Origin of the sequence: Pseudomonas sp. zfem005 (assembly GCF_032621735.1) — a bacterium.
In the GTDB taxonomy this organism is placed as follows: Bacteria; Pseudomonadota; Gammaproteobacteria; order Pseudomonadales; family Pseudomonadaceae; genus Metapseudomonas; species Metapseudomonas solani.
Window position 1 is genome coordinate 334,193 of the sequence record NZ_JAVYJE010000008.1, and the last position, 56,349, is coordinate 390,541.

The 56,349-nt window shown below is 67.8% G+C and carries 49 protein-coding genes and 1 other RNA gene (1 of these 50 running past the window's edge); 28 read left to right on the top strand and 22 right to left on the bottom strand.

All coding sequences use genetic code 11. From position 1 onward, the window contains the following. Positions 1 to 116: 116 nt before the first annotated feature. Entirely contained in the window at positions 117 to 1,796 is a 1,680-nt protein-coding gene (locus tag RTW82_RS19610; RefSeq protein WP_316926147.1) for a hypothetical protein, read from the top strand. Positions 1,797 to 1,845: 49 nt separating this feature from the next. On the opposite strand, the gene RTW82_RS19615 is transcribed toward RTW82_RS19610, so the two are convergent. After that, entirely contained in the window at positions 1,846 to 3,342 is a 1,497-nt protein-coding gene (locus tag RTW82_RS19615) for an aldehyde dehydrogenase family protein (RefSeq protein WP_316926148.1), read from the bottom strand. Positions 3,343 to 3,946: 604 nt separating this feature from the next. Between RTW82_RS19615 and RTW82_RS19620 the strand changes: the two genes are divergently transcribed. Both RTW82_RS19620 and RTW82_RS19625 read left to right on the top strand, forming a co-directional pair. After that, entirely contained in the window at positions 3,947 to 5,446 is a 1,500-nt protein-coding gene (locus RTW82_RS19620) for an APC family permease (RefSeq protein WP_316926149.1), read from the top strand. After that, the gene (locus RTW82_RS19625; RefSeq protein ID WP_316926150.1) at positions 5,427 to 6,008 is read left to right on the top strand and encodes a DUF3156 family protein; all 582 of its coding nucleotides are present in this window, start codon (positions 5,427 to 5,429) and stop codon (positions 6,006 to 6,008) included. Before RTW82_RS19620 ends, RTW82_RS19625 begins: the two co-directional genes overlap by 20 nt. A 6-nt stretch (positions 6,009 to 6,014) precedes the next feature. On the opposite strand, the gene RTW82_RS19630 is transcribed toward RTW82_RS19625, so the two are convergent. Further along, positions 6,015 to 6,980, bottom strand: a complete 966-nt coding sequence (locus RTW82_RS19630; protein ID WP_316926151.1) for an ATPase — start codon at positions 6,978 to 6,980, stop codon at positions 6,015 to 6,017. Positions 6,981 to 7,114: 134 nt separating this feature from the next. Here RTW82_RS19630 and RTW82_RS19635 point away from each other — a divergent pair, with 134 nt between their 5' ends. Continuing rightward, positions 7,115 to 7,288, top strand: coding sequence for a hypothetical protein (locus tag RTW82_RS19635; protein WP_316926152.1), 174 nt, complete (start codon positions 7,115 to 7,117; stop codon positions 7,286 to 7,288). Between the two features lie 53 nt (positions 7,289 to 7,341). Here the strand turns inward: RTW82_RS19635 and RTW82_RS19640 are convergent, their stop codons facing one another. Together RTW82_RS19640 and RTW82_RS19645 are read right to left on the bottom strand one after the other, a co-directional pair. Next, a complete protein-coding gene (locus RTW82_RS19640; protein WP_184489912.1) occupies positions 7,342 to 7,668 on the bottom strand; it encodes a helix-turn-helix domain-containing protein in 327 nt (108 codons plus the stop codon). Further along, entirely contained in the window at positions 7,652 to 7,906 is a 255-nt protein-coding gene (locus tag RTW82_RS19645; RefSeq protein WP_316926153.1) for a type II toxin-antitoxin system RelE/ParE family toxin, read from the bottom strand. Before RTW82_RS19645 ends, RTW82_RS19640 begins: the two co-directional genes overlap by 17 nt. Before the next feature lie 339 nt (positions 7,907 to 8,245). Here RTW82_RS19645 and feaR point away from each other — a divergent pair, with 339 nt between their 5' ends. Next, positions 8,246 to 9,199: a transcriptional regulator FeaR gene (gene feaR, locus RTW82_RS19650; protein ID WP_021221105.1), complete on the top strand. Its 954-nt coding sequence runs from the start codon at positions 8,246 to 8,248 to the stop codon at positions 9,197 to 9,199. Positions 9,200 to 9,219: 20 nt separating this feature from the next. On the opposite strand, the gene RTW82_RS19655 is transcribed toward feaR, so the two are convergent. The 7 genes from RTW82_RS19655 to RTW82_RS19685 all read right to left on the bottom strand — a co-directional run bounded on the left by RTW82_RS19655 (position 9,220) and on the right by RTW82_RS19685 (position 16,017). Continuing rightward, the gene (locus tag RTW82_RS19655) at positions 9,220 to 10,329 is read right to left on the bottom strand and encodes a class II histone deacetylase (RefSeq protein ID WP_316926154.1); all 1,110 of its coding nucleotides are present in this window, start codon (positions 10,327 to 10,329) and stop codon (positions 9,220 to 9,222) included. Continuing rightward, positions 10,326 to 11,525, bottom strand: a complete 1,200-nt coding sequence (locus tag RTW82_RS19660; RefSeq protein ID WP_410478820.1) for an MFS transporter — start codon at positions 11,523 to 11,525, stop codon at positions 10,326 to 10,328. The genes RTW82_RS19655 and RTW82_RS19660 overlap by 4 nt, the downstream gene beginning before the upstream one ends. After that, the gene (locus RTW82_RS19665) at positions 11,515 to 12,384 is read right to left on the bottom strand and encodes a transporter (protein WP_316926156.1); all 870 of its coding nucleotides are present in this window, start codon (positions 12,382 to 12,384) and stop codon (positions 11,515 to 11,517) included. Before RTW82_RS19665 ends, RTW82_RS19660 begins: the two co-directional genes overlap by 11 nt. Before the next feature lie 83 nt (positions 12,385 to 12,467). Continuing rightward, entirely contained in the window at positions 12,468 to 13,451 is a 984-nt protein-coding gene (locus RTW82_RS19670; protein WP_271657854.1) for a response regulator transcription factor, read from the bottom strand. A 187-nt stretch (positions 13,452 to 13,638) separates the two neighbouring features. Then, positions 13,639 to 14,412, bottom strand: a complete 774-nt coding sequence (locus RTW82_RS19675) for an SDR family oxidoreductase (protein ID WP_316926157.1) — start codon at positions 14,410 to 14,412, stop codon at positions 13,639 to 13,641. Beyond that, a complete protein-coding gene (locus RTW82_RS19680; RefSeq protein WP_263401354.1) occupies positions 14,409 to 15,203 on the bottom strand; it encodes an SDR family NAD(P)-dependent oxidoreductase in 795 nt (264 codons plus the stop codon). The genes RTW82_RS19675 and RTW82_RS19680 overlap by 4 nt, the downstream gene beginning before the upstream one ends. After that, entirely contained in the window at positions 15,196 to 16,017 is an 822-nt protein-coding gene (locus RTW82_RS19685) for a molybdenum cofactor biosynthesis F family protein (protein ID WP_316926158.1), read from the bottom strand. The genes RTW82_RS19680 and RTW82_RS19685 overlap by 8 nt, the downstream gene beginning before the upstream one ends. 259 nt (positions 16,018 to 16,276) lie before the next feature. Here RTW82_RS19685 and RTW82_RS19690 point away from each other — a divergent pair, with 259 nt between their 5' ends. From RTW82_RS19690 to RTW82_RS19705, 4 genes are all read left to right on the top strand, one after another. Next, on the top strand, positions 16,277 to 17,794 hold the full coding sequence (locus RTW82_RS19690) for an amino acid permease (protein WP_021221097.1): 1,518 nt from the start codon (positions 16,277 to 16,279) through the stop codon (positions 17,792 to 17,794). 92 nt (positions 17,795 to 17,886) lie between these two features. After that, positions 17,887 to 18,663: an SDR family NAD(P)-dependent oxidoreductase gene (locus tag RTW82_RS19695; RefSeq protein WP_057387602.1), complete on the top strand. Its 777-nt coding sequence runs from the start codon at positions 17,887 to 17,889 to the stop codon at positions 18,661 to 18,663. A gap of 1,108 nt (positions 18,664 to 19,771) precedes the next feature. Further along, positions 19,772 to 20,143, top strand: a complete 372-nt coding sequence (locus tag RTW82_RS19700; protein ID WP_265169622.1) for a hypothetical protein — start codon at positions 19,772 to 19,774, stop codon at positions 20,141 to 20,143. Next, on the top strand, positions 20,140 to 20,709 hold the full coding sequence (locus RTW82_RS19705) for a DUF4166 domain-containing protein (protein ID WP_316926159.1): 570 nt from the start codon (positions 20,140 to 20,142) through the stop codon (positions 20,707 to 20,709). Before RTW82_RS19700 ends, RTW82_RS19705 begins: the two co-directional genes overlap by 4 nt. 243 nt (positions 20,710 to 20,952) lie before the next feature. Here RTW82_RS19705 and RTW82_RS19710 read toward each other — a convergent pair whose 3' ends face one another. From RTW82_RS19710 to RTW82_RS19755, 10 genes are all read right to left on the bottom strand, one after another. Further along, positions 20,953 to 22,815, bottom strand: a complete 1,863-nt coding sequence (locus tag RTW82_RS19710; protein WP_316926160.1) for an NAD(P)-binding protein — start codon at positions 22,813 to 22,815, stop codon at positions 20,953 to 20,955. A gap of 67 nt (positions 22,816 to 22,882) precedes the next feature. Next, a complete protein-coding gene (locus RTW82_RS19715) occupies positions 22,883 to 23,359 on the bottom strand; it encodes an ester cyclase (protein ID WP_043240261.1) in 477 nt (158 codons plus the stop codon). A 226-nt stretch (positions 23,360 to 23,585) separates the two neighbouring features. Then, positions 23,586 to 25,010 (bottom strand): gamma-aminobutyraldehyde dehydrogenase, encoded by a 1,425-nt coding sequence (locus RTW82_RS19720; RefSeq protein ID WP_316926161.1) that lies wholly within the window; start codon positions 25,008 to 25,010, stop codon positions 23,586 to 23,588. A 68-nt stretch (positions 25,011 to 25,078) separates the two neighbouring features. Continuing rightward, entirely contained in the window at positions 25,079 to 25,885 is an 807-nt protein-coding gene (locus tag RTW82_RS19725; RefSeq protein ID WP_021217182.1) for an ABC transporter permease, read from the bottom strand. Further along, on the bottom strand, positions 25,875 to 26,825 hold the full coding sequence (locus tag RTW82_RS19730) for an ABC transporter permease (protein ID WP_184487571.1): 951 nt from the start codon (positions 26,823 to 26,825) through the stop codon (positions 25,875 to 25,877). Before RTW82_RS19730 ends, RTW82_RS19725 begins: the two co-directional genes overlap by 11 nt. Position 26,826: 1 nt before the next feature. Further along, positions 26,827 to 27,855, bottom strand: coding sequence for an ABC transporter ATP-binding protein (locus RTW82_RS19735; protein WP_021217180.1), 1,029 nt, complete (start codon positions 27,853 to 27,855; stop codon positions 26,827 to 26,829). Positions 27,856 to 28,005: 150 nt separating this feature from the next. Further along, positions 28,006 to 28,080, bottom strand: a non-coding RNA gene (locus RTW82_RS19740) — sX9 sRNA. A 61-nt stretch (positions 28,081 to 28,141) separates the two neighbouring features. Further along, positions 28,142 to 29,293, bottom strand: coding sequence for a putative ABC transporter substrate-binding protein YdcS (gene ydcS, locus RTW82_RS19745; RefSeq protein WP_184487573.1), 1,152 nt, complete (start codon positions 29,291 to 29,293; stop codon positions 28,142 to 28,144). A 77-nt stretch (positions 29,294 to 29,370) separates the two neighbouring features. Then, a complete protein-coding gene (locus RTW82_RS19750; protein WP_316926162.1) occupies positions 29,371 to 30,876 on the bottom strand; it encodes a gamma-aminobutyraldehyde dehydrogenase in 1,506 nt (501 codons plus the stop codon). Positions 30,877 to 30,980: 104 nt separating this feature from the next. After that, positions 30,981 to 31,892 carry a LysR family transcriptional regulator gene (locus tag RTW82_RS19755; RefSeq protein WP_021217177.1) on the bottom strand — a complete coding sequence of 304 codons (912 nt, stop codon included), beginning with the start codon at positions 31,890 to 31,892 and terminating at the stop codon, positions 30,981 to 30,983. Positions 31,893 to 32,180: 288 nt separating this feature from the next. On the opposite strand from RTW82_RS19755, the gene RTW82_RS19760 reads away from it, so the two are divergent. The 19 genes from RTW82_RS19760 to RTW82_RS19850 all read left to right on the top strand — a co-directional run bounded on the left by RTW82_RS19760 (position 32,181) and on the right by RTW82_RS19850 (position 53,900). Next, positions 32,181 to 32,900, top strand: coding sequence for a tellurite resistance TerB family protein (locus RTW82_RS19760; RefSeq protein ID WP_316926163.1), 720 nt, complete (start codon positions 32,181 to 32,183; stop codon positions 32,898 to 32,900). A gap of 500 nt (positions 32,901 to 33,400) precedes the next feature. Beyond that, a complete protein-coding gene (locus RTW82_RS19765) occupies positions 33,401 to 35,020 on the top strand; it encodes a methyl-accepting chemotaxis protein (RefSeq protein WP_316926164.1) in 1,620 nt (539 codons plus the stop codon). Position 35,021: 1 nt separating this feature from the next. After that, complete coding sequence (locus tag RTW82_RS19770) at positions 35,022 to 35,513, top strand: chemotaxis protein CheW (RefSeq protein ID WP_316926165.1); 492 nt, start codon at positions 35,022 to 35,024, stop codon at positions 35,511 to 35,513. Continuing rightward, positions 35,510 to 36,775, top strand: a complete 1,266-nt coding sequence (locus RTW82_RS19775; protein ID WP_316926166.1) for a protein-glutamate O-methyltransferase CheR — start codon at positions 35,510 to 35,512, stop codon at positions 36,773 to 36,775. Before RTW82_RS19770 ends, RTW82_RS19775 begins: the two co-directional genes overlap by 4 nt. Then, a complete protein-coding gene (locus RTW82_RS19780; RefSeq protein WP_316926167.1) occupies positions 36,765 to 37,445 on the top strand; it encodes a chemotaxis protein CheW in 681 nt (226 codons plus the stop codon). Before RTW82_RS19775 ends, RTW82_RS19780 begins: the two co-directional genes overlap by 11 nt. Beyond that, the gene (locus tag RTW82_RS19785) at positions 37,442 to 39,715 is read left to right on the top strand and encodes a hybrid sensor histidine kinase/response regulator (RefSeq protein ID WP_316926168.1); all 2,274 of its coding nucleotides are present in this window, start codon (positions 37,442 to 37,444) and stop codon (positions 39,713 to 39,715) included. Before RTW82_RS19780 ends, RTW82_RS19785 begins: the two co-directional genes overlap by 4 nt. After that, complete coding sequence (locus RTW82_RS19790; RefSeq protein WP_021217170.1) at positions 39,712 to 40,701, top strand: chemotaxis response regulator protein-glutamate methylesterase; 990 nt, start codon at positions 39,712 to 39,714, stop codon at positions 40,699 to 40,701. The genes RTW82_RS19785 and RTW82_RS19790 overlap by 4 nt, the downstream gene beginning before the upstream one ends. Before the next feature lie 180 nt (positions 40,702 to 40,881). Further along, positions 40,882 to 41,910, top strand: a complete 1,029-nt coding sequence (locus RTW82_RS19795) for a diguanylate cyclase (RefSeq protein WP_316926169.1) — start codon at positions 40,882 to 40,884, stop codon at positions 41,908 to 41,910. Between the two features lie 378 nt (positions 41,911 to 42,288). Then, positions 42,289 to 44,328, top strand: a complete 2,040-nt coding sequence (locus tag RTW82_RS19800) for a VIT and vWA domain-containing protein (protein WP_316926170.1) — start codon at positions 42,289 to 42,291, stop codon at positions 44,326 to 44,328. Further along, complete coding sequence (gene xrtQ / locus RTW82_RS19805) at positions 44,325 to 45,671, top strand: exosortase Q (RefSeq protein ID WP_316926171.1); 1,347 nt, start codon at positions 44,325 to 44,327, stop codon at positions 45,669 to 45,671. The genes RTW82_RS19800 and xrtQ overlap by 4 nt, the downstream gene beginning before the upstream one ends. A 103-nt stretch (positions 45,672 to 45,774) precedes the next feature. After that, positions 45,775 to 46,870 (top strand): peptide chain release factor 2 gene (gene prfB, locus RTW82_RS19810; RefSeq protein WP_148304291.1). Its coding sequence is split into 2 segments (ribosomal slippage): positions 45,775 to 45,846 and positions 45,848 to 46,870, totalling 1,095 coding nucleotides; the frame shifts between segments, so codons are not numbered across the junction. Between the two features lie 74 nt (positions 46,871 to 46,944). After that, positions 46,945 to 48,450, top strand: a complete 1,506-nt coding sequence (lysS, locus tag RTW82_RS19815) for a lysine--tRNA ligase (RefSeq protein WP_316926172.1) — start codon at positions 46,945 to 46,947, stop codon at positions 48,448 to 48,450. Positions 48,451 to 48,564: 114 nt separating this feature from the next. Further along, positions 48,565 to 49,278: a TetR/AcrR family transcriptional regulator gene (locus tag RTW82_RS19820; RefSeq protein ID WP_021219497.1), complete on the top strand. Its 714-nt coding sequence runs from the start codon at positions 48,565 to 48,567 to the stop codon at positions 49,276 to 49,278. Between the two features lie 70 nt (positions 49,279 to 49,348). Then, positions 49,349 to 49,903, top strand: a complete 555-nt coding sequence (locus RTW82_RS19825) for a hypothetical protein (protein WP_316926173.1) — start codon at positions 49,349 to 49,351, stop codon at positions 49,901 to 49,903. A 2-nt stretch (positions 49,904 to 49,905) separates the two neighbouring features. Continuing rightward, a complete protein-coding gene (locus tag RTW82_RS19830) occupies positions 49,906 to 51,201 on the top strand; it encodes a flavohemoglobin expression-modulating QEGLA motif protein (protein WP_021219495.1) in 1,296 nt (431 codons plus the stop codon). Between the two features lie 246 nt (positions 51,202 to 51,447). Then, positions 51,448 to 52,194, top strand: a complete 747-nt coding sequence (locus RTW82_RS19835; RefSeq protein WP_021219494.1) for a TIGR00266 family protein — start codon at positions 51,448 to 51,450, stop codon at positions 52,192 to 52,194. Further along, a complete protein-coding gene (locus RTW82_RS19840) occupies positions 52,191 to 53,072 on the top strand; it encodes an alpha/beta hydrolase (RefSeq protein ID WP_316926174.1) in 882 nt (293 codons plus the stop codon). The genes RTW82_RS19835 and RTW82_RS19840 overlap by 4 nt, the downstream gene beginning before the upstream one ends. Further along, positions 53,069 to 53,392, top strand: coding sequence for a hypothetical protein (locus tag RTW82_RS19845; RefSeq protein WP_021219492.1), 324 nt, complete (start codon positions 53,069 to 53,071; stop codon positions 53,390 to 53,392). Before RTW82_RS19840 ends, RTW82_RS19845 begins: the two co-directional genes overlap by 4 nt. Before the next feature lie 7 nt (positions 53,393 to 53,399). Further along, entirely contained in the window at positions 53,400 to 53,900 is a 501-nt protein-coding gene (locus RTW82_RS19850; RefSeq protein WP_316926175.1) for an O-acetyl-ADP-ribose deacetylase, read from the top strand. A gap of 191 nt (positions 53,901 to 54,091) precedes the next feature. Here the strand turns inward: RTW82_RS19850 and RTW82_RS19855 are convergent, their stop codons facing one another. Beyond that, on the bottom strand, positions 54,092 to 56,349 hold the 3' portion of the coding sequence (locus tag RTW82_RS19855; RefSeq protein WP_316926176.1) for a heavy metal translocating P-type ATPase. Its footprint extends 22 nt past the window's final position; the window shows 2,258 of its 2,280 coding nt (coding positions 23-2,280); its start codon lies off the right edge, out of view; its stop codon occupies positions 54,092 to 54,094.

Below are 56,349 nucleotides of genomic sequence, written 5' to 3' on the forward strand. Positions count from 1 at the left end.
TCGCATCGTGGCGATTTCTTCTGTGCCACGGCTGGTGAGCACCCGTGCTTCACGCCATGATTGACCCCTTTGTGCGGGCCGAGGATCGGCCGGGCCCGCTGTACCGGGAACGTGCGATGCACATGGAATCGGAACGGCCTTCCGCCGCCTGGCTCTACCTGGGTGGCGAGGGCATCGAGCCCCGTTGCCTGGCGACGGATGCGTACGTGTCGCCGCTCTGGTGCCTGCTGCTGGCGGGTGCCGAGGTGGTGCCGGCGATCACGCCGGCGCAGGTGGAGGTGCAGACGCCCGGCAATGGCCTGCGCCTGTCGCTGGAAACGGCGCAGGACAACTGGGCGCAGTTCGACGCCTATATCCGCCGTCACCCCCAGCACCATCGCGTGCCCGCCATCGGGCTTTGCCTGGATGCGGTGGCGGCCTTCCTGCAGCGTGCCGCTGAAGCCAGCGAGGGGCCTTTGCAGACGCTGTGGCTGCAGGGCGACCTGGATGCGGTTTCCGGCCCCTTCGACGCCAACACCGCTTCGCGCATCGGCTTCTGGAAGTGGAACGCCGACACGCGCCTGCAGGCGTTGCAGGAGGGCACGGTCGACCTGCATGACGTCACCCTGGTGCTGGATTACGAGAACCTCGACGAGTGGGTGCGGGCCTTTGGCCTGGATACGCTGGACCACCCCTGGTTCCGGGCACTGGCCCATCTCGAGGATTTCGCCGGCTTGCAGGTGCCCTTTGCCGAACTGGAGGCGCCTGCCGAAGCCGAGCCGCTGCCGGTCGGGCTCGATGAGCACGACGTCGCGCTCGACCCCGGCGCTGAATACGATCCGGAGCACGAGCTGGAACTGGACGAGCCGGCGCCGCAGCCCGTTTCCCCCGGGGAATGGGCGCGCCGTTACCAGGCAGGCGATCCCGCTGCGGCGCTTGCGTTGTCCCTTCTGGCCGATGACCTGGCCCAGGCCATGGATTGGGCGCGGCGCGCCTGTGGCCTGGAGGGGGCCGCCGAGCCCACGGCGGCGGCCTGGTTGCAGCTGGCGCAGCTGGCTTTCGAGAGGGCCGGCAGCACGGACGAGCTGCTGCAGGCGCGTGGCTGGGTGGAGCGGGCGCAGGCGCTGGATCATCAGCTGGACGAGGTCTATGCGCTGCTGTTGCTGCAGGCGCGCCTGTGGCTGGATGCCGACGCCGGGCCGGTGGACGGTGCACGGGCTTTCGCCGCGCTGGAGCGGCTGCTGCTCCTGAGCGGGCGCAACCAGGCGGTGCATACCGAGGGGCTGCACCTGCTGGGCATCTGCCGCCGCGATGGGTTGGGCTGCCCGGCGGACCCGGAGGCGGCGCGGGTGTCGTGGCGCTCCGCCGCGTCGGATGGCCATGGCCCGGCGACTCAGGCGCTGGTGGAGCTGCTGGCCGCACAGGCCGACGCCGAGGAGGATGCCGAAGCGGCGGAGCGCTTGTGGCTGGAGGCGTTGAACCACGCCGAGGTCTACCTGGAGTGCTTCGCCGAGGAGGGCGACCCGCGGGTGCTGGCGTTCATGCACGGTTTCTGCGGCGAGCTGGCGCTGCGCACCGACCCCATCGACTGGGAGGCGGCGGAGCTGCACCTGGTGCGCGCGGCCGAGGCGGGGAACGTCGATGCCATGGGGCTGCTGGCGATCGACGTCTACCGCAACCGGCAAAGCCCGTTGCGCGACCTCAAGCGCGCGCTGCACTGGGCCTGGCGTTACGGCGTTGCCACGGGGGTGCTGAAGTCGGCCGACGCTGGCTGGCAGCGCTGGGTGTTCGCGCTGTTCTGGTTGCTGCGGGGATAGGCGAGGTGCATCGCCCCGCCCATGGCGGGCCGGGCGATGGCGCGCTGCATCAGTAGGTGATGCACACCGACTTCAGTTCGGTGAAGCCTTCGATGGCGGCCTTGCCGAACTCGCGGCCCATGCCGGACTGCTTGTAGCCGCCGAAGGGCAGGTTGGGGTCCACCGGGACGTGGTTGTTGACCCAGACGGTGCCGGCTTCGATGCGCGGGATCAGGTCCATGACGCGGCCCAGGTCGTTGCTCCAGATGCTGGCGGTGAGCCCGTAGCGGCTGTCGTTGAGCATGTCCACGGCCTGGTCGACATCGTTGAAGGGCAGCACCGACAGCACCGGGCCGAAGATTTCCTCGCGCACCGAGGTCATCCCCTGGGTGACCTTGCCCAGCACCGTGGGCTGCACGAAGTAGCCGGGCAGGTCGGGCTGGCCGCCACCGGTGCAGAACTGCGCACCTTCCTCGCGGGCGATGGCCAGGTAGCGCAGCACGCTGGCCTGCTGGCGACGGGAGACCAGGGCGTTGACCTGGGCGTCCGGGTCCATGCCGGCGCCGACCTTCAGTTGTGCCACCTGGGCGGTCAGGGCTTCGACGAAGTTCTGGTAGTGGCTGGCGTGCACGTAGAGGCGCGAGGCCGCCGCGCAGACCTGGCCCTGGTTGAGCAGGCCACCGCCGATGGCGCCGGCTACGGCCTGCTCGATATCGGCATCGGCGAGCACCAGCATGGGGTTCTTGCCGCCCAGCTCCAGGGTGAAGCGGGTCATGTTGTCCAGCGCCGCGCGGCCCACCTGCTTGCCCACGGCGGTGGAGCCGGTGAAGGACACCTTGTTCACCAGCGGGTGGGCCACCAGCGCGGCGCCGGCATCGGCACCGCCGACCAGCACGTTGAAGGCGCCCGCCGGGATGCCGGCCTGGATCGCCAGCTCGGCCAGGCGCAGGGCGGTGAGCGGGGTTTCGTCCGCCGGCTTGATGATGATGGTGCAGCCGCAGGCCAGGGCCGGCATCACCTTCCACAGGGCGATCATCATCGGGAAGTTCCACGGCACGGTGCCGGCGATCACCCCGGCCGGCTCGCGGCGGGTGTAGGCGTTGAAGCGCGCCTGGGCCGGTACGGGGATGGACACATCCAGCGTCTGCCCTTCGATCTTGGTGGCCCAGCCGGCCATGTAGCGCATGTAGTTGACCGAGGCGCCGACCTCCACCGCGCGGGCGAGGTGGATGGACTTGCCCTGGTTGAGGGTTTCCAGCTGCGCCAGTTCCTCGCCATGGGCTTCTACCAGGTCGGCGAAGCGCAGCAGTACGCGCTCGCGCTCGGCGGGGGCCAGGCCGCTCCAGACGCCCGAGCGGAAGGTGCGGTGGGCGGAGGCGACCACGGCATCCACCTGCGGCGCGTCGGCCTGCAGGATGCGCGAGAGCGTCGCGCCGCTGGCGGGGTTGTGCACCTCGCGCTGGGTGCCTTGTGCGGGCTGGTGTTGTTGGCCGTCGATGAACGAGGCGTGGGTGCGGTCGACGAAGGCGTCGACGCTGGGAAGGGTGTTGATCAGGGCATTGGACACGATCGGCTCCTGGTTCGGGCAGCGGGAGGGTTCGCCCGCGTAGGGCGTGCCCCAGCTTAGGGTCGGGCCCGGGCCAGGGCTTGACTCTGCCTGCCACGCGAACATGACCCAGCGTGCAGCGGATGCGGCGTGTCAGGCAGGCGCAACGACCTGGCAGCGGGGAGCAAGCGGCGCCGTGGTGCAGGTGGGATAGTCGGAGTGTCGTCTGCGAGGGCGACGCCATTGTTGCTTGCTCCGTGTCACCACGCTTTGCCGCCGCCCTGGTCATCGGCGGCTTTTTTTTTCCCGCTTTTTGGCGGGAAGGCGGACGAGGTTGGGGCACAGGGCGTAGTTCGTCGCACGGGTAGAGGTACGAAACCCATGCTGCCGGAGCGGCCGATGATCACGGTGTGTGGTGAGTCTTCGGATCGATGGGTTTCGCTGCGCTCTACGCCATCCTGCGGGGCGTGCGGGCATGTCAGGCTGCTACAAGAGCAGCGGCAGGCAGGGGCAAGACGCCCGGGGAGGGCGGGCGCAGAGTGTTCGGGAACCTGCGGCTACGACCGCACCGGCCAACCCGGTCGGATAACGATAAACAAGAACAATGCATTCGAGGGCCCTGACGATGTCGATCAACGCCAAGCTCACCGCACACCTGAATCGAGGCTCGGTGGGGTTCCCCACCGCGCTGGCCAGCACCATCGGCCTGATCATGGCCAGCCCGGTGATCCTTACCGCCACCATGGGCTTCGGCATCGGCGGCAGCGCCTTCGCCGTGGCCATGCTGATCGCCATGGTGATGATGCTGGCGCAGTCCACCACCTTCGCCGAGGCGGCGTCGATCCTGCCCACCACGGGCTCGGTCTACGACTACATCGCCTGTGGCATGGGGCGCTTCTTCGCCATCACCGGCACCATCGCCGCCTACCTGATCGTGCATGTGTTCGCCGGCACGGCGGAAACCATCCTGGCCGGGGTCATGGCCCTGGTTAACTTCGAACACCTCAACACCCTGGCCGAGTCGGCCGGCGGTTCCTGGCTGCTGGGGGTGGGCTTCGTCATCGCCTTCGGCATCCTCAACGGCTTCGGCGTCAGCGTGTTCGGCAAGGCCGAGGTGATCCTCACCTTCGGCATGTGGACGACCCTGATGGTGTTCGGCGTGGCCGGCCTGATCGCCGCGCCCGCCGTGCAGCTGGATGGCTGGTTCGGCACCTCGATGGTGGGCACCGACCTGGTGACCATTCTGTCCCTGGTGGGCATGGCGATGTTCATGTTCGTCGGTTGCGAGTTCGTCACGCCCCTGGCGCCGGACCTGCGCAACTCCGCGCGGACCATGCCCCGCGCCATGGCGCTCGGGCTGTTCGGCGTGGCCTCCTGCATGTTCATCTACGGCGCAGCGATGAAGCGCCAGGTGGAGAACGTGCTGCTCGACGAGGCCACCGGCGTGCACCTGCTGGACACGCCCATGGCCATCCCGCAGTTCGCCCAGCAGGTGATGGGCGATATCGGCCCGATCTGGCTCGGCATCGGCTTCCTCTTCGCCGGCGCCGCCACCATCAACACCCTGATGGCCGGCGTGCCGCGCATCATGTACGGCATGGCCGTGGACGGCGCGTTGCCGAAGGTCTTCGCCTACCTGCACCCGCGCTACAAGACGCCGCTGCTGTGCATCGCCGTGGCCGTGCTGATCCCCTGCCTGCACGCTGCCTGGCTGGGTGGCAACACCGACAACATCTTCCACCTGGTGCTGGCCGCCGTCTGCGCCTGGAGCACCGCCTACCTGCTGGTGACGATCTCGGTGGTGATCCTGCGCATCCGCCGCCCGGACCTGCCGCGTGCCTACAAGTCGCCGTTCTTCCCGCTGCCGCAGATCATCTCCAGCGTCGGCATCCTGCTGGGCATGTGGTTCATCACCCCGCCGGGCATGAACCCCAAGGACATCTACGGCCCCTTCGCCGTGATGCTCGGCCTGACCGCCGCCTACGCGCTGTTCTGGACGGTGGTGGTGCAGAAGGTCAACCCGTTCCGCCCGGTGCCGGTGGAAGAGGTACTGGAAAAGGAATTCGCCAATGAGCCGGGCATCCACCCCAGCGAGAGCTATGGCCATGCTTCCCGCACTGCGTGAGTTCTTCGGCAGCACCCGCGCGCCCTCCGGCTACCGGCCGGGGGCGACCCTGGCCCTGGTGCGGCGCAACCTCGGCGGCCTCGGTTTCGAGGCGCTGGAGCCGGGCCAGGGGCGCTTTACCCTGGACGACGGTCTGCAGGTGGAGGCCCGCGAGCGCACCCAGTCGGAACTGCTGATGCACCTGGTGTTCACCGAGTTCAGCCTGCAGGTGCCTTCTTGCGGGCAGGGCGTGGCGAAGCTGGAGGTTCGTCATACCGGCGCCATCCGCCGCCAGGGCCTGGCCTGCACCCGGCGCGCCGGGGAGGCGGCCGAGCTGGCTGGCGTGATCGCCGCGCTGGAGGGTGACCCGGCCTTGCGGGCCGCGCTGATGCCGCTGGATTTCAAGCGCCTGCGCATCGAACGCGAGGAGGGCCACTGGCGGGTGTTGCTGGAGCACATGGGCGCCAGCGAGGTGGTCAACCGCATGCCGGCGTTCCGTCGCTACATCCGCCTCGACGATGCGCAGCAGGCCCACCTGCTGAATGCGCTGCCGGCGCTGGCTCGGGTGCTGGCGGGCTTTTGAGCGGCTTCAGGCCTCCGTCGCGGGGGCCTTCTTGATGCCCGGGATCAGCACCAGCTGGCGCAGGTCGGCGACCTTGAGGTCCAGGCTCTTGCCGCTGGGGGACAGCGCCAGCTCACCCATGGCGAAGACCCGGAAGTAGTCCACCTCTTCCCTCAGCAAGCCATCCAGGTAGCCCTTGAAGCGGTAAGCGTCCATCTGCTCCTTGGAGATGTAGAGGAACACCGGCTTGTTATCGATGCGGTCGTAGAACTTCAGCTTGAAGCCGCTGCCGTAGCGGTCCACCAGCAGCGCGCCACCCTGCAACACCCGGTTGGCGTTGCCCAGCTTGGCGTACTTGATCGCCTTGAAGTACGCGCCCAGGGCCATCTCGCCTTCACCCACCACACGCAGGCGCATGGCCTTGAACTCCTCGTCGCCAAGCTCCAGCCGGGCTTGCCGGTAGCACTCCACCAGGCGCTCCAGGCTGCTGGTGCGCTGGTTGACCGATTTCTTCTCGTTGCGCGGGGCCAGGGCCTCCTCGGGGGTGCCGGCAGGCTTGCGCGCGGGGGCGGTTGGCGTGTCGGGCTTGTCGGCGTTGGGCCTGGCCCGTTCGACCGGGGGCTCGAACACGTCGATGTAGTCATGCAGCTTGCGCCGGGCGTGGCGCTGCCGGGTCTCGGCCTCGCTCTCGCCGGGCAGCTTGCCGTCGGCGTCCTCGTCCTCCTCGTCGGCCATCCATTCGCAGTCGGGCGCGTGGCTGGAGTGCGGGTTCTCGCGGAAGTGCGCGGCCTTGTAGGTCTCGTTCGGCTGCTTGTCGTAGTTCGCCGCAGTGACCTTGGTGCCCAACGTGCGGCAGGCCTCGCTGGAGCAGAGGAAGTCGAAACGGCTGCGCGGCTCGGGCAGGGAGAAGAACGCCCGGCGCGCTTCGGCGATGGACAGCACTTCGTCCAACTGGACGCAGTAGGCGCGGGTGATCGGGGCTTTGGTGGGCATCCGGGGCGGTTCCCTGGCTGGGGGCATGAGGCGGGATTATGCAGGCTGGCGCGACGGCGGCAAACGGGAGCTTGGAGTGGGCAGCGGGCGGGTGTTAGGTTCTTGGCATGTCGGCATTCAACAAGGAGTGAGTCATGGCATCGCACAAACTGAAAGGGCCCAGGGCCGCCGGCTTCAAGCCGGGCATGGGCACCCATCACCCGAAGAAAAACCGGGACGCCCGCAAGGAACGCTCGGGCACCCAGGCCCTGGTGATCGCCGGCGGCATCGTATTGCTGGTCATCGTGCTGGCGGTGCTGGCCCGCTGAGGTAGGGCGAGAGCGCCAAAGAAGCCCCGGCCAGAGTGCCGGGGCTTTTCGTTTCAGAGGTCCAGCAGCTGCGGCGCGATGCCGAGGGCGCCTGCGACCTTCTCGCGGGTGGCCTTGCGTGGCTTGGCGGCCTGCTCCTGCTGGGCATAGGCCGGCTGGCTGATACCGATGCGCGCGGCCACTTCCGCCTGGGAAAGCCCCAGGTGTCGGCGCCAGGCGGCGATGGGGGTGAGGCCATCCTTGACCATATGGCCGACGACTTCGTTGGGAACCAGGCCGTCTTGGCCCTGCTGGGCGATGTAGTCGGCATAGGGGATGACGACGAAGGCGGGTTTGCCGTTCGCGTCATTGATGATCTGCACGTTAGTAGGTGTGCTCATCACGCTTCTTCACCTCTTGAATACTCACGATCTGGATGGCGCCGTCCCAATCGAAAATGACTCGGTAACTGCCGACCCGAAGCCGGTAGCCGAACGGATGGTGGACGAGGGCTTTGACGTTTTGCACATCCGGCATGGAAGCCAGTGCCTGGACGGCGTCGTAGATTCTTTTCTGGTCGATGCTGGCGGTTCGTCTGAGTTGCTTGATGGCCTTCCGTGTCCAGCGAATCTCATTCATACCTCTATCACTCTGCGATAAGTAATATAAGTATTTTAGTGATGTTGGTAAATCGGCTGGCCGAGTCGTGTGTCAGGTGATTCCGAAGGGCGGTGATGCTTTGTTTCCTGGCTGAGGGCGCCCAGGGTCATGCACATCTTCACGCCCCGGGGCCGAGGCGATACGCATGACACCCCTCACGCTTGAGCCGGGCATGCTGCCCATTGGCGAGGAATGGTCGGCGTACCGCTCCGCTGGCACCGAAACTGCATCTTCGGACGCCATCGAGTCCTTGTTGCGCTCGCATAGATAACATGTTAACAATCTCGCAACAAAAACAAGATAACTCCGGAGGTTCGTATGCGTGCTCAAGAAGCCCGTGGCGGTCTGGAAGACTGGCAAAAGTCGCTGCAGAACATCTGCGGCAGGTTCGAAACCCAACTGGCTACCAGCCGTTCGCTGTTCATCGGCGAGATCTCCGCGCAATGCCATTCCGGCCTCACCATGGCGCACCTGCGCACCAATGCCGGGCTTATTTCCCGTTCTTCCCTCAAGGCCGATCGCGATGACGACCGCCACTGCTTCCTGATCAGCCAGCGCAGTGGTTTTTCCCGGGTGGCACAGGGAGGCGTGAGCATCGACCTGGCGCCGGGCGAGCTGCTGCTGATGGATTCGGTGGGCGCCTGCGAGATCACCCCCTTTGGCCTGATCGACCATGCCTCCCTGCACCTGCCGCGCGAGGCAGTGGAGCGCGCGTTCAAGTCCAAGCAGGCCAAGTTCGGCAAGATTTCCTCGACCCGTGCCAGCGGTAAGATGCTGCACTTGCTGATGGACCAGCTGTGCCGCGAGCAGGCGGGTTCGGACGATGACGAGATCGAGGCCCTGGAGAACGCCTTCATCTCCCTGCTGGAGCCGGCGCTGGGCCAGGATCGCGTGGAGGTCGGCAACTGCGATTCCCTGCAAGGCGCCAACCTGCGCAGCTATGTGCAGAAGATCATCGACGAGTCGCTGTCCCAGCCCAACCTCACGCCGCTGGCCCTGGCCAACCGCCTGGATATCTCGGTCCGCCACCTGTACCGGCTGTTCGAGGAACAGGGCGACAGCGTCTGCCGTTATATCCAGCGCTCGCGCCTGCAGCGCAGCGCCGATGACCTGGCCAACCCCATCCTCCGGGGCGAGTCCATCACCTCGATCGCCTACAAGTGGGGCTTTACCGATTCGGCGCATTTCAGCCGGTCGTTCAAGAAGCACTTCGAGCGCTCGCCCAAGGACTTCCGTGCCGGCGCGTTGATGGAGGCCGCCGCCGGCTTCTGACGGCGGCTCCACTCACCTTCCTAGCCCAGTTGCGTGGCCAGGTGCTCCACCTGGTCATGCAGGAAACCGGCGAAGGCCTCGCCGGGCTGCTGCAGCTGGATGAAGGCCAGCATCGGGTCTTCCACGGCGGTACGCACCCCCGACAACTCCTCCATCACCGCGAGCCCGCAGAAGGGCACGTAGGCTTCCGCGTAGCCGCCTTCGTGCACCAGCACCAGGCGCCCGCCGCACAACCCCTCCGCCGCTTCACGCAGCAGCGCCGTCATCCCGCGGAACGAGTCGCTGTGCAGCAGCATGCGCGCCAGCGGGTCCACGGCGTTGGCGTCGTAGCCGCAGGCGACCACGATCAGCTCCGGGCGGAAGCGCTCCAGCGCCGGCAAGACGATGCGGCGCATGGCCTGCAGGTAGGCGTCGTGGCTGCTGCCGGCCGGCAGGGGGATGTTGATGTTGCTGCCCAGGCCGGCGCCGCGCCCGCGATCCTCCAGGCCGCTGTAGCCCGGTGGGTAGCAGTTCTCCTGGTGCAGGGAAACGGTCAGCACCTCGCCATCTTCCTCGTAGATCGACTGGGTGCCGTTGCCGTGGTGCACGTCCCAGTCGATCACCGCCACCCGTCGCAGGCCGTGGCGGGCCCGGGCCGCCTCGATGGCGATGGCGATGTTGGCGAGGAAGCAGAAGCCCATGGCCTGGTCGGCGAGGCAGTGGTGGCCCGGCGGTCGCGACAGCGAGTAGGCGTTGTCCGCCTCGCCCCGCATGACGCAGTCGACCGCGGCGATGGCCAGGCCGGCGGAGAGCTTGGCGATCTCGTAACTGCCCGGGCCGATGGGCGCCTCGCTGCCCAGCTCGCCGCCACCGGCGTCGCTCAGGGCCTTGAAGCGTTGCAGGTAGTGGGCCGGGTGCACGCGCAGCAGGTCCTCGTCCGTGGCCGGCTCCGCACTGCGTTGCAGCAACTGGCGGGACAGACCGGAGACATCCAGCAGGCTTTTCAGCCGGCGCTTGGTTTCGGGGGACTCGGCGAAGCCGGTGGCGGCCGGCGGTTGCACCCAGCCGCCCACGGGCAGGGTCAGGGCGTGCACGCCGGCGCTGTGCCAGAAGCAGAGTTCATCGGAGAAGAAGGCGGTACGGCGGCTCATGGATTGGCTCCGGTGTTGTCGAGGGAAGGGGTTGGTGCGCCGCTTTGCAGGCGGGCGAGGCTGAGTGCGGCGAAGGACAGCAGCAGGCAGGTGGCACTCAGCAGCAGGACGCCGCGCATGCCGACGCTGCTTTCCAGCAGCGGGCCGGCGATGGCGGGGCCGAGGGCGAGGCCACCGCCGATCAGCAGGTTGGTGGTGTTCATCAACCTGCCGTCGCGGTCCAGGTCGGCCAGGCAGGCGAGGATGAAGGGCAGGGCGAAGGTCCAGGTGTACTTGAACACCAGGGCCGCCGTGGCGAAGCGTGCGAGGCCCGGTTGGTCGAGCAGAAGCAGCACCGCGCCTGTCATCAGGGCGTAGCCGAGCAGCAGCATCGCCCCACGCGGCCAGCGCTTGCCGATCAGCGCGGCGCAGGCCGAACCGGCGATGCCCAGCAGGGTGGCGACGGCGAGGATGCGCCCGCTGCTGGCCGGGTCGATGGCCGCGGCGCCGGCGATGCTGCCGATGAAGGTCCACACGCCGCTGAGGCCGACGTAGAAGGCCAGTACGGCGAACAGCGCCAGCAACGCGCGCCAGCCGATGCCACCGGGTGCCCGCTCAAGTGTGCGCGCGGCCGGGGTGACGCCCTGGAAGCTGCCGGCCAGCGGCAGGCACAGCAGCATCAGCAGGGCCAGGCCGAGGTACAGCGCCTGCAGGCCGAAACGCTCGAACAGCGGCGGCAGCAGCCACAGGCCGATGGCGCCGAGCACCAGCTGGCCCATGACCCAGAGCCCGTACACGCGGTCGCGATCCTGGCTCTGCGCCGCGCTGGCGATGCACAGCACCATCAGCGTGCCGCCGGCCAGGGCGCTGACCACGCGCAGGGCCATCAGCGGGTGGAAGGCGCTCGCCCAGGCCGAAGCCAGGTTGGCGACGATAAACAGCAGGGCTGCGCCGCGCGCCACTAGCCGCCAGTCCAGGCGCGGCTGCCAGAGGTAGGCGGGCAGGGTGGCCAGGCTCATGGCGGCCAGCTCGGCGGAGAACAGCTGGCCGATCTGCGCCGGGCCGAGGCCGAGCTGGAGGGCGTACTGGGTGGCGATGGCCGGCGCCGCCATCAGCACGCAGGGGACGATGGCGGCGAACAGCACGATGGCCAGCAAGCGGGTGCGGGGCAGCCCCGCGGAAACGGCGGTGGTCATGGCGTGGCCCTCAGAAGACATGGACGAAGCGCAGCAGCAGGTTGTTCTGCTCGAAGGCGTTCTCGGTGGCGACATTGCGCGTCAGGCCCAGCAGCACCTGGTTGCGCCGGTCCAGCCAGTGGCCCACTTCGAAGCCGAGCTGGGTGGAGCGCTGGTGGGTGTCGTCGAGGGTGCGGCCGTTGAATTCCAGTTCGCCGCCGTCGGCGTGGATCAGGCGCAGGGCGCCATAGGTGCTGGGAGTGAAGTCGTAGGAGGCGAAGGCCTGCAGCCGGTAAAGCGGCTTCTGCTCCAGGTCCTGGCCGAAGTAGTCGTCGTTCTTGCCATAGACCTGGGCTTCGAGGTTGGCCTCCAGGATCCAGTTCTCGCCGACGCCCTGGGTGTAGTTGTAGTTGAGGTGCAGGGCCCAGCGGTTGGCACCGGGGGAGGCGTCCGGGTTGCGCCCGTGGTATTCGCCCACCGGCACCGTGAGCATGGTCAGCAGGCCGCTGTAGGTGCGCGATTGCGGGTCGTTGATGAAGAACAGCGTGCCGCCCACCTGCGGGTCGCCCAGGCCGCGTTCGCTGCTGCGGCTGGCGGCGCCTGGCGCACGGATGTCGACGTCCACGTAGGGGACGATGAACTGCGGGGTGCACAGGGTGCCGCAGATGTCGGTGAAGATCAGCTGGCGCCAGGCGAAGGCGTTGACCGCGAGGTCGGCCTTGCCTGTGCTGTCGCCCGCGCCGTGGTAGTCGTTGGCGCGGGTCAGCGGCAGGTAGCCGACACCGAGCACGGTGCCCACCGGCGCCGAGACGAAGTCGCGGGCATTGAGGTCGGCGGCCTGGGCGCTGGAGGCGGCAAGGGCGGCGGCGAGGGAAAGCGAAAACGTGTAGCGGCTGTGCATGTGCAGGGTTCCTCTGGCGGGTAGGTGCAGGCAAAGGCTCCCCGTCCCGCCGTCTTCGGGGCAGGTGGAGGGAGCGGGTGGGTTTAGTTCGAGGTGTGGTGCAGCAGGTGGGCGATGCCTGCCTTGCCGTTGATGCCGAGCTTGTCGTAGATGCTGCGGATGTGATGGCGCACGGTGTTCGGCGCCAGGCCCAGGTCGCGGGCGATTTCCTTGTAGGTGCTGCCACCGCCGAAGCGTTCGGCGACGTCGGTTTCCCGGGCGCTCAGTTGCGCCAGGGCGGGGCGCAGGCGGGCGCTGAGCAGAAGCAGGTCGCCGACTTCGGTGGCGTCCAGCTGCAGGTGCTGGCCCCGGTAGCCGGCGGCGTCTACCGCCTCGGGCAGGCGCGGGCCGCTCCAGCGGGGCCATTCCAGCAGCAGGCGTTCGACGAAGCCGTGCTCGGCGTAGTGCAGGGTGCGCTGGCGGTCGCACACGGCCAGCGCCAGGGTGTTGGGCCCGTCCAGGGTTTCACGCAGGGCCACCAGGGCGCGGATCTGGTTGGCACCCTCGGCGGCCACCAGGTGCGGCATCACCTGGTCGAGGAGGAAGCGCTCCTCCTCGCCGAAGCGCGGCGCGCCCGGGCGGCGGTAGAGCGTCAGGTGCACGCTGAGCTGGGTTTGCGGGTCGATGTGGATCACGCAGAGGAATTCACCGAAGCCGTGCTTGCGCCCCAGCCAGCGCAGCCCGGCGGGGGTGTCTTCGGCCTGGCTGTCGACGATCACCGAGCGCCCGGGTTGCGACTGCACCAGGCCGACGGTGATGTCCTGCTCACGGATCGACTGCCAGTCCTCCACGTAGCTGGCGGGCAGGCCGAACACCTGGGAGCTGTGTTCCTCCGGCAGGTCGGCGACCATCGCCGCGTGCCCCCACCAGGCCTTGTCGAAGGCCAGCAGCGCCTGCAGGCGTTGCAGGGCGTGGCGATGGAAACGGGCGAGGGGTTGTTCCTGGGCCAGTCGTTGCAGCTCCAGCACGCAGGCGTTGAAGGCGGCGAAACGGCGGGGGGTGATGAGGTGTTCGTCGATCTGGCTCATGGGAGGTACCTGTCTGCGACTTTGTTGTTTTTGTCGGAGCCGGCGAGCGGCTCTCAGTCATCAGTGGGTGGCCGGTGTCTGTACGACGAGGCAGGGCCTGGAACGAGTATCGCCAAGGGTGGCGGGGGTCACCATCCTACAGATGCAGGATAGGCCGGCGACCCCCGCCGGCCCTGGCCTTCGGCATTCAGCCGCCGGTGGCCGCGAGGGTCTCCGGGAGCGTGGCGCCGCCGTCCACCACCAGGGTCTGCCCGGTGATGTAGGAGGCCTGGTCCGAAGCGAGGAACAGCATGGCGGCGGCGATGTCACCAGGCTCCCCCAGGCGCCCCAGGGGCACGCCCCGGGCGATGGCGGCGGCATGCTCCCCGTCGCCCAGGTTGCCCATGGCGGGGGTGCGGATCATCCCCGGTTCCACCCCGTTGACGCGCACGCCCTCGGCGGCCAGCTCCAGTGCCGCATTGCGGATGAAACCGTTCACCCCGGCCTTGGACGCCGCGTAGTGGGTGAGCCCCGGGTAGGCCACCCGTGGCCCGGTCACCGAGGAGGTGACCAGCACGCAGCCGCGCCCCTGCTGGCGGAACAGCGGCAGGGCGCCTTGGGTGAGCCAGAACAGCGCGCCGAGGTTTACCGCCAGGGTGCGATCGAGCAGCTCCGGGCCGATCTCCTGCAGCGGCCTCAAGGGGAAGTAACCGGCGTTGTGCACCAGAACATCGAGCCGGGGCAGGCCGCCGAGCAACTGCAGGATGGCGTCGCGGTCCGCCAGGTCGATGGCCGCCGCATGCACCTCGCGGCCGGCGTCGAGCAGCGACTGCGCCAGGGCTTCCGCCGGGGCCTGCTGCAGGTCGGCGATCAGCACCCGCGCCCCACAGGCAGCGAAGCCTTCGACGATGGCCCGGCCGATGCCCTGAGCGCCGCCGGTGACCAGCACGCTGCGGCCGGTGAAATCGAAGGCGGGGTTCATGACGCACCGCCAAGCCGCGCATAGGCGAGGGTGGGCACGTCGACGATGCTGGAGCCGCCGTCGGCCACCAGGGTGGCGCCGGTGAGGATGGAGGCCTCGTCGCTGATCAGGAAGCGGCACAGCGCGGCGATCTCCTCCGCCTGGGCCGGGCGGCGCAGGGGCACCTCGGCGGTGACCCGCGCGTAGGCGGCGTCGAGGCTCTCGCCGTGGTGCTGCATCAGCGGCTGCATTTCCTCGTCGGCCATGGGCGTGCGCACCCAGCCGGGACATACGCAGTTGACCCGCACGCCCTGGGGTCCGTAGTCCCGCGCCAGCGAACGGGTGAGGCCCAGCAGCGCATGCTTGGCGGTGGTGTAGCCGCACACCTCCGGACCCGCCGCCAGGGAGGCGATGGAGCCCAGCAGGACGATGCTGCCGCGCCGCTCCAGCAGCGACGGCAGGCAGGCGCGGGCGCTGTGGAAGGCGGTGTCGAGGTTGCCGCGCATGGCCGCCTGCCAGGCGTCGTCGCTGGTGTCGGTGGCGCTGCCCAGGCCGTGGCCGCCGGCACAGGCGAGCAGCGCGTCGATACCGCCGAAGCGTGCGTGGATGGCGGCGACGAAGCCGGCCCAGTCGGCGCTGCTGGCGGCATCGCCCACCAGCACCAGGCCGCCGCACTCGGCGGCGACCCGTTGCAGGGGCTCGGCGCGGCGGCCGATCAGCACCAGGTTGGCGCCTTCGCGCCCCAGGCGCCGGGCGCAGGCTTCACCGATGCCGGTGCCGGCCCCGGTGATCACCACCGTGCGCTTATGCATCGCCATACACCGTGCGGTTGAGCACGTCGCAATGGGAGGACACGGGGAAGTTGGAGAGGGCGCCGAAATCACCGTCGGCGTAGCCGAAGATCTTGCCGTCGCTGCGGTGGGCCTTGAGGTCGATCATCACCACGCCGAGGGTGGGCACGATCTTCTCGCGCCAGACGAACAGGTACAGCTCGTCGGCGATCTTGAGGTAGTGGCAACGGTCGGTGTCGCACAGGCCTTTCTCGACGCCCGCCAGGCACTGCCAGCTGTAGTAGTTCTCGTTGAGGTAGACGTGCTCGTAGACCTCGGTGGGGCTGTAGCGGTAGCGGTTGCGCAGGCCCACCAGCTCGGTGGTCGGCGCGTGGGGGCAGGCGCCCGGCTGGAAGGGGCGGTCGAGGGTGCCATGGAAGAACTGCACCTCGACGCCGGTCAGGCTCTTGCCGGCCAGGGCGCGGCCGTACAGGCCCTCGCGGGTGGCGGCGGCATCGGGCAGGCGGCCCAGCACCGCGCTGAACGCGCTGGCGGCGGTGTCCAGCACCAGGGTCACCGACCACAGCTGGCCGTGTTCTTCCTTGATGAAGTCCACCAGGTAGATGCCCGGGCGCACCGAGGTGGCGCGGTAGGGCGAGCGACCGCTGGAAGACCCGTCGGCCAGCGCCCAGTCCAGGTGCCCATCGGCGAACACGTGGGCGATGCTCCAGCCGTTGTCGAACTGCAGGTCGAAGCGCTTGCCGTCGAGATCGGCCAGGTTGGGCAGGATAAAGGCCTCCGGGGCAAAGCCCTCGGCCAGGGCGCCTACGGTGATCCAGTCAGATTGGGTGGTCATGGAGCGGTCCTCGTTCTTGTTGATAAGGACTCAATGGTCGCCGGGGGGAGGGCGTGGGGGTATCAACCGGAGGGATGAGGAGCAGCCGGAAGCTTGAAGCTTGAAGCCAGAAGCCAGAAGCCAGAGCCGCTTTTTCTTCCGGCTTTCGGCTTCCAGCTGCCTTTTCAAGCTGTCCCTTTAGGGACATACCCATCCCCCTCATTTGCCCCGACCATCCCCCCATACCCAACAAAACAAACCGAACAAGGGGAGGGGCGAGATGAACGAGAGCACCACACTGGGGCGGCCTGCCTCGGGCAGCGGTGGCGTGAGCTACCAGGATGTGTCCGCCGGCTATTTCGAACAGCGCACGCTGCAGCGTCATGCGGGGTTCTTCACCCTGCTGGTGCTGGGTGTGGGCGCGGTGATCGCCGGGCAGTATTCCGGCTGGAACCTGGGCCTGGCCCAGGGCTTCGGCAGCATGCTGGCGGCCACCGTGATCATCGCCTTTATGTACCTGCTGCTGTGCTCGTCCATCGGCGAGATGTCCGCCGCGCTGCCCCATACCGGCGGTGCCTATTCCTTCGCCCGTACCACCCTGGGGCCATGGGGTGGCTTCAGCACCGGGCTGGCGGAGAACATCGAGTTCATCCTGGCGCCCGCCGGCAACATGTTCTTCATGGGCACCTACCTGTCGGCGATCTTCGGCACCGCGCCGGAGTGGCAGCCCTTGTGGTGGCTGGTGGGCTATGCCTGCATGTTGCTGCTGTCGGTGCGTGGGCTGGGCGTGTCGATGCGCGTGGTGGTGGTGATCACCCTGGCGGCCATCGGCGTGCTGGTGTTCTTCTTCGCCACGGCCATCCCCCATGTGGACTTCGCCGCCAAGGCCCTGAACCTGGCTGCGGGTGACGCCGGCACGCCGGTGGAAGTGGCCGGCGGCAATGGACCCTGGCTGCCCTTCGGCCTCACCGGGATCATGCTGGCGCTGCCCTTCGGCGTGTACATGTTCCTCGCCATCGAGCAGCTGCCGCTGACCGCCGAGGAGTCCCATGACCCCAGCCGCCACGTACCGCGCGCGCTGGTGTTCGGCATCCTGATACTCACCGTGCTGGCTTTGGGCGTGCTGTTCTTCAGTGCCTCCATCGGCGGTGGCGCCTTCGCCATGAGCAGCTCGGGCGAGCCGCTGCTGGACGGCTTCCGCGAGATTTTCGGGCACACCGCAAGCAAGGTGCTCTCGGCCGTGGCGGTGCTGGGCCTGGCGGCGTCCTTCCTGGCGGGCAGCTTCGCCGCCGGGCGCAACATCTACTCCCTGTCCCGCGCCGGCTACCTGCCCACCGCGCTGTCGGTCACCCACCCGGTGAACAAGACGCCCAACGTCGCCCTGCTGACCGGTTCGCTGCTGGCGCTGAGCATTCTGCTGGTGTTCTGGTTCAGCTTCGGCCGCGAGAACAACGCGCTGATGGGCGGGATCATGGTCAGCATGATCGTGTTCGCCGGGATGATCTCCTACATCCTGCAGAGCATCGCCTTCATCCGCCTGCGCCGCCTGCACCCGGACCTGCCGCGCCCCTACCGCAGCCCCTACGGCGTGTTCGGCGCGCTGGTGGTGATCGGCATCTCGGCCATCACGCTGATCTACCAGTTCCTCGACCCGCTCTACAAATGGGCCGCCCTGGGCGCCGCCGCCTGGTACCTGATCGGCATGGCCTATTTCGCCTTCTACCGCCGTCACCGCCTGGTGCTGTCGCCGGAAGAGGCCTTCGCCGTCAGTGGCGGCCGTGAGGGGCACCCGCGCTGAAGCCCGCTCTCGGATAACCCCATGCACGCCACGTGGCGGGGCCGGTTCGTGCCCCGCCACCTCTACACAGAACCCTTGAACCAGGAGTTGCCATGCTTTCCAACCAACCACGCCTGCACGGCAAGGTCGCGATCATCAGCGGGGGCGCCGGCGGCTGCGGCGAGGCGGCCAGCCGGCTGTTCGCCCGCGAGGGGGCGGCGGTCGCCATCATCGACCGCAATGCCGAGGCCGCCCGCGCCCTGGCCGCGCAGATCGAGGCCGAGGGTGGACGGGCCATCGGCCTGGGCGCCGATGTGTCCCAGGCCGACCAGGTGGAGGCGGCGGTGGCGGCGAGCCTCGCCGCGCTGGGCCCGGCCGACGTGCTGTTCAACCATGCCGGTACGTTGATCGTGAAGCCCTTCCTGGAAGTGCAGGAAGAGGAGTGGGACTGGCTGATGGCGGTCAACGTCAAGAGCATGTTCCTGATGACCCGCGCCGTGCTGCCGCAGATGCTGGCGAAGGGCAAGGGCAGCATCGTCTGCACCTCGTCCATCTCCGCCCAGTACGCCACGCCGGGGGAGGTGGTCTACAACGCCACCAAGGGCGCTTGCCAGATGTTCGCCCGGGCCATCGCCGTCGAGTTCCGCGACCGCGGCATCCGCTGCAACGCGGTGGCGCCCGGCTTCATCCGCACCGCCCACGGCATGCGCGAGCTGCATGACCTGCAGGCCATGGGCGTCAACGCCAGCGAGGCGGACATCGCCGCCCAGCAGGGCCGCCTGTGCGAGCCGGAGGAGGTGGCGCGGGCCGCGCTGTTCCTCGCCTCCGACGATGCCTCTTTCGTCAGCGGTGCCCATCTGTTCGTCGATAACGGCTTTTCGTCCGTGTAGCAGGGAACGCAGCCGGACGAGCCCGATGCAGGTGACTGCCTCGGGCTTTTTCATTGGGGGGCGCAAGCGGTGGGGGTTATCAGGTGGTGAGGCTTTTGGGGTTGGGTTGTGGGAGCGGCTTCAGCCGCGAAAAGCATCGCGAATGAATTCGCTCCTACAGGACTGCACTGTGTAGGTTGGGCTGAGGGACGAAGCCCAACGTGGCGGGGCCTGACCTTGCATCGTTGGGCCGCGCTGCGCTTGGCACCAACCTACGGCGGTGCTGCGCACCGCTGGGCGAATGAATTGGCTCTGTCTGCGTTAGCTGTTGTGGTTTTAATGCAGGCGCTCAAGCACGGTGCTTTCCGGGCACCAAAGGATTTCTGCCACCGCCACAGCATGGGTTTCGCTTCGCTCTACGCCATCCTACGAAAGCCACCGCTACGTGCACGTTGGGTTGGTGCGCACATCAATGTGTGGATTTGAGCGAAGAAAGTTGGAGCAGCCGCCAACGCCCCTCCAGGAGGCCGAACGCAGCGCCAGGCCATGGATGGCCCATAGCGCCGGCCCCCAGACGACGCTTGCGGCGAACGCACTTCAGTGCGGCCCGAAGGGCGAGCGTAGCGAGTAACGGCGATGGAGTGAGGGAACCCGACGCAGTCGGGCCGGATGATGGGGCAAGTTTTTTGGTTCCTTTTCACCGGGCTGGCGTTCCAGCGATTGGAAAAGGGACTCGCCCGGGTGGGCGAAACCAGAAGTATCACCAGAGCTCAGCAATCAGCTGGGCTCAAATCCTCTAGCAACACTTAACGCAGACAGAGCCAATGTATTCGCCCAGCGGCGCCCCGCGCCGCCTCTCCCGGTGGGAGCGAATTCATTCGCGAAGCGCTTCACGGGTTGGCTCGAACATGGCCATTGCTGTGTTGGGCCTCGCTGCGCTCGGCGCCAACCTACGGAGCCGTTCTGCGCTTCGTTGGGGTTGGTCTCAGCTCACCGCTTCCCGGCATGGGAACCATCTCCCACTCCCACGGACGAACACCTGTAGGCCTCTGGACAAGCGGCCTGGCGGCGGCATAGCGTTGCCGGGCGCCGGGTTGGCGTGGTTTTCACAGCGTTCCAAGGAGTAATGGTGTTCGATCTTCTCAAGCCGATGTTGTACGTCCGGGTCTATCGCAACCGCATGCTGATCCGCGAGCTCGTGGCCCAGCGTGAGCAGGACGTGCATGCCACTTTCAGCACCGAGCGCTTGCTGGTGGGGCAGTTCAACGATGCCCGTGTCGCGCTGCGCCAGGCCATCAAGCTGATGCTGCGTGGCCAGTGGATGTCCATGGCGCCGACCATCCTCGTGCACCCCATGGAGATGATCGAAGGTGGCTTGTCCCAGGTGGAGGAGCGCATCTTCCATGAGCTCGGCGCCGGCATCGGCAGCCGCCGGGTGCGGGTGCATATCGGCGATGAGCTGAACGACGAGGCCGTGCGCCGCCAGTTGGCTGTGCGATGAGCGCGGAGCTGGTCGAGCGCTGGTTCGGCGCGGGCTTCGCCGGGCTGCACCCCTTGTTGCAGCAGCTGCACCGCCAGGGCGGGGTGCTCCAGGGCGAGGTGGAGCTGGCGACCGGCAGCGGTCTTGCCGGTTGGCTGGGTCGCCGGCTGGCGGCGAAGCTGGGGCTGCCCCTGGGGGTGCGACGGGTGCCCTTGCGGGTGGATATCCACAGCGACGAGGCGGGCCTGCACTGGAATCGGCGCTTCGCCGAATCCGCCACTCTGGTTTCCCTGTTCCGCCCCGTGGGGCGCTGGCCGGATGGGCACTGGGAGGAAAGCACCGGCGCCCTGCGCCTGGCCCTGAAGGTGGACAGCCACGACGGCGGCTGGCGCTGGGTGCCGATTGCGGCCTGGGTGCGTGGCCTCCGTGTGCCGCTGTTCCTGTTGCCGCGCACCACTGCCTACAAGCGCATCGAAGACGGGCGTTATCACTTCTTCGTCGGCTTCTCCCTGCCCGGGCTGGGGACGTTGTTTTCCTACAGCGGTGGGTTGGAACTGGTGCCGGCGGTGGTGGCGGAGGCGGGGTGAAGTCCGATCGCGAATGAATTCGCTCCCACAGGAAGAGCGGCGGCGCTGCGCGCCGCTTGGCGACTGAAGTCGCCCCTACAGATGCATCCCCGCCAAAAAGACCTGACCGTTGTGTAGGGGGGAGGTCGCTTTTTACCTTCACCGGGCGGAGTCGAACCTGGCACCGCGTTATGCCTGAAACCCCGCAAGCCCCATAAAAAACGGGCCCCCATCAGGGAGCCCGTCATCTTCATCGGTTCACGATCAACCCAGCTCGCCCACCGCCCGCCAGGCTTCGTCGATGGCTGCGTGGGCGTAGGCGCTCCAGGCGGCGTCGGAGTTGGCGATGGTGACGTTGCCGACCTTGGTGCGGGCCAGGTTCATCAGCTTCTCGCTCTCGTCCTCGTCGTCGAACAGGCTGTTGGCGAAGTAGGCGTAGCCGTGGGACCAGCGGTTCACGGTGATGCCGAGGATGTCCTTCTGGTGATCGAAACCAACCGGGCCGAGCATGGCCTGGAGCTGGTCGCGGATGGCCTTTTCCATCTGCTCGAAGCTCATGGCGTAGAGCTTGGTGCGGCCGACCCGTGCCTGGGTGCGGGCGTCCATGCCCATGTTCGGGCTGGTGGGCACATGGACCATGTGCAGGCCGATGGGCTGGTTCGGGTCGCGCGGGTGGCGGTAGCCGCCGATGTCCACGGGGTAGTCGAGCTTGACCCGGCTGTAGGGCTGGTTCGGCGCGTAGATCTCGTGCACGCCGAGCTTGCGGAAGCTTTGCCAGTCGCGGATCACCACCTTGGTGTACACCAGCGGGAACTTCACGTTCTGCGCCAGGGCGTGGGCCTGCTCGGCGGAGAGGTCGCGCAGGATGTAGGGGATGATCATGTTGTAGCAGGCCAGCACCGTGTGCTTGCCGCGCACGCGGTGCAGCTGGCCGCCACGGCTGTAGCCGACGTCCACGCCGCCGTCGCGGTTGCGCACGCTGACCACGGTGCTGTTCAGGCGCAGGCGCACCGGGCTCCTGGCTTCGTCGAGCTTGGCGTAGTCGAAGTCGGCGAGGACGATGTCGTCCATGCCCTTGCCCGAGGCCACGGCCGGGATCAGACCGCGCACCAGCAGGCGTGCCAGCGAGGCGTTGCCATCGGGGAAGTGGTAGATGTACGGCTCTTCCATCTCCGCCTTGGCTTCTTCGCTGACGGGGGAGAGGTCCATGGCGGCGAAGCCGGGGAAGCCCACCGAGTAGGCATCGGCGGCGGCCACGGCGTCGATGCTCAGGGCCGAGAAGTCGTTGGTGCGGGCGAGGAAGTAGCGGGTGGCCGCTTCGCTCAGGCCCACGTCCTTGCGCAGGAAGTCCTGGTAGCTGGTCTTGGCCAGGTGGGCTTCCTTCTCCTCGCGGCTCTTGCCGGCGAGGTAGTCGCGGGGCGCCTCGTGCAGGTCGATCAGCGCCTGGCGGTCGGCGTCGGGCAGCGGGAAGTCATTGATGAACGCACGCCAGCTGCGGGCGTTGAGTTTCTCCGGGGCGATGTCGTCGGCCACCATGGGCGTCGGGTCACCGGTCACCAGCTTGTCCTGGCCGAAGCCGGCCTTGTCGAAGAACACCCCGCGGGACAGGCCCAGGCCCGGGTAGAAGTCGCGGTCGAAGGCGGTCTCGAAGCGGTCGATATCCACGCCCAGCTGCTTGAGCAGGCCGTTGACCTCCTTGCTGTAGAGGTGCTTGGGCGACTGGAAGGCCTCGCTGCCGCCGTAGCCGAGGATCATCCGGCCGCCGGCCTGGAATTCGTTGCGCTTGGCATGGCCGCCGAAGTCGTCGTGGTTCTCGACGATGAGCACCCGCGCCTGCGGGTTCTTCTGGCGGTAGAACCAGGCCGCAGCGAGGCCGCTGAGGCCGCCACCGACCACCACCAGGTCGTACTCCTCTTCGATCTTCAGGCCGTCGGTGTCGAACACCTTCTTCTCCCAGCCCATCTGGTGCGCCACCTCGAAGGCGCCTGGGTGGCTACCGCGCAGGCCGGTGAGGGCGGGCGGGTAGTAGCGGCCGGAGGGGGCGGCCTGGAGCAGCTGCAGCGGGGTGAGTCCGGCGCCGATGGCGAGGGCAGCGCCGTTGAGGAAGTCGCGGCGGGTGATGGTCATGGTGTACCTGCAAGGCGTTGTCGTTTTTATGCATGGCGCCCGGGTCGTGCCGGGCGCCACGTCGGGCTTACCAGCCCAGTTGTTTATTGAAGCCCAGGGCGTCGTAGTAGTCGCCCTGGTAGGCGATCTTGCCGTCCTTGATGCGGACGAAACTCACCCCTTCGAACTTCAGGGGCTTGTTGGTGGCCGGGGTTTCCGCGCCCCAGGCGCCACTGTTGGTGCCGCTGAATTCCCATTGGAAGGCGATGCCGTCGGGCCCGACTATGGGCTCGCTGGTCATCCTCCACTTCAGGTCCGGCACCGCGCCGATGAACACCTTGATGACGTTGTCGCGGGCGGCGGCCTTGCCCTTCTGCGGCGTGCCGACGGTGGCGTCGAAGTACTCCGCATCCTCGGCGAGGAAGGTGGCGGCCTTGTCGGCATCGTGGGCATTCCAGGCAGCCATGTAGCCCTCGACCACGGACTTGGCATCACCGGCGGCCTGGGCCAGGCCGGTGGCGGCGCACAGCAGGATGAAGCTGAAACTACGCAGGGTGGTTCGCATTTCGGTTCTCCTGGGGTTTGGGTGCAGCGGTTTGAAGCGGAGCCTGTGGTGAGGGAAAAGCGGGCGAATGAATTCGCCCCTACAGGGGGAGGTGCCATGGAGCGCTGAGCGTCGAGCGCGCAGGGCGGGCTAGGCGAGAAGCGCGGAGAAAGCGGAATGTACTGCGGTACATGAGCATTTCGACGCGCTTCTCAACAACGCCCGGACCAGCGAGCGGCGCTCAGGGTCAGTGTTTGAACATGACGTGGCGGATGGCGGTGTAGTCCTCGAGTCCGTACATCGACATGTCCTTCCCGTAGCCCGACAGCTTCACGCCGCCGTGGGGCATTTCGCTGACCAGCATGAAGTGGGTGTTGACCCAGGTGCAGCCGTACTGCAGGCGCGCGGAGAGGCGGTGGGCGCGGCCGACGTCGGCGGTCCAGAGCGAAGAGGCCAGGCCGTAGTCGGAGTCGTTGGCCCAGGCCAGCACCTGTGCCTCGTCGTCGAAGGCGGTGACCGAGACCACCGGGCCGAAGACTTCGCGGCGGACGATTTCGTCGTCCTGCTGGGCGTCGGCGATCACGGTCGGCTCGAAGAAGAAGCCGGGGCCTTCGACCTTCTTGCCGCCGGTGACGATGCGGATGTGCGGCTGGGCGGCGGCGCGCTCGACGAAGCCGGCCACGCGCTCGCGGTGCTGCTCGGTGATCAGCGGGCCGAGCTCGGTGTCGGCGTCGTCCTGCAGGCCGTACTTGATGGTGGAGACGGCGGCGCCTAGCTTCTCGACGAATTTCTCGTAGATGCCCTTCTGCGCGTAGATGCGGCAGGCGGCGGTGCAGTCCTGGCCGGCGTTGTAGAAGCCGAAGGTGCGGATGCCTTCCACGGCGGCGTCGATGTCGGCGTCGTCGAAGATGATCACCGGGGCCTTGCCGCCCAGTTCCATGTGCATGCGCTTAACGGTGTCGGCGGTGCCGGCGATGATGCGCGAGCCGGTGGCCACCGAGCCGGTGAGCGAGACCATGCGCACCTTGGGGTGGGTGGTCAGCGGTTCGCCGACACTGGGGCCACGGCCGAAGACGATGTTGACCACGCCGGCGGGGAAGATCTCGGCCAGGTACTCGGCCAGCTTCAGGGCGGTCAGCGGGGTCTGCTCGGAGGGCTTGAGCACCACGGTGTTGCCGGCGGCCAGGGCCGGGCCGAGCTTCCACGCGGCCATCATCAGCGGGTAGTTCCAGGGGGCGATGGAGGCGACCACGCCCACCGGGTCGCGGCGGATCATCGAGGTGTGGCCGGGCAGGTATTCACCGGCGGCGGAGCCGCTCATGCAGCGGCTGGCACCGGCGAAGAAGCGGAACACGTCGGCGACGGCGGGCAGCTCGTCGTTCAGCGCGGCGGCGTAGGGCTTGCCGCAGTTGTCCGATTCCAGGCGTGCCAGTTCCTCGGCGCCGGCGTCGATGCGGTCGGCGAGCTTGAGCAGCAGGGCGGAGCGGTCCTTGGGCGAGGTCTGCGACCAGGCGTCGAAGGCGGCGTCGGCGGCGCGCACGGCGGCGTCGACCTGGGCCTCGCTGGCCTCGGGGATGTCCACCAGGGTGGTGCCACAGGCGGGGTTGAGCACGGCTTGCGCGGCGCCTTCGCCGGCGACCAGTTGGCCGTTGATCAAGAGTTTGGTCTGCATGGTGAATCCTCCAGTCGGGGTTCGCTGATCCGGGTTGGAGCCCCCGCCACCCGGGCGGGGGCGGTTTGTCACTTGCCGCTGCCGGCCACGCCTTCGCCACCCTTGGTCAGGTAGTAGGCGCCGAGGATCGGCAGCATGGTCACCAGCATCACCAGCATGGCGACGACGTTGGTGACCGGCACATCGCGCGGGCGGCTGAGCTGGTTGAGCAGCCACAGCGGCAGGGTGCGTTCGTGGCCGGCGGTGAAGGTGGTGACGATGATCTCGTCGAAGGACAGGGCGAAGGCCAGCATGCCGCCCGCCAGCAGGGCCGAACCGAGGTTCGGCAGGATGATGTAGCGGAAGGTCTGCCAGCCGTCGGCGCCCAGGTCCATCGAGGCTTCGATGAGGCTGTGGGAGATGCGCCGGAAACGCGCGATCACGTTGTTGTGGACGATCACCACGCAGAAGGTCGCGTGGCCGATGATGATGGTCAGCAGCCCCGGTTCCAGGCCCAGGCTCTTGAACGCCGAGAGCAGCGCGATGCCGGTGATGATGCCGGGCAGGGCGATGGGCAGGATCAGCATCAGCGAGATGCTCTCCTTGCCGAAGAAGCTGCGCCGGTACAGCGCCGCCGAGGCCAGGGTGCCGAGCACCATGGCGATCAGCGTGGCGACGCAGGCGACCTGCAGCGACAGCTTGATCGACTCCAGCACGTCCTCGCGGGCGAAAGCCACGCTGAACCAGTGCAGGGTGAAGCCCTTGGGCGGGAAGCTGAAGGCCGCGTCCTCGGTGTTGAAGGCGTAGAGGAAGATGATCAGGATCGGGAAGTGCAGGAACACCAGCCCGCCCCAGGCGGCCGCTTTCAGGCCCCAGGATGCTTTCTCAGAGTGCATCGAATGCCCCCAGACGTTTGACGATGGAGAGGTAGACGGCGATCAGCACGATCGGCACCAGGGTGAAGGCGGCGGCCATGGGCATGTTGCCGATGGCGCCCTGCTGGGCGTAGACCATGCTGCCGATGAAGTAGCCGGGCGGGCCCACCAGCTGCGGCACGATGAAGTCGCCGAGGGTGAGGCTGAAGGTGAAGATCGAGCCGGCGGCGATGCCCGGGATCGACAGCGGCAGCACCACCTGGGTGAAGGTCTGGCGGGGCTTGGCGCCGAGGTCGGCGGAGGCCTGCAGCAGGTTCGGCGGCAGGCGCTCCAGGGAGGCCTGGATCGGCAGGATCATGAACGGCAGCCAGATGTAGACGAACACCAGGAAGCGCCCCAGGTGCGAGGTGGACAGGGTGCTGCCGCCGACGCCGGGGATGCCGAGGATGAACTGCAGCACCGGCTCCAGGCCGAACTGCTGGACGAACCACTGGGCGACGCCGCCCTTGGCCAGCAGCAGGGTCCAGGCGTAGGCCTTGACGATGTAGCTGGCCCACATGGGCATCATCACCGCGATGTAGAAGAACGCCTTGGTCTTGCCCGTGGTATAGCGCGCCATGTAGTAGGCGATGGGGAAGGCCAGCAGGCCGGCACCGATCGACACCGCCACGGCCATGGTCAGGGTGCGCTGGATGATGTCGAAGTTGGCGGCCTGGAACAGCGCCGAGAAGTTCGCCAAGGTCAGGTCCGTGGACACCGCCATGGTGAAGTCGTCGAAGGTGTAGAAGCCTTGCCACAAGAGGCTCAGCAACGAACCCAGGTAGATCGCGCCGAACCACAGCAGCGGCGGGATCAGCAGCATCGACAGGTACAGCGTCGGCCGGCGGTAGAGCAGGTTGGACAGGCGCCGCATGGCCCCGTTGGGGGCGGCCTGTGCCTGGGCGGTCAGGGTCGCGCTCATGTCACACGCCCTCGCTCAGCTGCACCATGGCCTCGCGGGCCCAGCGCACGGTGATGCGCTCGCCGGGCTGGAACGAGGGCGCGGCGGCCTGCCACTGGTTGTTGGCCTGGCTGATGCACAGGTTCTGGCCGTTATCCAGGCGCAGCTCGTAGCGGGTGGCGGCGCCCTGGTACTGGATGTCGTGGAGCAGGCCGCTGATCTGCACCTCGCCGGCCAGGGCCGCTTCGGCGGTGGCGAAGCGGATGTGCTCGGGGCGGATGGAGAAGGGCTGCTCGTTACCGGTCAGCTCCTTCGCCACTGCGCCGCGCAGCACGTTGGAGGTGCCGACGAACTCGGCGACGAAGGGTGTGGCCGGCTGCATGTAGAGGTTGCGCGGGGTGTCCACCTGCTCGATGCGGCCCTTGTTGAACACCGCCACGCGGTCGGACATCGACAGCGCTTCGCTCTGGTCGTGGGTGACGAAGATGAAGGTGATGCCCAGCTGGCGCTGCAGCTTCTTCAGCTCGCTCTGCATCTGCTCGCGCAGCTTCAGGTCCAGCGCGCCGAGGGGTTCGTCCAGCAGCAATACGCGGGGGCGGTTGACCAGGGCGCGGGCCAGGGCCACGCGCTGGCGCTGGCCACCGGAAAGCTGTGCCGGCTTGCGGTCGCCGTAACCGGCCAGGGCCACCATGCCCAGGGCCTCTTCGGCGCGGTTCAGGCGCTCGGACTTGCCCACGCCCTTGACCTTCAGGCCATAGGCGACGTTGTCGCGCACGTTCATGTGGGGGAACAGCGCGTAGTCCTGGAACACGGTGTTGACGTCGCGCTGGTAGGGCGGCAGGCCGGCGGCCTCCTCGCCATGGATACGGATGGAGCCCGAGCTGGGCTGCTCGAAGCCGGCGATCAGGCGCAGGCAGGTGGTCTTGCCGGAACCGGATGGGCCGAGCATGGAAAAGAACTCGCCGTCCTGGATATCGATGGATACCCGGTCGACGGCCTTCACCTCGCCGAAGAGACGGGAAACCTGGGTGAACTGGACTGCAAGCGTCATGGTGCGGTGCTCCGGTAAAACGAAAGGGTGCAGGTGTGGCGAAACGGTCCCCCCGCCCGCAGGCGAGGGGAATTCATCAGGTACTGCTGTTCATCTGTCCTCCCGTCTCCCGGAAGGGAGAGGGGGTACTTCGAAAGAGACTGGAAAAAACGTTCAGCCCACGTCGCGAGCGGGCCTCAGCCGTGGATGGCCAGCGCACAGGAACCGGAGCGTACGACCGTACGTGAGGATTCCGAGCACTGCCCGAACACGGATCAGGCGCGCGCAGCAGCGGGCTGAGTGTTTTTCAGCGGCCGCCCATGATGGCGATGTAGTCCTGGGTCCAGCGGCTATAGGGCACGAACTTCCCGCCCTGTGCCTGCGGAGTCTTCCAGAAGGCGATCTTGTCGAACTGGTCGAAGCCGTTGGTGGCGCAGCCTTCGGCGCCGAGCAGCTCGCTGGCCTTGCAGCCGGCGGGGACGGCGGGGAGGGAGCCGAACCAGGCGGCGACGTCACCCTGAACCTTAGGTTCCAGGGACCAGTTCATCCACTTGTAGGCGCAGTTCGGGTGCTTGGCCTCGGCGTGCAGCATGGTGGTGTCGGCCCAGCCGGTGGCGCCTTCCTTGGGTACCACGGAGGCGATCGGCTGCTTCTCCAGCTGCAGGGCGTTGACCTGGTATGGCCAGGCGCTGGAGGCGACCACGCCTTCGTTCTTGAAGTCGCTCATCTGCACCGTGGTGTCGTGCCAGTAGCGGTGGATCAGCGCGTGCTGCTTGCGCAGCAGGTCGAGCACGGCGCTGTACTGCTCTTCGTTCAGCTCGTAGGGATCCTGGATGCCCAGGGCCGGCTGGGTGGCCTTCAGGTAGAGGGCGGCGTCGGCGATGTAGATCGGGCCGTCGTAGGCCTGCACGCGGCCTTTGTTGGCCTTGCCGTCGGGCAGGTCCTGGGCTTCGAAGATGGTCGCCCAGCTGGTGGGCGCTTCCTTGAAGGTGTTGGTGTTGTACATCAGCACGTTGGGGCCCCACTGGTAGGGCGAGCCGTAGTGCTGGCCGTCCACCGTGTACCAAGGTGCGTCCTTCAGGCGTTCGTCGAGGTTCTTCCAGTTGGGGATCAGCGCGGTGTTGATCGGCTGCACGCGCTTGCCGTAGATCAGGCGCAGCGAGGCGTCGCCGGAGGCGGTGACCAGGTCGTAGCCGCCCTTGGCCATGAGGCTGACCATCTCGTCGGAGGTGGCGGCGGTCTTGACGTTGACCTTGCAGCCGCTGTCCTGCTCGAACTGGCTGACCCAGTCGTAGTTCTTGTCGGTCTGGCCGCGTTCGATGTAGCCGGGCCAGGCGATGATGTCGAGCTGGCCTTCGCCAGTGCCGACTTGTTTCAGGGGCTCGGCGGCCTGCAGGCTGGCGCTGGCCAGCAGGGCGGTGGAGAGCGCACTGAGCAGAGCGGTTTTGCGCGCGGACATTGATGTTCCCTCTTGTTGACTAGTTATTGGTCGGGGCAGTTGAACGTCGTTTCGCGGGCCTTCCGGCCTTTGTTGTTTTAGAAGTCCTGGCCGTGGCGCGCCATGATGTGGCGCACCACGCTGTAGTCCTGCAACGAGTCGCTGGACAGATCCTTGCCATAGCCGGAGCGCTTCAGCCCGCCGTGGGGCATCTCGCTGGCCAGGGTGAAATGGGTGTTGATCCAGGTGCAGCCGTACTGCAGGCGGTTGGCCAGCTGGAAGGCCTTGTCGAGGTTCTGCGTCCACACCGAGGAGGCCAGGCCGTACTCGGAGTCGTTGGCCCAGTCCAGCGCCTGGTCGAGCTGGTCGAAGCGGGTCACGGTCACCACCGGGCCGAACACTTCGCGCTGGACGATCTCGTCGCCCTGCTTGCAGCCGGCCAGCAGGGTGGGCTGGTAGTAGAAGCCGGCGCCGGAATGCACGGCGGCACCGGTGACGCGCTCGATGTGCGGCTGGCCGAGGGCGCGCTCGACGAAGCTGGCCACCCGGTCGCGCTGGCGCGAGCTGATCAGCGGGCCGATCTCGTTGTCCTGGTCGCGCTTGCGGGCGAAGCGCAGGCTGGAGACGGCGTCGCCCAGTTCGCTGACGAGGCGGTCGTGGATGCCGGCCTGGGCATAGATGCGGCAGGCGGCGGTGCAGTCCTGCCCGGCGTTGTAGTAGCCGTAGGCGCGCACGCCCTGGACCACGGCCTCGAGGTCGGCGTCGTTGCAGACGATCACCGGTGCCTTGCCGCCCAGTTCCAGGTGGGTGCGCTTGAGGGTGCGGGCGGCGGTCTGGAGGATCTTCTGCCCGGTGACGATATCGCCGGTGAGCGACACCATGCGCACCTTGGGGTGGCTGACCAGGTGGCTGCCGACGCCTTCGCCGCCGCCGGAGATGATGTTGATCACCCCGGCCGGGAGGATTTCCGCCAGGGCGGGTGCCAGGGCCAGGATCGACAGCGGGGTGTGTTCGGAGGGCTTGAACACCAGGGTGTTGCCGGCCGCCAGCGCCGGGGCGATCTTCCAGGCGGCCATCATCAGGGGGTAGTTCCAGGGCGCGATGGAGGCGACCACGCCCACCGGGTCGCGGCGCACCATGCTGGTGTGGCCAGGCACGTACTCGCCGGCGAGCTGGCCTTGCTGGCAGCGCACGGCGCCGGCGAAGAAGCGGAACACGTCGGCGGTGGCGGGAATGTCGTCCTGGCGCGCCAGGTGCAGCGGCTTGCCGCAGTTCAACGATTCCAGGCGGGCCAGGTGCTCGGCATTGGCCTCCACCGCGTCGGCGATGGCCAGCAGGGCGGCGGCGCGCTGCGCGGGCGTGGTGCGGGACCAGCCGGCGAAGGCCTTGTGCGCGGCGAAGACGGCGGCTTCCACCTGCTCGATGGAGGCTTCGGCGATGGTGATCAGGGTTTCCCCGGTGGCGGGGTTGAGGATGGGCTCGGCCAGGCCTTCACCGATGACCAACTGGCCGTCGATCAGCAAATGGGAATGCAGGGTGGGCGTGCTCGCAGTGCCGGCCATCTTCGGGGCTCTTTTCTTCCTGGGTTTTTGTTCTTCAGTCATTCCAGTGCTCCTGGCGGCGCCCGGCATGACTCTGTTTATAGGGCACAGAGCCTAGTGGGCGGGCTTGAGGTCGACAAATTCTAAATATTGAAAGCAGCGTTCGATTAAATCGAAGGCTTGCGGGCGTTTGGTTGTTCGCGGGCCAGGGTGAGGAAGGGGTCCACCAGCGCTGGTCGCGCGGTACCGCGGCGCCAGGCCAGGCCCACGTCCAGCGGCTCGCCCAGGTCCACCAGCGGGCGCGCTTCGATGATGTCGCCCTCCAGGGACCAGGGGCGGTAGGTCATGTCCGGCTGGATGGACAGGCCGAGCCCGGCCGCCACCAGGCTGCGCACCGCTTCCACCGAGGCAGTGCGCAGGGTCACCTGGGGCGTGAGCCCGGCGCGGGACCAGATGCGCTGGGTGTGCAGGCCCATCTCGTCGGCGTTGAGCTGGATCAGCGGCTCGCCGGCGACGTCCGCCAGGCTGATGCTGTCGTGCTCCAGCAGTGGGTGCTGGGCCGGCAGCCAGAGGCGGTGGGGCGAGTGGGTCAGCACCTCGGTCTGCAGGGCGTGGCGGTCTTCCAGGTTGGAGAGGATCAGCACGCCGACATCGATCTCGCCGCTGACCAGCAGGTGCTCGATGTAGGGGCGTTCGTCCTCCACCACGCGGGTCTTCACGTTGGGGTAGGCGCGCTGGAAGCGGGTGATCAGGTCGGCCAGGTAGTAGCCGGCCACCAGGCTGGTCACGCCGATGGTGAGGCTGCCGGCCACCTGGTCGGTGCTCTGCTGCAGGCTGCGCTTGGCGTTGTCCACCGTGGCCAGGATCAGGTGCGCCTGGCGCAGGAACTGGTGGCCCTGGTGGGTCAGGGACATGCCCTTGGCGTGGCGGTTGAACAGGCTGACGCCGATCTCCTCCTCCAGTTGCTGGATGGCCAGGGTCAGGGTGGACTGGGAGATGAACACCGCCTGGGCGGCGGCGGAGATGGAGCCCGTCTCGGCGACGGCGATGAAGTGGCGGATCTGGCGCAGGGTCATCATGGGGCGGTATTCCGCAGGTGGAAATGCTGCGCGACAGTATGGTTTATCGAAAATCGAGCGGGTGATTCTTTTTTATCGAATGCTTGGCGCGCGCAACTGGCAGCCCCGTAGCGTCGTAGGATGGGTAGAGCTCGGCGAAACCCATCACTCGCGCGCACCGGACCAGCGAGGAGCGCCACCCCAGCCCAGCGGCAATATCCCGAAGCAATCCGTCGCTTACGGGCTTGGAAACTCGACGGCTAGAGTGCAGTCCATTGCTCGACTCACCCACCCAATAAGGAGGTTGTGATGAACACCCGTGGATTGCTCGATCAACTGCTCAAATCCGGCCAGGACCTGCTGCAGCAGAAAACCGGCGGCAAGTCCGGCGGTTTCTCCGGTGGCGGCTCCGCTGGCTCCGGTGGCTTGGGCGGCAACCTCGGCAGCCTGCTCGGCGGCGCCGGTGGTGGCGCGCTGGCGGCCGGTGCGCTGGGCCTGCTGCTGGGCAACAAGAGCGCCCGCAAGCTGGGCGGCAAGGCGCTGACCTATGGCGGCCTGGCCGCGCTCGGCGTGCTGGCCTACAAGGCCTATGGCAACTGGCAGGCCAAGCAGGCCGGGGCGCCCCAGGGCGAGCCGCAGACCCTCGACCGCCTGCCCGCGCCCCAGGCCGAGCAGCACAGCCAGGCCATCCTCAAGGCGCTGGTGGCGGCAGCCAAGGCCGATGGCCATGTCGACGCCCGCGAGCGCCAGTTGATCGAAGGCGAGCTGGGCAAGCTGACCCAGGACGCCGAGCTGCAGTCCTGGCTGGAGCTGGAACTGAACAAGCCGCTGGACCCGGCCGACGTCGCCCGCGCCGCGCGCACCCCGGAGATGGCCGCCGAGATGTACCTCGCCAGTGTGCTGATGGTGGACGAGGAGCACTTCATGGAGCGCGCCTACCTGGACGAACTGGCCCGCCAGCTCAAGCTCGACCCCGCGCTCAAGACCGAGCTGGAAGGGCAGGTGCGCCAGGAGTTGCAGGCGAGCTAGAACGCCCTGGTGTCGCCTGCGTGTCCGATCGCGAATGAATTCGCTCCTGCAGGGGCGGCGCTGCGCGCCGCTTGGCGACTGAAGTCGCCCCTACAGTCGCCCCTACGGTGCCCGCCGAATGGGCATGACCGTTGCGGGTGGAGGTCGCTCTTTACCTCCACCAGACGGAGCCGGGCCCTGGCACGTGCTTATTCCGGATGCACCGTATTGATGGGGGTCGTACCTTGCGCAAGGTCGCCCGCCCCACTTCTGCAGACGTTCCGTTCGGGTAGGGTGGGCCGGGCGGCGTTCCGCTTCAGCCCACCGAATGCCCGGTCATCCCCAGGTACCCCTGCATAACTCCCCGTTTCTGCCAGACTTCCAGGCGGGCCCGCCAAAGAGCTGGCGCCCCGTTGCGCTTTGCCTTGCAAGGGGGTGGGGCGAGTCTCTAGAGTCGCCGCTTTGTGACGCGTGCGACATTTGGCGCGGTAAATGACAGGGTTTGGCAAACGGGGGTTTACGTGAAGAACTGGTCGGTACGACTGCGCATCCAGGCGAGTTTCGCCATCATCATCGCGATCATGCTGCTGATGGCCGTCACCTCCTATGTGCGCTTGTTCACGGTGCAGAAGGGGGCGGAGCGCCTGGCGGAGGACGCCATGCCCGGCATGTTCCTCATCACCCAGGTACGCAGTGCCTGGACCGATGTGTTCATCCAGACCCTGGAGCGTTTAGGCGCCTCGGACCAGCCGCTGGAGAAGGTCGACCTGGACAACCTGCGCCTGCTCGACGAGCGGCTCAATGCGGTCCTGGCCGACTACCGCAAGACCATCCGCGACGATAACGACCTGGTGCTCCTGGAAAATTTCAACCAGAGCCGCAAGCGCTACGACGCGAGCCTTTCCACGGTCATCGAGTTGCACCAGCAGAAGCGACTGGGCGAGGCCCGCTCGCTGCTCACCGGTGACCTCACCAAGTTGTGGAACGAAGGACGCGATGGCCTGACCGAACTCATCAGCTTCAACCGCAAGACCGCCGAGGGGGCGACCGGCGACATTGTCGACGCCGCGCGTAGTGCCGAGCTGGCCATGATCGTCTCGGTGCTCCTGGCCATCGCTGCCGCCTTCGTCTGTGGCGCGCTGCTGGTGCGGGCCATCACCGAGCCGGTACAGCGCGTGGTGCAGAACCTGCAGGCGCTTGCCTCGGGCGACCTCACCGCGCGCCTGCACCTGGGGCGCAAGGACGAGTTCGATTCCATCGAGACTGGCTTCAACAGCATGGCCGATGAGCTGAAGACCCTGGTGTCCCAGGCCCAACGCTCCTCGGTGCAGGTCACCACCTCGGTCACCGAGATCGCCGCCACCACCCGCCAGCAGCAGGCCACCGCCACCGAAACCGCGGCCACCACCACCGAGATCGGCGCCACCTCGCGGGAAATCGCCGCCACCTCGCGGGACCTGGTGCGCACCATGACCGAGGTTTCCGGCGCCGCCGAGCAGACTTCCACCCTGGCCGGCTCCGGCCAGTTGGGCCTGGCGCGCATGGAAGACACCATGCGCCAAGTGATGGGCGCCGCCGACCTGGTCAACGCCAAGCTGGCGATCCTCAACGAGAAGGCCGGCAACATCAACCAGGTGGTCACCACCATCGTCAAGGTCGCCGACCAGACCAACCTGCTGTCCCTCAATGCCGCCATCGAGGCGGAGAAGGCCGGCGAGTACGGCCGCGGGTTCGCCGTGGTCGCCACCGAAGTGCGCCGCCTGGCGGACCAGACGGCCGTGGCCACCTATGACATCGAGCAGATGGTGCGCGAGATCCAGTCCGCGGTGTCCGCCGGTGTCATGGGTATGGACAAGTTTTCCGAGGAGGTGCGTCGCGGCATGTCCGAAGTCGGCCAGGTCGGCGAGCAGCTGTCGCAGATCATCCAGCAGGTGCAGGCCCTGGCGCCCCGCGTGCAGATGGTCAACGAAGGCATGCAGGCGCAGTCCACCGGTGCCGAGCAGATCAACCAGGCCCTGGTGCAACTGGGTGAAGCCACCGGGCAGACGGTGGAATCGTTGCGCCAGGCCAGCTCCGCGATCGATGAGCTCAACCATGTCGCCCAGGGCCTGCGGGCCGGCGTCAGCCGCTTCAAGGTCTGATATGACGATCCGCACGACTCGCCAGCAGCCGAGACGGGGGCGGCTGTACCTGCTGTTCGGCATGGGCAGCGACCGCTACGCCCTGGACGTACGCGACGTACTGGAGGTGATGCCCCTGCGCCAGCTCAAGCGCGTGGCCGGAGCGCCCACCTGGGTGGCCGGCGTTTTCGACTGGCGCGGCTCGCCGGTTCCGGTGCTTGATCTCGGCGCCCTGGCTTTCGGCGAGCCCGCCCGCGCGCGCACCAGCACCCGGCTGGTGATGGTGCGGTATGCCGGGCACAGTCTCGGCCTGATCCTGGAGCAGGCCACCGAGACCCTGCGCTGCCAACCCGAGGCATTCCAGGACTACGGGCTCGATGGGGGCGAAGCGCGTTACCTGGGGCCGGTTTTCCGCAGTGCACAAGGGCTGGTGCAGCGTGTCGAGGTCGCCGAGCTGCTCGGTGAAGAGGCGCGCGCACTGCTGTTCCCCACCGATGCGGAGGCCGCATCATGAATTCGCGCTTCGAGCGCCTGCTCAAGGAACGCATCGGCCTCGATGTCGAGTCGGTCGGCCGTGAGCTGGTGGAGCGCGCCATACGCCTGCGCATGCAGGCCATCGGCTGCCGGGGCGAGGACGAGTACTGGCTGAGCCTGGAGTCGTCCCACGGCGAGCAGCAGGCCCTGGTCGAGGCCGTCGTAGTGCCTGAGACCTGGTTCTTCCGCTACCCCGAGTCTTTCGTAGCCCTGGCCCGGCTGGCCTTCGAGCGCCTGCCGCGCCTCGCCTCCGGGCGCCCGCTGCGGGTGCTGAGCCTGCCCTGCTCCAGCGGCGAGGAGCCGTACTCCATCGTCATGGCGCTGCTCGATGCAGGCTTTGCCCCGGCACTGTTCCAGGTGGATGCGCTGGACGTCAGCGAGAAGGTGCTGGAGCGCGCGCGCCAGGCCGTCTACGGGCGCAATTCGTTCCGTGGCGAGGAACTGGGCTTCCGCGACCGCCACTTCCTGGTCGTCGAGGATGGCTATGTCCTCACCGATCAGGTCCGGCGCAAGGTGAACTTCCGCCACGGCAACCTGCTGGCGCCGGGGCTGCTGGCCGGCGAGGCGCCCTACGATTTCGTCTTCTGCCGCAACCTGCTGATCTATTTCGACCGGCCCACCCAGGCCCAGGTGCTGGCGGTACTGAAGCGCCTGATGAGTCCCGAGGGCGCGCTGTTCGTCGGCCCCGCCGAAGCCAGCCTGGTGAGCCAGGACGGCATGCGCGCGCTGGATCTGCCGCAGTCCTTCGTCTTCCTCCCCGGCACCGCCCAGGCTCCGCGCGTTGTCGCTACACCGCGTCCGACTGTGGCGCCCGCGCGACCCGCCGCGCCGATGGCGAAGGCCAAGGCGCCGCCGGCCTTCGCTCGCCCGCTGCACACCCCGAGCGCGCCCCGGCCGGTGGTGCCCGCGCTTGCGCCAGGCCGGGACGGCGCCGCCGAACTGCTGGAGATCGCCACGCTGGCCAATGCCGGGCGCAGTGCCGAAGCCCGCGCCGCCTGCGAGCGCCACCTGGCGGCCCACGGCCCCTCGGCAGCGGTGTTCTACTGGCTCGGGTTGCTCTGCGACGTGGCCGGGCAGCAGCAGGAGGCCCAGGACTACTACCGCAAGACTCTCTACTTGCAGCCCGGGCACGCCGAAGCCCTGGCCCACCTGGCGGCGCTGCTCGCCGCGCGCGGCGACCTGGCCGGCGCCCGGCGCTTGCAGGAGCGCGCCAGTCGTGGAGTGAACGACCATGATCGATAGCCATACCTTGCGCCTGGACGACGCCCAGGCGCCCATCGACGACTGCTGGAACCGCATCGGCGTACATGGCGACAAGAGTTGCGAGCGTCTGCACGAACACATCCATTGCCGCAACTGCGAGGTGCACGCTGCCGCCGCCACCCGCCTGCTGGACCGCTATGCCTTGCACCGCGAGCTGGACGAGGAGCAGGCGGCCGAGGAAGAAAGCCTCGGCGAAACCCGCTCCACCCTGGTGTTCCGCCTTGGCGACGCCTGGCTCGGCCTGGCCACCCGGCAGCTGGTTGAAGTGGCGCCGCAGTCGCTGATCCACTCCCTGCCGCACCAGCGCTCCCTCGGGCTGCTGGGGGTGACCAATGTGCGTGGCGCCCTGGTGGCCTGCCTGTCGCTGGTGGAGGTGCTCGGCCTGGAGCCGGGCCAGGGCGGCCCCCAGGAGCGCCGCGTGGTGCCGCGCATGCTTATCGTCGCCAGCGACGACGGCCCGGTGGTGGCACCGGTGGACGAGGTGGACGGCATCCACGCCATTCCCCTGGGCGCGGTGCTGGAGGCCGGCCGGGGTGCCGCACAGGTGGCGCGGCCCTTCGCTTCCGGCGTGGTGCAGTGGCGCGGGCGCAGCGTCACCCTGCTGGACGAATCGATGTTGCAGCAAGCCATCGCCAGGAGCCTTGGATGACCCCGGACCAGATGCGTGATGCCTCGCTGCTGGAGCTGTTCAAGCTGGAGGCCGAGGCGCAGACCCAGGTGCTCGGCAGCGGGCTGATGGTGTTGGAGCGCAACCCGCGCCAGGCCGACCAGCTGGAAGCCTGCATGCGTGCCGCCCACTCGCTCAAGGGCGCGGCGCGCATCGTCGGCATCGATGCCGGCGTGCGCATCGCCCACGTGATGGAAGACTGCCTGGTGGGCGCCCAGGAAGGCCGCTTGCACCTGCAATCCGAGCATATCGACGCGCTGCTGCAAGGCTCCGACCTGCTGCTGCGCCTGGGCTCTGCGGCCGGTGCCGACTGGGCCGACAAGGACGGCCGCACGGATATCGACGCCCTGGTGGAGCGCCTGCAGGCGCTTGCCAGCGGGCAGCGCGTGGCCCCTCGCGAGCCGGTGGCCCGGCCCGAGCCCGCTGCCGAACCCGTGGCGGCGCCCGCCGTGGCCGCACCCGAGGAAGAACCCGTGGCATCCGCCCCAGCGGCCGGCGAGAACCGTGATCGGGTGTTGCGGGTCAGCGCCGAGCGCCTCGACCACCTGCTGGACATCTCCAGCAAGTCGCTGGTGGAGTTCCAGCGCATCAAGCCCCTGGGGGATTCGCTGCAACGCCTCAAGCGCCTGCAGGCCAGCGCCGTGCGTACCCTCGACGGCGTGCGCGAGGCGGTGCAGGACGACGCCATGGATGCGGCCTCCCGCGCCATGCTGGCCGAGGCCCGGCAACTGCTGGGCGAATGCCAGCAGATGCTCGCCCGGCACATGGCCGACCTCGATGAGTTCGGCTGGCAGGGTGGCCAGCGCGCGCAGTTGATGTACGACGCCGCGCTGGCCTCGCGCATGCGCCCCTTCGCCGACGTGCTCGCCGGCCAGGCGCGGATGTTGCGCGATCTCGGTCGCAGCCTCGGCAAACAGGTGCGCCTGGATATCGAGGGCGAGAACACCCAGGTCGACCGCGACGTGCTGGAGAGGCTCGAAGCGCCGCTGACCCACCTGCTGCGCAATGCCGTCGACCATGGCATCGAAAGCCCGGCACTGCGGGCCGAGCGTGGCAAGCCGGAGGAGGGGCGCATCCTCCTGCGCGCCCGTCATCACGCCGGCATGCTGGTGCTGGAGCTGCGCGACGACGGCGCTGGGGTCGACCTGGAGCGCCTGCGCAGCGCGGTGATCGAGCGTGGTTTCGCCACCGTCGAGACCGGCGCGCGGCTCGACGAAGACGAACTGCTGGCCTTCCTTTTCCTGCCCGGCTTCAGCATGCGCGAGCAGGTCACCGAGGTGTCCGGCCGCGGCGTCGGCCTGGACGCGGTGCAGCACATGGTGCGCCAGCTGCGGGGCGGCGTGCGCATGGAGCAGCGCCAGGGCGAGGGCTCGAGCTTCCACCTGGAGGTGCCGCTGACCCTGTCGGTGGTGCGCAGCCTGGTGGTGGAGATCGGCGGCGAAGCCTATGCCTTCCCCCTGGCCCATATCGAACGCATGACCCGGGTGCCCGCCGAGGCGCTGGTGCAGCTCGAAGGCCGCCAGCACTTCTGGCACGAGGAGCGCCACGTCGGCCTGGTGGCCGCCAGCCAGGTGCTGCAACGCCCCGAGGGCGAAAGCGATGGCGACGGCCTGGCGGTGGTGCTGGTGCGCGAGCGCGAAGCGCTCTACGGCATCGTGGTCGACCGTTTCATCGGCGAGCGCACCCTGGTGGTGATGCCGCTGGACCCACGCCTGGGCAAGGTCCAGGACGTGTCCGCCGGTGCGCTGCTGGATGACGGCACGCCGGTGCTGATCCTCGATGTCGAGGACATGCTCAAGTCGGTGGGCAAGCTGCTCGGCAGCGGCCGCCTGGAGCGCGTCGGCGGCCTGGCCCGGCAGGGCGCGGGCAGCCGCCGCAAGCGCGTGCTGGTGGTGGACGACTCGCTCACCGTGCGTGAGCTGGAGCGCAAGCTGTTGCTCGGCCGTGGCTACGAGGTGGCGGTGGCGGTGGACGGCATGGACGGCTGGAACGCCCTGCGCTCCGAAGCCTTCGACCTGCTGATCACCGACATCGACATGCCGCGCATGGACGGTATCGAGTTGGTGACCCTGGTGCGCCGCGACAGCCGCCTGCAATCGCTGCCGGTGATGGTGGTGTCCTACAAGGACCGTGAAGAGGACCGGCGCCGTGGCCTGGACGCCGGTGCCGACTATTATCTGGCCAAGGCCAGTTTCCACGACGAGGCGTTGCTGGATGCGGTGGTCGTGCTGATCGGGGAGGCGCAGGGATGAGGATAGGGATCGCCAACGACATGCCCCTGGCGGTGGAAGCGCTGCGCCGGGCCCTGGCCCGCGAACCGGCCCACCAGATCGTCTGGATCGCCGGCAACGGCGCCGAAGCGGTGCGCTTCTGCCAGGAGGACACTCCGGACCTGGTGCTGATGGACCTGCTGATGCCGGAGATGGACGGCACCGAGGCGACCCGGCGGATCATGGCCCAGTCGCCCTGCGCGATCCTCATCGTCACCGTGGACAAGGAACAGAACATCCATCGCGTGTTCGAGGCCATGGGCCACGGAGCCCTGGATGCGGTGGACACGCCCGCGCTGGGCACCGACCACGAGCGCGACGCAGCGGCGTTGCTGCGCAAGATCCAGAACATCGGCTGGCTGATCGGCCAGCGCGTGGGCAGCCGCGGGGCTCGCGAGCCCTCGTGCCGGCAGTTGGTGGCCATCGGTGCCTCGGCCGGCGGGCCCGCGTCCCTGGCGCAGTTGCTCAAGCAGTTGCCGGCCGGCTTCGCGCCGGCGGTGATGCTGGTGCAGCACGTCGACGAAACCTTCGCCGCCGGCATGGCCGAGTGGCTGGGCAGCGAGTCCAGCCTGCCGGTACGCCTGGCTCGCGAGGGCGAGCCGCCGCAGCCCGGCCAGGTATTGCTGGCGGGTACCAATAACCACATGCGCCTGCTGCGCAACGGTGAACTGGCCTATACCGAAGAGCCCCGCAGCCATGTATACCGGCCCTCCATCGATGTGTTCTTCGACAGCCTGGTGGCGCATTGGCGGGGCGAGGCGGTGGGCGTGCTGCTCACCGGCATGGGCCGCGATGGCGCGCAGGGGCTGAAGGCCATGCGTGAAAGGGGCTTCCTCACCATCGCCCAGGACCAGGCCAGCAGCGCCGTATACGGCATGCCCAAGGCTGCGGCGGCGCTGGATGCGGCCGTGGAGATCCTGCCCTTGCAGCGGATCGCACCCAGGCTCGTGGAGGCGTTCTCGCGTTGATGGTTTCTCGGGCCGGGGCGCTGCGGTCGGGTCTTGGTGCGTACGTGCCGCCCTGGGCATCGACGCACAAGCCGGGCGGCTCGATTTTTTGGCGGCGGCGTACCCGTGCCGCGCATTATCATTGGCCGCACACAGATGTTGCCTGCGTGTCGTGTGAGGCCTGTAGGCCTGGAGAAAGCTATGAATTACCCCTATCGCAATCAGGCCGAAACCTACTCGCTCATCGAGAACAAGGTGATGGTGCTGCTGGTCGATGATCAGGCGATGATCGGAGAGGCCCTGCGCCGCGCCCTGGCCGATGAGGTCGGAATCGATTTCCATTTCTGCGCGGACCCGCTGACGGCCGTCGAGGTTGCCCGGCAGATACGCCCGACGGTGATCCTCCAGGACCTGGTGATGCCCGGCGTCGACGGCATCAGCCTGCTGGCCGACTATCGAGCCGCCGTCGAGCTGCGTGACATCCCCATCATCGTGCTGTCCACCCGTGACGACGCAGCGATCAAGAGCACCGCATTCGCCGCCGGCGCCAACGATTACCTGGTCAAGCTGCCCGACACCATCGAGCTGGTGGCGCGCATCCGCTACCACTCCCGCTCCTACCTCGCCCTGCAGCAGCGCGACGAGGCCTACCGCGCCCTGCGCGAGAGCCAGCAGCAGCTGCTGGAAGCCAACCTGGTGCTGCAGCGCCTGATGAACTCCGACGGCCTCACCGGGCTGTCCAACCGCCGCCACTTCGATGAGTACCTGGAAATGGAATGGCGCCGTGCCTTCCGTGAACAGACCTCGCTGTCGCTGCTGATGATCGATGTGGACTACTTCAAGGGCTACAACGACCACTTCGGCCATATCGCCGGGGACGACGCCCTGCGCCGCGTGGCCGAAACCCTGCGCGAATCCTGTACGCGCTCCTCCGACCTGGCTGCGCGCTATGGCGGTGAGGAGTTCGCCATGGTGCTGCCGGGCACCTCCAGCGGCGGCGCGCGCCTGCTGGCGGAAAAGGTCCGGCGTGCGGTGGAGGCCCTGGGCATTCCCCATGACCTGCCCCAGGACGGAGCCTCGCTGAGTGTGAGCATTGGCGTCTCGACCCTGACGCCCAAGACCGGCCAGGTGTCGCTGTTGCTGGTGGACCGCGCCGACCAGGGGCTGTACATGGCCAAGAACAACGGCCGCAACCAGGTGGGGCTGGTAGCCGATACGCCCGGCGCCTAGCTTTTTGCCTGCGCTCCACACAGACGTGTAGGGGCTGTAGGGGCCTGTAGGGGCGACTTCAGTCGCCAAGCGGCGCGTGGCGCCGCCGCTCTCGTGGGAGCCAATTCATTCGCGAACGGTCGTTCCCAGGGCGCATCGTCCTTCCTCTGCGCGCCCATCGCTGCGCTGCCTCAAGGCAAAAAAGCCGGTGGAGGTAAAAAGCGACCTCCACCCTACGCGCCGGTCAGGTCCGCAGGGTAGGGCTGAACTCGCAGGCGCGAATTCATGCGCGACTGGCGATCACCGCATAACTCCACATAAACACCACGGCCCCTGCAAATTGCGTCCACACAGGCCGGCGAACATGGCTGCACGATCCTTTTCCATGGAGTGCACCGCATGTACCGCCCGCCCTTGTCTTCCTTCTCGCCCGGCCGCTGGCTGCTGGCGTTGTTCCTCGTGCTGTTCGGCGTGGCGCCGTGCCTGGCCGAGGAGGCTGCGGAACGTGGCGAGAGCCCCTATTTCGCGGTGGATAACGCCGAGCCGGGCGTCGATGGCCTGCCGCTGAAGTCCACCCGCGTGGAGGTGCAGGTGCTGGGGGTGATCGCCGACGTGAAGGTGATCCAGCAGTACCGCAACGAGGGCTCGCGGGCCCTGGAGGCGCGCTATGTGTTCCCCGGCTCCACCCGCGCGGCGGTGCATGGCATGACCGTGCGCCTGGGCGATCGCGAGCTGCATGCGCAGATCCGCGAAAAACAGAGCGCCCAGCGCGAGTACCAGGAGGCCAAGAGCGCTGGCAAGACCGCCGCCCTGCTGGAGCAGGAGCGCCCCAATGTGTTCCAGATGAGCGTGGCCAACATCCTCCCCGGCGACGTGGTGGACGTGGAGCTGCGCTACACCGAGCTGCTGCTGCCCACCGATGGCACCTACCATTTCGTTTTCCCCACCGTGGTCGGGCCGCGCTACAACGGCGCACCGGGGCAGCCGAGCCACAAGGCCGAGCCCTGGGTCTCCACATCGCACCTGGCCGAGGGCGACCCTGGCCGCAGCACCTTCTCCCTGCAGGTGGACCTGCAATCGCCCACCGCCATCGGTGAAGTCGTCTCGCGCACCCACCGCATCGCCCGCCAGGCCATCGCGGCCCGGCACACCCGGGTGACCCTGGAAGAGGGGCATGAGCCGGGCAACGACCGTGACTTCATCCTCGACTACCGCCTGGGCAGCGAGGTGTTCGAGAGCGGCGTGCTGCTGTCCCGTGGCGCCGAGGAGAACTTCTTCCTGGCCATGGTGGCGCCGCCGGCGGCGGTGAAGGCCAGCAGCATCGTGCCGCGCGAATACATCTTCGTGGTGGATATCTCCGGCTCCATGCACGGCTTCCCGCTGGACACCACCAAGGTCCTGCTGCGCCGGCTGATCGGCGGCCTGCGCCCGGTGGACAGCTTCAACGTGCTGCTGTTCTCCGGCAGCAGCAGCCTGCTGGCGCCGCAGTCGCAGCCGGCTACCAAGGCCAACATCGAGCAGGCGCTGACCATGCTCGACACCCAGATGGGCAGCGGCGGCACCGAGCTGCTGCCGGCCCTGCGCCAGGCGCTGGCGATGCCGGCGGATGCGGAGCGCTCGCGCAGCTTCGTGGTGGTCACCGATGGCTACGTGACGGTGGAAACCGAGGCCTTCGAACTGGTGCGCAACAACCTGGGCAAGGCCAACCTGTTCGCCTTCGGTATCGGCAGTTCGGTGAACCGCGAGCTGATCGAGGGCCTGGCACGGGCCGGGCAGGGCGAGCCCTTCGTGGTGCTCGACGACAGCTCGGCGCAAGCCGAAGCCGAGCGCCTGCGGCGGATGATCGACTCGCCGGTGCTGGTGCACCCGAAACTGTCCTTCAGCGGCCTGGAGACCTATGACGTCGAGCCGCTGGCGCTGCCCGACCTGTTCGCCCAGCGCCCGCTGGTGGTGTTCGGCAAGTGGCGCGGCGAGCCCCGTGGCGTGCTGCAGGCCGAGGGCATCGCCGCCAGCGGCCCCTGGCGCAGCGAAGTGCCGATCGAGGCGGGCAAGGTAATCGATGGCGACCAGGCCCTGACCCACCTGTGGGCGCGGCACCGCATCGCCTCGTTGATGGACCAGGAGGCCCTGGAGGGCGGCTTCGGCTACAGCCAGCAGATTCTCGACCTGGGCCTGAAGTACAGCCTGCTGACGCCCTACACCTCCTTCATCGCCGTGGACCAGGTGGTGCGCAACCCCGACCCGGCCGGCAGCACCACGGTCAAGCAACCGCTGCCGCTGCCCCAGGGCGTGAGCGCCCAGGCCGTCGGCACCGCCGAGGCAGGTTCCGCCACCGCCGGCATCCTCGTGCCGAGCACGCCGGAGCCGGCCACCTGGGCGATGCTGGCGCTGGCCCTGCTGGGCATGGGCTGGGTGACCCGCCGCCAGGTGCGTGGGTGAAGGCCCGCGCGCTGCCGGGCTGGACCTGGCTGCTGGCTCCGGTGCTGGCGCTGTGGCCGGTGTGGCTGTGGAGCCTGCGGCGCATGGGCGACGGCTCGGACGACCCCTACGGCGTGGTGGCGCTGGTGGCCCTGCTGCTGGGGCTGTGGCGCGAGCGCCGCAGCTTCCTGGCGACGCCCCGGCGTGGCTGGCTGCTGGTGTCGCTGGCCCTGGCGGCGCTGGCGATTCTCGGCAGCACGCTGATCCCGGCGCTGGGGCGCGGCGTGCTGGCGGTGCTGGCGGTGATCGCCACCACCCTGGCGCTGCGCCGCCCGGGCCAGCCGGTGCTGGCCTGGCTGGGCCTGGGATTGCTGGCCTTGCCGATCCTCTCGTCGCTGCAGTTCTTCGCCGGTTACCCGCTGCGCCTGGTCACCGCTGAAGCCAGCCTCTGGCTGCTGCGCGGCCTGGGCCACGAGGTGCAGCGCCTGGGCACGGCGCTGCAGGTGAACGGGCAACTGGTGATGGTGGATGCGCCCTGCTCGGGCGTGCACATGGCCTGGGTGGCGTACTTCACCGCCTTCGCCACCGCCGCCTGGCTGCGCCTGGGGGACAGGCAGCTGCTGCGACGCCTGCCGTGGATCGGCCTGCTGGTGCTGGGCGGCAACAGCCTGCGCAACACCCTGCTGGTGCTGCAGGAGGCCGGGCAATCGGGCTGGCCTGCCTGGATGCACGAGGCCACCGGGCTGCTGGTGTTCATCGGCGTCTGCGCCCTGGTGCTGCGCACCGTGGCGGCGGGGCAGGGGGCTGCGCTGGTGCTGCCCACCACGACGGCGACCGGCGTGGCGCCCTGGCACCAGGGGCGCTGGCTGGTGGCGGCGTCATTCCTGTTGCTGGGGGTGGGGTCGCTGCTGGGCCGGCCGGTGGCCGAGGCCCGTCCCGTTGCCGCCTTCGTCGAGTGGCCGCAACGTTTCGAGGGCGAACGCCTGCGGCCCCTGGCGCTGTCGCCGGTGGAGCAGCGCTTCGCCGCGCAGTTCCCCGGGGCCATCGCCCGTTTCAGCACCGGCTCGCGGGTGGTCACCCTGCGCCATGTCACGGCGGCCACGCGCAAGCTGCACCCGGCGGCGGACTGCTACCAGGGCCTGGGTTATGTGATCCGTGCCATCGCCCTGCGCCAGCGCCCCGGCAATGGCGGGTTGCAGCGCTGCTTCGTGGCCGAGGGGCAGGGGCCGGCGCTGCAGGTCTGCGAGTACATCGAGGACGCCGCCGGGCAGAGCTTCAGCGACAATTCCAGCTGGTACTGGGCGGCGCTCAGCGGCCGCTCCAGCGGGCCCTGGCGGGCGGTGACGGTGGCCGAAGCGCTGTAGTCCGACGCCGGGTCTACGGTGGTCGGGCGGGCTGCCCGGCGGGTTTCGAGTCGGGTATACTCGCCGGCTTTTCCGAAAGTTTTGCCTGAGAGCGCTTCCAGCCATGGAAATCAACCCGATCCTCAATAGCATCAAGGACCTCTCCGAACGTACCCAGACCATTCGGGGGTATCTTTGACTACGATCACAAGCATGATCGTCTCGTCGAAGTAAACCGCGAACTCGAAGACCCCAACGTCTGGAACAACCCGGAGTACGCCCAGAATCTTGGCCGTGAGCGTTCGCTCCTGGCGCAGATCGTCGAAACCCTCGACGAGCTGACCGGTGGCCTGGCCGACTCCCGCGACCTGCTGGACATGGCGGTCGAAGAGAACGACGAAGGCGCGGTCAACGACGTCGCCGCCGAAGTCGAGCGCCTGCGCGAGATCCTCGAGAAGCTGGAATTCCGCCGCATGTTCAGCGGCGAGATGGACCCGAACAACGCCTACCTGGACATCCAGGCCGGTTCCGGCGGCACCGAAGCCCAGGACTGGGCCAACATGCTGCTGCGCATGTACCTGCGCTGGGCCGACAAGAACGGCTTCAGCGCCGAGATCGTCGAACTGTCCGAAGGCGAAGTCGCCGGCATCAAGGGCGCCACCGTGCACATCAAGGGCGAATACGCCTTCGGTTGGCTGCGCACCGAGATCGGCGTGCACCGCCTGGTGCGCAAGAGCCCGTTCGACTCCGGCAACCGTCGCCACACCTCGTTCACCGCGGTGTTCGTATCCCCCGAGATCGATGACAACATCGAGATCGAGATCAACCCGTCCGACCTGCGCATCGACACCTACCGCTCCTCCGGCGCGGGCGGTCAGCACGTGAACACCACCGACTCGGCCGTACGTATCACCCACGTACCGACCAACACGGTGGTCGCGTGCCAGAACGAACGCTCCCAGCACGCCAACAAGGACACCGCCATGAAAATGCTGCGGGCCCGGTTGTACGAGCAGGAGATGCAGAAGCGCAACGCCGCGTCCCAGGCGCTGGAAGAGACCAAGTCCGATATCGGCTGGGGCCACCAGATCCGTTCCTACGTGCTCGACCAGTCGCGCATCAAGGACCTGCGTACCGGCGTCGAGCGCAGCGATTGCGACAAGGTGCTGGACGGGGATCTCAACGAGTACCTCGAAGCCAGCCTGAAACAAGGTCTCTAAAGCCGCTGCGCTTGTTCTTTTAGCGATAACTTTTCACCAGGCGCCAACACGCCGAAGCAGGAACCACCAAGACCATGAGCGACCAACAACCCGACCAGCACGAACTGCAACAGGAAGAGAACAAGCTGATCGCCCAGCGCAAGGAAAAACTTGCCGCCGTGCGTGAAGCGAAGGCCATCGCCTTCCCCAACGACTTCCGCCGCGATGCCTACTTCGCGGACCTGCAGAAACAGTACGCGGACAAGACCAAGGAAGAGCTGGAAGCCGCAGCCATCCCGGTCAAGGTCGCCGGTCGCATCATGCTCAACCGTGGTTCCTTCATCGTCCTGCAGGACAGCACCAGCCGCCTGCAGGTCTATGTGAACCGCAAGACCCTGCCGGAAGAGACCCTGGCCGAGATCAAGACCTGGGACCTGGGCGACATCATCGGCGCCGAAGGCACCGTGGCCCGCTCCGGCAAGGGCGACCTGTACGTCGACATGACCAACGTGCGCCTGCTGACCAAGGCCCTGCGCCCGCTGCCGGACAAGCACCACGGCCTGACCGACACCGAGCAGCGCTACCGCCAGCGCTACGTCGACCTGATCGTCAACGAGGAAACCCGCCACACCTTCCGCGTGCGCTCCCAGGTCATCGCCCACATCCGTCGCTTTCTCTCCGAGCGCGGTTTCCTCGAAGTGGAAACCCCGATGCTGCAGACCATCCCCGGCGGTGCCGCGGCCAAGCCCTTCGAAACCCACCACAACGCCCTGGACATGGCCATGTTCCTGCGTATCGCGCCGGAGCTGTACCTCAAGCGCCTGGTGGTCGGTGGCTTCGAGAAGGTCTTCGAGATCAACCGCAACTTCCGTAACGAAGGCGTTTCGACCCGGCACAACCCCGAGTTCACCATGCTCGAGTTCTACCAGGCCTACGCCGACTACGAAGACAACATGGACCTGACCGAGGAGCTGTTCCGCGAGCTGGCCCAGGCCGTGCTCGGCAGCACCGACGTGCCCTACGGCGACAAGGTGTTCCATTTCGGCGAGCCCTTCGCGCGCCTGTCCGTGTTCGACGCCATCCTCAAATACAACCCGGAAATCACCGCGGCTGACCTCAACGATGTCGAGAAGGCCCGTGTCATCGCCAAGAACGCCGGCGCCAAGGTCCTCGGCCACGAAGGCCTGGGCAAGCTGCAGGTGATGATTTTCGAGGAGCTGGTGGAGAGCAAGCTGGAGCAGCCGCACTTCATCACCCAGTACCCCTTCGAGGTCTCGCCGCTGGCACGCCGCAACGACAACGACCCGAGCGTCACCGACCGCTTCGAGCTGTTCATCGGTGGCCGCGAGATCGCCAACGCCTACTCCGAGCTGAACGACGCCGAAGACCAGGCCGAGCGCTTCATGCTGCAGGTCAAGGAGAAGGACGCCGGTGACGACGAGGCGATGCACTTCGACGCCGACTTCGTCAACGCGCTGGAATACGGCATGCCGCCCACCGCCGGTGAAGGCATCGGTATCGACCGCCTGGTGATGTTGCTGACCAATTCGCCGTCTATTCGTGACGTCATCCTGTTCCCGCATATGCGGCCCCAGGCCTGACGCGTGAGAAAAGCCGCCTTCGGGCGGTTTTTTCTTGGCCGGCGTTGAGTTGAATAGCCGGAGAAATGGTCGAAACTGTCTTGCATCCCAGCTGAACCCGGAGGTCCATGCATCTTGCCCAAGTCGTCCCGTAGCGACAGTGCCGCCCAGGCGGCCAGCGCCCTCGCCGAAAGTGTCCAGTACCAGGGCCGCAAGGCCAGCCGGCAGGGCAGCGAGCAACGCCGCCAGGCGATTCTCGATGCCGCCATGCGCATCATCGTGCGTGACGGCGTGCGCGCGGTGCGCCACCGCGCTGTGGCGGCGGAGGCGGAAGTGCCGCTTTCGGCCACCACCTATTACTTCAAGGACATCAACGACCTGATCACCGACACCTTCGCCCAGTTCGTCGAGCGCAGCGCCGAAGCCATGGCCGCGTTCTGGGGCAGCGTCGAGGGTGACCTGCAGGGCATGGCGGCGGCTCTGAGCCGCGACGGTGCCTCGCGCCGGCAGATGACCGACGAGATCGTCGAGATGGCCATCCAGTATGTGCGCCGGCAACTGATCGAGAACCGCGTGCAGCTGCTGGCCGAGCAGGCGTTCCGCCAGGAGGCGCTGATCAACGCCGGCCTGCGGCCGCTGGCCGATGCCCACCGCGGCATCCTCTCCCAGGGCGCCGAGCACTTCTTCCAGGTACTGGGCTCGGATGAGCCGGCCGAGGACGCCAAGGTGTTGACGGCCATCATTCTGCGGATGGAATATCAGGGCCTGCTCGATGGGGTGGACAACCTCGATATCGACGAGATGCGAGCCGTGCTCAAGCGCTACCTCTACCTGGTGATGGGGCTCTAGAACACGGTACGAGACCCCGCATTCAGGCCACCTGTCTTGCGGGGTTTTTCATGGTCACAAGGAGAGCGAAATGAAACCCTGGCGCGCATTTGTCGCCCTGTCCTTCCTGCTGCTGAGCGGGTGCCTGGTCACCTTGCGGGACCCGATCCCGGCCCATGAGCCGGCGCCGATCCCGCTGCTGGGCGACTGGACGCGCAAGGACGAGTGGGGCGAGCGTCTCTACCTGGAGATCAGCCGCGCCGGCTCCAACCTGTACAAGGCCCGTACTTACGAAGGCAGCAAGGACAACCTCGACAGCCTCCAGGAGTACGGCTTCACCGTCGCCCACCATGGCCGCCGCTGGTACCTCTCCGCCGGCCTGCCGAAGAAGTGGGGCGCCAATTTCGCCGTCGCCGGCTTCGAACTCACCACCGACAACGAACTGGTGATCTACAACCTCGATGTCGAACGCCTGCACCAGGAGCTGGAACACGGCACCTTCGAGGGCGCCAGCGTGGAGATGCCCGAGGGTGACGGCGTGCTGCTGAACACGCCCTGGGAGAAGATCCAGGCCTGGCTGGACGACCCGGCCAACTCCGACGTCTTCGTCGAGGTGGCGCGCTACCAGCGTTCCACCGAGGAGTGAGCATGAGCCGGCGCCAACTGCCCGACGACTACCAGAACATCGTCCGTACCCTGTCCGACCGCATCGTCCACGCGCAGACGCCGATCCGCGTGCTGGACGCCATCAAATGGGACGACAGCGTTCGCCAGGGCTTTCTCAAGCACAAGGGCAAGGCCATGCCCGAGGTGGACCGCGCCTATTACGAGAGCCGGCCGCTGGCCTTCGACTCCTCGGCGAAGAAGCTGGAATTCCAGAACATCGAGCGCGACATCACCCGCCAGCTGGGGCAGTTCAACCCGGTGGGGCAGATCATGCGGCGCATGTGCAAGGAATACCGCATGGTGATCCGCATGCTCGAAGCGCGCGGCACCGCCGACTTCGGGTTGATCTCCCAGGAACTCTACGGCGCCGCCTCCGACGCCTTCCACGCCGGTGACCCGACCCTCTCCGACCTGGGGCTGATGCTCTCGGACTACCTGAACAAGATCGACGACCGTGGCGACCTCAAGGACGAGCCCAAGACGCTCACCGCCAAGGACGCCGTGGCCATGCTGCAGAGCCGCCTCAGCGCGGTGTTCGGCGAGGGCGACGACACCATCCGCGTGTTCGAGTCCGACGGCATCGTCGCCGACGCCGCTGCCGGTGCCGACTACATCAAGGTGCGCGCCGACGCCATGTTCAACGAGCGCGACGTGCGTGCCCTGGAAGTGCACGAGGGGCTGGTGCACGTCGGCACCACGCTGAACGGCCAGAACCAGCCGATCTGCACCTTCCTGGCCAAGGGCCCGCCGTCGTCCACCGTGACCCAGGAAGGCCTGGCCATCCTCATGGAAGTGATCGCCTTCGCCTCCTACCCCACGCGCCTGCGCAAGCTCACCAACCGCACCCGCGCCATCCACATGGCGGAGGAGGGGGCCGACTTCCTCGAGGTCTATCACTTCTACCGTGAGCAGGGCTACGGCATGGCCGAAAGCTACGGCAACGCCAGTCGGGTGTTCCGGGGCTCCTCGCCGGACGGCCTGCCCTTCACCAAGGACCTGTCCTACCTGAAGGGCTTCATCATGATCTACAACTACATCCAGCTCGCCGTGCGCAAGGGCAAGCTGGAGCAGATCCCGTTGCTGTTCTGCGGCAAGACCACCCTGGAAGACATGCGCACCCTGCGCCAGCTGGTGGACGAAGGCCTGGTGGCACCGCCCAAGTACCTGCCCCCGCAGTTCCGCGACCTCAACGCGCTGTCGGCCTGGATGTGCTTCTCCAACTTCCTCAATCACCTGAGCCTGGATCGCATCGAGGCGGATTACGCGAATATTCTTTAAACGCTAGCTGGAAGCTTGAGGCCTGAAGCTGGAAGAAAAAGCCTACGAGGTCGGCCAGCAAATGGCCTGGATGAAAAACCGCTGCAACAGATGAATGCTTGATACCCGAGGTGACGCCCAGCACGCTTTCCAGCTTCCAGCTTCCAGCTTCCAGCTTCCAGCTTCCAGCTTCCAGCTTCCAGCTTCCAGCTTCCAGCTTCCAGCTTCCAGCTTCCAGCTTCCAGGCTCACTGAGGACCCAATCAAAATGCCCAGCCATCAGCTCGACTACGAAATCCTCGGCGCTTCGGCGCAGACCGTTGAGATCATCCTCGACCCGCAGGAAACGGTGATCGCCGAAGCCGGGGCGATGAACTACATGACCGAAGGCATCCGCTTCGAGGCGCGCATGGGCGACGGTTCCTCCAGCGGCGTGCTGGGCAAGTTGTGGGGGGCGGGCAAGCGCTTGCTCACCGGCGAGTCGCTGTTCATGACCCACTTCACCAACGAGGGCCGTGGCCAGCAGCGGGTCGGCTTCGCCGCGCCCTACCCGGGCACCGTGGTGCCCATCGACCTGGCTCAGGTCGGCGGGCGCCTGGTGTGCCAGAAGGACGCCTTCCTCTGCGCCGCCCACGGCACGCAGATCGGCATCGCCTTCAACAAGCGCATCGGCGCCGGTTTCTTCGGCGGCGAGGGCTTCATCCTGCAGAAGCTCGAAGGCGACGGCCTGGCCTTCGTGCATGCCGGCGGCACGGTGATCCGCAAGGAGCTGAACAACGAAACCCTGCGCCTGGACACCGGTTGCCTGGTGGCCTTCACCACGGGCATCGACTACGACATCGGTCTGGCCGGTGGGCTGAAGAGCATGCTCTTCGGCGGCGAGGGCATCCTCCTGGCCACCCTCAAGGGCACCGGCACGGTGTGGATCCAGAGCCTGCCCTTCTCGCGCCTGGCCGAGCGCATCTACGAGGCCACCTACAAGGCGCGCGAGGAAACCCGCGCCGGCGGCCAGTGACCCGTTCCTGCCTCCTGCTGCTGGTCCTGCTGCTGCAGGGCTGCAGCGGGCTGCTGTTCTACCCCGAGCGCCAGCTGCCCTTCACCCCCGAGCGCGCCGGCCTGGCCTACCGCGATGTCGAGCTGGTCACCGCCGATGGCCTGCGCCTGCATGGCTGGTGGCTGCCGGCTGCGGCGGGTGTCGAGGTCAAGGGCACGGTGCTGCACCTGCACGGCAATGGCGGCAACGTCGCTTCCCACCTGGGCGGCAGCTGGTGGCTGCCGGAGCAGGGCTACCAGGTGCTGCTGCTGGACTACCGTGGCTACGGCCGCTCCGAGGGCAGCCCCTCGCTGGCGGGGGCGTACCAGGACATCGACGCCGCCTTCGCCTGGCTCGACCGCGCGCCCGAGGTGCAGGGCAAGCCGCTGGTGCTGCTGGGCCAGAGCCTGGGCGGCGCCATGGCGGTGCACTACCTGAGCGAGCACCCCGAGCGCCGTGCCCAGCTGCGCGCGCTGGTGCTGGACGGCGCGCCGGCCAGTTACCGTGACGTGGCTCAATTCACCCTGGGCAATGCCTGGTTAACCTGGCCGCTCCAGGTGCCGCTGTCCTGGCTGGTGCCTGATGGCGACAGCGCGATCGGTGCGATTGCCGGTCTGCAGGGCTTGCCGATGCTGATCTACCACAGCATCGACGACCAGGTGGTGCCTCTTTCCAATGGCGTGCGCTTGTATCAAGCTGCGCCGCCGCCGCGGGTGTTCCAGCCGACTCGTGGCGGCCATGTGCAGACCTTCGCCGACCCCACCTGGCGGGAGGTGATGCTGCGCTACCTCGAAGACCCGAACGGTTTCGTCGGGCTGCGACGGCTGGCTGAAGTCCCGAATACAGAGAGTCCCCAATGAGCGAACGCAACCCCATCCCGCTGATCCTCACCGGCGTCGGCACCATCATCGGCACCGTGATGGTCCTCTGGTACTACGGCTACCTGCACTTCGCCAAACCGGAAGATGCGCTGCTGCTGTCCGACTTCACCATGCTCAAGACCGTTCCCGGCGAGGACTACAAGGTCTCGCTGACGCCCGCCACCCAGGTCGCCCAGTGCATCGACGGCGTGCTGGTGCTGTTCGACACCGAGCAGAAAGGCCTGACCGGCGTGCTGGTGAACAACAAGAAACAGGCCGTGCGCTGCATGGGCCAGGAGACCCCGCAAGAGGTCAAGTGAGGGCAGGATGAAGGTCGAGGTCTGGCAGGGCGACATCACCCGCCTGGACGTGGACGCCATCGTCAACGCGGCCAATTCCTCGCTGCTCGGCGGCGGTGGCGTGGATGGTGCGATCCACCGCGCCGCGGGTCCTGAGCTGCTCGCTAGTTGCCGTGAGCTGCGCGGCTGCCCCACCGGCGAGGCGCGCATCACCCCGGGCTTCCGCCTGCCGGCGACCTTCGTCATCCACACGGTCGGCCCGATCTGGGCCGGCGGCAGCCAGCGCGAGCCCGAGCTGCTCGCCAGCTGCTACCGCAACAGCCTGGCCCTGGCGGAATCCGCCGGCGTCGCCAGCATCGCCTTCCCGGCCATCAGCTGCGGCGTCTATGGCTACCCGCTGGAAGCCGCCGTGCGCATCGCCGTCACCGAACTGCGCCGCCCACGCCCGGCGGGCAGCACCCTGCAACGCGCGCTGCTGGTGGCCTTCTCCGAAGACATGGCACGCCTCTACCGCGAAGCCCTGGCCTGATCTGGCGGCTTTTGCGCCCATCGCTCTTCCCCGCCCGGTTATGGATGGGGGCCCTACGCAGCTGTCCTGACGCCGTCTGGTGGAGGTAAAAAGCGACCTCCACCCTACGCAGCGGTCATGCCCGTGTGGCGGGGCCGCCTGCTTGTAGGGGCGACTTGAGTCGCCAAGCGGTGCGCAGCGCCGCCATTCGCTCACCGCGCCCCACGCAACAACCGCAACCCGTTGAACACCACCAGCAGGCTGGCGCCCATGTCGGCGAACACGGCCATCCACAGGGTGCCCATGCCGGCCAGGGTGAGGGCGAGGAACAGCGCCTTGATGCCCAGGGCCAGGACGATGTTCTGCACCAGCACCGCGTGGGTGCGGCGCGAGAGGCGGATGAACAGCGGCAGCTTGCGCAGGTCGTCATCCATCAGCGCCACGCCGGCGGTTTCGATGGCCGTGTCGGTGCCGGCGGCGCCCATGGCGAAGCCGATATCGGCGCGGGCCAGGGCCGGGGCGTCGTTGATGCCGTCGCCGACCATGCCGATGCGCTGGCTGCCCTGCTGACGACGTTCCACTTCCCGCAGCTTGTCCTCGGGCAGCAGGTTGCCCAGGGCTTCGTCGATGCCCACCTGGGCGGCGATGGCGGCAGCGGTGTGGGGGTTGTCGCCGGTGAGCATCAGGGTGCGCACCCCAAGCTGATGCAGCTCGGTCACGGCCTCGCGGCTGGTTTCGCGCACGCCGTCGGCCACCGCGAACAGGGCCATCGGGCCTTCGGCGTCGAGCAGGACGATGGCCGTCTTGCCTTCGCGCTCGAGGCTATCCAGGCGCGCTTCCAGGGTGCTGGAGCACAGCCCCAACTCTTCCACCAGGCGATGGTTGCCCAGGTGGTAGAGGCGCCCACCGATAAGCCCCTTGACCCCACGGCCTGGCAGCGCGGCCAGGTCGTCGACGCCGTGCAGGGCGATGCCGTCGGCCTCGGCGGCACGGGCCAGGGCCTGGGACACCGGGTGGTCCGAGCGCGCGGCGAGGCTGGCGGCCAGGGCGCGCGCCTCATCTGCGCGGCCCTCGCGCAGGGGCACATAGTCGGTCTGCTGCGGGCGGCCTTCGGTGAGGGTGCCGGTCTTGTCGAGGGCGACCCAGGCCAGCTGGCGGCCCATTTCCAGGTACACGCCGCCCTTGACCAGCACGCCACGGCGCGCGGCGGCGGCCAGGCCGCTGACCAGGGTCACCGGGGTGGAGATCACCAGGGCGCAGGGGCAGGCGATCACCAGCAGCACCAGGGCGCGGTACACCCAGTCGAGCCAGGCGCCCTGCATCAGCAGCGGCGGCAGTACGGCGGTGAGCAGGGCGAGGACGAACACCGTGGGCGTGTAGATGCGCGAGAAGCTGTCGACGAAGCGCTGGGTCGGCGCGCGGGTGCCCTGGGCCTCTTCCACGGCGTGGATGATGCGCGCCAGGGTGCTGTCGTTGGCGGCGCGGGTGACGCGGTATTCCAGCTCGCCCTCGCCGTTGATGGTGCCGGCGAACAGCGGGTCGCCCGGCTCCTTGTCCACCGGCAGGCTCTCGCCGGTGATGGGCGCCTGGTTGACGCCGGAGCGGCCCACCAGCAGCTCGCCGTCCAGGGCGATGCGCTCGCCGGGGCGCACGCGCACCCGGGCGTCGGGGTGCACCTCGCTGGCCGGCATCTCGCGCCACTGGCCGTCCACCTGCACGGTGGCCTGTTGCGGGGCCAGGTCCAGCAGGCCACGGATGGCGTTGCGCGCGCGGTCCAGCGACTTGGCCTCGATCAGCTCGGCGAGGGCGAAGAGCACGCTGACCATGGCCGCCTCGGGCCACTGGCCGATCAGCAGGGCGCCGGTCACGGCGATGCTCATCAGGGCGTTGATGTTGAGGTTGCGATTCTTCAGGGCGATCCAGCCCTTGCGGTAGGTGGGCAGGCCGGCGGTGGCGATGGCCAGCAGCGCCAGGCCGACTTCCAGCCAGACGGGCCCGAAGCCGAACCATTCGCAGGCTTCGGCGGCGAGCGCGGCGACACCGGCCAGCGCCAGGGGCCACCAGGGTTTGTCGGCGGGCTTGGCGGGGGGAGAGGCGGCGTCCAGCGGCTCGGCCTGCATGCCCAGCTGGGCCACCAGCCTCTGCAGCGGTGCCAGCTCGGTGAAGCGGTGCTGCACCTTGAGCACGCGCTGCATGAGGTTGAACTCCAGCGCCTCCACCGCCGCGACCTTGCCCAGGGCATCCCGCAGCAGGCGTTCCTCGGTGGGGCAGTCCATGGCGTCGATGCGCAGGCTGCTCCAGCGCAGCTCGCCCAGGGGCGCGTCGATGGCCTCGGTCGCCAGGGCGGGTTGGGCATGCTCGTGGGCATGGCCGTCGTGGTCATGGTGATGGTCATGGCCGTGCTCATGGTCGTGCGCGTGGCCATGATCGTGCCGCGCCGGGCTGGGACGCGGGTTCGAATGATCGTGGT

Coding starts and splice junctions, on each gene's coding strand:
- RTW82_RS19610 (WP_316926147.1), top strand. CDS start 117: ATGCACATGGAATCGGAACGGCCTTCCGCCGCCTGGCTCTACCTGGGT.
- RTW82_RS19620 (WP_316926149.1), top strand. CDS start 3,947: ATGTCGATCAACGCCAAGCTCACCGCACACCTGAATCGAGGCTCGGTG.
- RTW82_RS19625 (WP_316926150.1), top strand. CDS start 5,427: ATGCTTCCCGCACTGCGTGAGTTCTTCGGCAGCACCCGCGCGCCCTCC.
- RTW82_RS19630 (WP_316926151.1), bottom strand. CDS start 6,980: ATGCCCACCAAAGCCCCGATCACCCGCGCCTACTGCGTCCAGTTGGAC.
- RTW82_RS19635 (WP_316926152.1), top strand. CDS start 7,115: ATGGCATCGCACAAACTGAAAGGGCCCAGGGCCGCCGGCTTCAAGCCG.
- RTW82_RS19640 (WP_184489912.1), bottom strand. CDS start 7,668: ATGAGCACACCTACTAACGTGCAGATCATCAATGACGCGAACGGCAAA.
- RTW82_RS19645 (WP_316926153.1), bottom strand. CDS start 7,906: ATGAATGAGATTCGCTGGACACGGAAGGCCATCAAGCAACTCAGACGA.
- feaR (WP_021221105.1), top strand. CDS start 8,246: ATGCGTGCTCAAGAAGCCCGTGGCGGTCTGGAAGACTGGCAAAAGTCG.
- RTW82_RS19655 (WP_316926154.1), bottom strand. CDS start 10,329: ATGAGCCGCCGTACCGCCTTCTTCTCCGATGAACTCTGCTTCTGGCAC.
- RTW82_RS19660 (WP_410478820.1), bottom strand. CDS start 11,525: ATGTCTTCTGAGGGCCACGCCATGACCACCGCCGTTTCCGCGGGGCTG.
- RTW82_RS19665 (WP_316926156.1), bottom strand. CDS start 12,384: ATGCACAGCCGCTACACGTTTTCGCTTTCCCTCGCCGCCGCCCTTGCC.
- RTW82_RS19670 (WP_271657854.1), bottom strand. CDS start 13,451: ATGAGCCAGATCGACGAACACCTCATCACCCCCCGCCGTTTCGCCGCC.
- RTW82_RS19675 (WP_316926157.1), bottom strand. CDS start 14,412: ATGAACCCCGCCTTCGATTTCACCGGCCGCAGCGTGCTGGTCACCGGC.
- RTW82_RS19680 (WP_263401354.1), bottom strand. CDS start 15,203: ATGCATAAGCGCACGGTGGTGATCACCGGGGCCGGCACCGGCATCGGT.
- RTW82_RS19685 (WP_316926158.1), bottom strand. CDS start 16,017: ATGACCACCCAATCTGACTGGATCACCGTAGGCGCCCTGGCCGAGGGC.
- RTW82_RS19690 (WP_021221097.1), top strand. CDS start 16,277: ATGAACGAGAGCACCACACTGGGGCGGCCTGCCTCGGGCAGCGGTGGC.
- RTW82_RS19695 (WP_057387602.1), top strand. CDS start 17,887: ATGCTTTCCAACCAACCACGCCTGCACGGCAAGGTCGCGATCATCAGC.
- RTW82_RS19705 (WP_316926159.1), top strand. CDS start 20,140: ATGAGCGCGGAGCTGGTCGAGCGCTGGTTCGGCGCGGGCTTCGCCGGG.
- RTW82_RS19710 (WP_316926160.1), bottom strand. CDS start 22,815: ATGACCATCACCCGCCGCGACTTCCTCAACGGCGCTGCCCTCGCCATC.
- RTW82_RS19715 (WP_043240261.1), bottom strand. CDS start 23,359: ATGCGAACCACCCTGCGTAGTTTCAGCTTCATCCTGCTGTGCGCCGCC.
- RTW82_RS19720 (WP_316926161.1), bottom strand. CDS start 25,010: ATGCAGACCAAACTCTTGATCAACGGCCAACTGGTCGCCGGCGAAGGC.
- RTW82_RS19725 (WP_021217182.1), bottom strand. CDS start 25,885: ATGCACTCTGAGAAAGCATCCTGGGGCCTGAAAGCGGCCGCCTGGGGC.
- RTW82_RS19730 (WP_184487571.1), bottom strand. CDS start 26,825: ATGAGCGCGACCCTGACCGCCCAGGCACAGGCCGCCCCCAACGGGGCC.
- RTW82_RS19735 (WP_021217180.1), bottom strand. CDS start 27,855: ATGACGCTTGCAGTCCAGTTCACCCAGGTTTCCCGTCTCTTCGGCGAG.
- ydcS (WP_184487573.1), bottom strand. CDS start 29,293: ATGTCCGCGCGCAAAACCGCTCTGCTCAGTGCGCTCTCCACCGCCCTG.
- RTW82_RS19750 (WP_316926162.1), bottom strand. CDS start 30,876: ATGACTGAAGAACAAAAACCCAGGAAGAAAAGAGCCCCGAAGATGGCC.
- RTW82_RS19755 (WP_021217177.1), bottom strand. CDS start 31,892: ATGATGACCCTGCGCCAGATCCGCCACTTCATCGCCGTCGCCGAGACG.
- RTW82_RS19760 (WP_316926163.1), top strand. CDS start 32,181: ATGAACACCCGTGGATTGCTCGATCAACTGCTCAAATCCGGCCAGGAC.
- RTW82_RS19770 (WP_316926165.1), top strand. CDS start 35,022: ATGACGATCCGCACGACTCGCCAGCAGCCGAGACGGGGGCGGCTGTAC.
- RTW82_RS19775 (WP_316926166.1), top strand. CDS start 35,510: ATGAATTCGCGCTTCGAGCGCCTGCTCAAGGAACGCATCGGCCTCGAT.
- RTW82_RS19780 (WP_316926167.1), top strand. CDS start 36,765: ATGATCGATAGCCATACCTTGCGCCTGGACGACGCCCAGGCGCCCATC.
- RTW82_RS19785 (WP_316926168.1), top strand. CDS start 37,442: ATGACCCCGGACCAGATGCGTGATGCCTCGCTGCTGGAGCTGTTCAAG.
- RTW82_RS19790 (WP_021217170.1), top strand. CDS start 39,712: ATGAGGATAGGGATCGCCAACGACATGCCCCTGGCGGTGGAAGCGCTG.
- RTW82_RS19795 (WP_316926169.1), top strand. CDS start 40,882: ATGAATTACCCCTATCGCAATCAGGCCGAAACCTACTCGCTCATCGAG.
- RTW82_RS19800 (WP_316926170.1), top strand. CDS start 42,289: ATGTACCGCCCGCCCTTGTCTTCCTTCTCGCCCGGCCGCTGGCTGCTG.
- lysS (WP_316926172.1), top strand. CDS start 46,945: ATGAGCGACCAACAACCCGACCAGCACGAACTGCAACAGGAAGAGAAC.
- RTW82_RS19825 (WP_316926173.1), top strand. CDS start 49,349: ATGAAACCCTGGCGCGCATTTGTCGCCCTGTCCTTCCTGCTGCTGAGC.
- RTW82_RS19830 (WP_021219495.1), top strand. CDS start 49,906: ATGAGCCGGCGCCAACTGCCCGACGACTACCAGAACATCGTCCGTACC.
- RTW82_RS19835 (WP_021219494.1), top strand. CDS start 51,448: ATGCCCAGCCATCAGCTCGACTACGAAATCCTCGGCGCTTCGGCGCAG.
- RTW82_RS19845 (WP_021219492.1), top strand. CDS start 53,069: ATGAGCGAACGCAACCCCATCCCGCTGATCCTCACCGGCGTCGGCACC.
- RTW82_RS19850 (WP_316926175.1), top strand. CDS start 53,400: ATGAAGGTCGAGGTCTGGCAGGGCGACATCACCCGCCTGGACGTGGAC.